The organism is Paraburkholderia acidisoli (genome assembly GCF_009789675.1).
Lineage (GTDB): Bacteria > Pseudomonadota > Gammaproteobacteria > Burkholderiales > Burkholderiaceae > Paraburkholderia > Paraburkholderia acidisoli.
This window is the reverse complement of the sequence record NZ_CP046913.1, coordinates 1,954,644-2,012,314: the sequence shown is the minus strand read 5'-3', so window position 1 is coordinate 2,012,314 and position 57,671 is coordinate 1,954,644. Positions and strand designations below refer to the sequence as shown.

The window sequence follows — 57,671 nt, the reverse complement described above, 5'->3', positions numbered from 1 at the left end:
AGCGACAAGCCGACCTGAGCTAACGACGCGCCGCTCGCGCTGCCGCAGATCGCGGACCATTGGAAACGCGCAAGCAGTCCGCTCGACACACCGGCGAGCAAGGCGGGCGCGAGCCACCAGCCCGGCGCATAGGCCGACGGATTCGACCGTCTCGCGCGCGGTGTGTGCGTATGCACCGATGTGCGTGGCGCGAACGCGCAACCGGCCACGAGAATCATCAGTCCGCCAATCAGGAGCGGGTAGGCCGTTTCACGCGCGAGCGCCGTGGCGGCATGCATCGCGGCCATCGTAAGCAACAGCGTGGTCGCGACCGGCACGGTCGCTCGCTGCATGAAGCTGCGTGAGAGCGGCACCGGTAATGCCGCCATCGCGAGCAAAGCCAACGTGCTGCCCGCGTATGCCGTTGCCGTCGTGCCAAAGCGCATCGCCGCGAGCATCACGCCTGCCGCGAACGCGCTCGCGCCGCCTGCGATCGCCAACCACGCGACGCAGGCGTGCCACGGCACAGCGCGGCGCTCGCAGCGTGCCATCGCGCGCTCACGCCTTCTTGTGGCAGCACGAGGCCGTATCGCCCGCGTTGGCGCCGTCCTGCACGCTATGCGGGTCGCGGCCGCCGGGCAGGTCCATCGCCGGATTGCCGTAGAAGAAGTTATTGGGCTTGAGCATGAAGCCCGCGTACTCCACCGGCATCACCGGAAAATCCTCGGGCTTGCACACGTGCGTATGACCGAAGCTGTGCCACACCACGATGTCCTCGTTCTCGACGCTGCGGTTCGCTTCGATATAGCGCGGCAAGCCGTCGCCGCCCGCGTGCTGGTTCGGACAATCGCCGCTCGCATAGCGCTGCGTCGTGTCGTACGGCGTGACCCACACGTGATGCGTGGCGAAGCCGCCGCGCTGGCGCACCTTCGAGTCCGGATCGGCGAGCATCAGCGGCGAGTCGTTGACGATGAGCTTGTAGCCTGGGTTCGCGCCCACGCGATTCTTTACGTTGGGATTCACCACTTTCCAGAAGCGGCCGGTCTGGCCGTTGGCATTGCGGGCCGCTTCCTGCTCGGTCTTGAGCACGCGTTTGGTGGTGTCGAATACGTTGCCGTATGGATTCTCCGCGCCCATCGGACGCGGCACGAACTCGTGCTCGGTGACCGAATTCCTCTCGCCGTCGACCATCATGTGCAGACGCGCATTGAAGAAATGTTGATGCGTCGGACCGCCGAGATGTTCGGTGACCATGCCGCCCCACGGGTAGGTGTCGCCTGCGGCAACCGCCGAAGTCTGGACGATGCCAGTGAGTTTGCATTCGAGCTGGATCGTGCCGTCCTGATAGAAGTACCAGTAGAAGCCGTAGTCGTAGTTGCCCACGGTTGCGAAAAACGAAATCACGAGGCGGCGCGAGCGGCGCATTTCGAACACGCCGGTGCGGAATTCGTAGTGCTTCCAGAGCGTGCCGTAGTCTTCTTCGTGCAGGCACACGGCATTTTTCATGGCGAAGCTATTGCCGAAGTCGTCGGCGGACGGAATGTCGAAATAGCGAATCGTGCCGAGACAGTCGCAGCCGAGTTCGAGTTGATTCGCGAGTTTGCCGAGCCCGTATTCGCCCGCGTCGAAGGCACTTTTCCAGTAGTGATTCGTCGTGGGATCGGAATAGGGCACACACATTTCCGTGACGCTCGCGCGATAGACAATAGGGCGTGGCGCGTTCTTGCCGTCGTCCCAGGTGATCTGATGCAGCACGAGGCCTTCGCGCGGTGTGAAGCCCACGCGGAATTTCCAGTTCTGCCAACTCACTTGCCAACCGTCGATCGTGAAGCTCGGACCTTCGGGCTGGCTGATCGAGAGCGGTTTCACGGTGTTACGCGGCTCGCCGAGACTCGGCGTGTCGTAGTTGTGCTTCGCCCGCGGAATGGGAATGATGCGGCCGTCGTCGACGAGTTCGATCACTTTGTGGGCGAGTAAGTCCACGACCGCGACCACGCCCTCGATGGGGTGGGCATAGCCATTGTCGGTGATCGATTCGCGGTAATAACTCACGCAGCGCACGAGGCGCCGGCCATTTTCATTGGGCCGGTCGAATGCGCCCGCGGAGAACGGATCCACCTGCACGCGTTCGAGATCGTCTTCGGTCAGGCCGCGCTTCTTCACGGCTTCGCGCCACGCGGGGTTTTCTTTCACGATGCGTTCGGCATTCATGAAGTCCTCGATCATCACGGGCGGCTGGCCGTACGGTGCGCTTTGCAAAGCCAGCGCCTTGCGCGACTGCACCTGTTTCTCGCGCAGGTCCACGACGAATTCGAGCGTTTGATTGCGGGTGCGATCGATGGCGATCACGAACGCGCGCCGCGAGAAATACTCGCCGGGTTGCCACGCAATGACTTCGGCTTTGGGCGGCTCGCACAATTCGGTAACAGGAAAGCGCCCATATTCGTCGAGCTGCCCGGCGGCTTTCACGATGTCGCAAGCGAGTTGCATTTCGGCGAGGCTCAATGGGTCGAGCGGATGCGCATTCGGAGTCGTGTTCATATGCGTTTCGTAAGAGTGACGTGAGGGCGCAACGCCGCGAGGAGGCGGGCAGCAAAGCGGCGCGAATCCTTGCGATGTCGATGATTAATCGTAGAAACGCCATATTTATTTCGCGCTTGCAAAACGCGCCAAAGGGGCGATAGAGTGCGCCAGAGAGGATGAGTGAATACGCGCAGGCGAATGGAGCGAGACATGAAAAGAGTGCCTGTCAATAGCGGTTTTCCAATGATTCGCGGTGCCGTCATGGGGCCCATCGTGCGCGCGCTCGACGCGGCGGGCGCCGACTGCGATGCACTGCTGGCCGAGTTCGGACTCACTCGCCGGCTGCTGTCCAATCCTTATGAAATCGTGGCACTCGGGCGCTATGTGGGTGCGTTCGAACGCGCGGCGCAAGTGCTCGACGAACCGTTTCTGGGTCTGCGTTTGGGCAGTGAGTTGCAACTCACCGAACTCGGTCCGGCGGGGCTCGTGTTCATGTCGTCGCCCACGCTGGGGGCCGCGATCCGAAAATTCACCGACGCACTCGGCTCGTGGCAGAGCGCCACGGCCGTGGACCTTGTGCGCGACAACGAATGGCCGATGTGGAGTTACCGCATCGCGCATACGCAAATCTGGCCGCGCCGCCAGGATGCGGAATACAGCGTCTCGGCCATGTGCCACATGATCCGTCTCGTGCGCGGTGCCGCGTGGCTGCCCGCCGAAGTGCATTTCGAACATGCGGCGCCCGCCGATCTCAAGCCCTACCTGCGCATCTTTCGCGTGCCCGTACGCTTTCAGCAGCCCGCGAGCGGCGTGATTCTTCATCCGCACGATCTCGACGCGCCGCTCAAGAGCGCCGACGTGCAGATGGCGCGCATGATGGAGCGCCACGCCACCGACCTCATCACGCGCGATACGCTGCCGCATTCGCTGGTCGATCAGGTCCGCGATATCGTGACGAGACGCCTCGCGCGCGAAAAGCTCGTGGTGGGCGACATCGCGAGGGATCTCGGTCTCTCCGACCGTTCGCTGCAGCGGCATCTCGCGGAGGCGGGCACCTCGGTGCGCGAGATCATTCGCGAGGAGCGCGAACGTAGCGTGGCCGTGCTGCGCGAGCAGGAGGGCATGACTAACGCGGCTGTGGCGCGCGCGGTGGGTTATGCCGATGCCACCGTGCTCTGGCGCGCCACGCGCAACTGGGGCAGAGCGGGCGCAAAGCGTTCGCGCTAATACGCTCTCGGCGAGCATGTCGAAAGCCAAGAGTAATTTTTAGAGCAAAATGACGATGCTCTCTCGTGCGGAAATTTAATCTGCATTCCGAATTAACCACCTGCTGCGCAATCGCATTAAGTGAAAACCCGCTCCGCCCTTGGCGCAATTTATCGAGAATTTGGCGCGTTGGGCGAAGTCGGCAACTTTTTTAGCTGCCTACCATGCGCTCCAATCGAATCTCGAAATTCGATTCATCGAGCCAGGGGCACGCGATCTTTCATCGTGTCGCATGGCGATCCCAGAACAGACACCAGCAGAGGCAACGATGAACGAACCGTATTCTTCCACTGGCCTCGTCGGCGACGACGCGGCCGTGGCGTCCCCGCGCGGCCTGCTCGGGCTATGGCAAATCGTGTTTCTCGTCATCTCGGCGGCGGCGCCGCTCACGGGCATGCTGGGGGCCGTGCCGCCCGCCATCAGTCTCGGCAATGGCGCGGGCATTCCGGGTGCCTTCGTGATCGCGGGCGTGGTGCTGCTCGTGTTCAGCGTGGGCTTTGCGTCGATGAGCCGCCATATCGTGCGCGCCGGCGCGTTCTATGCGTACATCACGGCAGGCTTCGGCCGGCCGATCGGCATGGCGGGCGCACTCGTGGCGCTGCTTTCGTACACCTGCATCCAGATCGCGCTGTACGGGTTATTCGGTTTCTTCTGCACCGTCGTGCTCGGCCCGCTCCTGCATAGCGCGATGCCGTGGTACCTGTATTCGTTCGTCTGCATCGCGATCGTGCAATTCACCGGGATTCGCGGCATTGATCTGAACAGCCGTCTGCTCGGCGTGCTCATGTGTCTCGAACTCGGCATCCTGCTGCTGCTGAGCGTGGCGATCGTGATGCATCGCGGCGGTCCCGACGGGTTGACGCTCGAACCGTTCGCGCCACGCCATGTATTCAGCGGGCATATGGGCATTGCGGTGATGTTCGCGCTCGCGTCGTTCATCGGTTTCGAAGCCACGGCCATTTATGGCAAAGAATGCCGCGATCCAAAAGTGACCGTGCCGCGTGCCACTTACGTTTCCGTCTCGCTGATCCTCGTGTTCTTCGCCTTCGTCACGTGGGCGATCGTGTGTGCGTATGGCGTGGGCAACGTCGTGGAGGTGGCGACGAAACAACCCGGCGACTTCTGGTTCATCCAGTCGACGAAATACCTGGGCGGCGGTGTGACCACGGCAATGAGTTTGCTGCTGCTTTCGAGCATCTTCGCGAGTCTGCTCTCGTTTCATAACACGATCGTGCGCTACATCCACGCACTGTCCGTGGAGGGCATACTGCCGGCCGCGCTCGACCGCCTGCATGCGAAATATCGTTCGCCGTATCTCGCGAGCTATCTGCAAACGCTTTCCGTCGCAGTGCCCGTGGCAGGGTTCGTTGCCGCCGGCAGCGATCCGTTCAACATCGTCTTCAGCTGGACCTCGGCGCTCGGCACGATCGGCATCGTCATGTTGCAGGCGGTGACGAGTTTTTCGGTGGCGGCGTATTTCCGCGCCACGAGGAAAGACACGCGCGTGTGGCACTCGCTGCTCGCACCCGTGCTCGGCGGCTTCGGCCTGCTCGCCATCGGCATCGTGCTGATCGGCAATCTCGACGCGCTCAGCGGCTCCGATAGCCCGATCGTGCGCGCGTTTCCCTGGGTCGTGCTCGCCGTCGCGCTGGCGGGCGTGGCGCTCGCGTTCGTGCTCAAGCGCACGCGGCCCGACATTTACGCGCGCTTCGGCCAGTAAGTTTTCGCGCGAGTCATTCGCGCCACGCCATCCGACTCATCAAGGGCGGCCGCGCGTCACGCGTGCCGCGCCCCGGTCGCGCTCGCCGTATCGGCCTGCTGTATCGATTCGTCGTGTCGGTTTCGCGATCTCTCTCATTCAAAAAGACAACGATATGGCAGAGCAATTCGTCAAGCGCGCGGCGCTGGCGCTGGCTTCGTGCACCCTTGCGATGGGCGCGCATGCGCAGTCTTCGGTCACGCTCTACGGCACCGTGGACGCCGGTGTGATCTATTCGACGAACCAGCAGAGCACCACGGCGAGCGGCGCCACGAGCGGCCACGCGAACTGGCAACTCGGCGGCGGCAACCTGGTGCCTTCACGGTGGGGCCTGACGGGCTCCGAAGATATCGGCGCGGGTACGACGGTCAATTTCACGCTGGAAAACAGCTTCTTTCAGCAGAACGGCGCGCTGTTGCAAAGCGGTACGCTATTCAATCGCAACGCGTGGGTGGGCGTGGCGAATAGCCGGTACGGCACGCTCACGCTGGGCCGCCAGTACGATCCGTTCTCCGACAATCTGGGCGCGTATGTGTCGAGCAACAATTGGGCAACGCTCTATGGCTCGCATTTCGGCGATGTCGACAATCTCAACGAGGCGTTCAACTTCAACAATTCGATCAAATACATAAGCCCGAATTTCGGCGGCTTTACGATAGGCGGCCTGTTCAGTCTCGGCGGCGTGGCGGGCGACTTCTCGCAGAACCGCGGCTGGTCGCTCGCGGCGAATTACACGAATGGGCCGCTGTCTTTCTCTGCGGGCGTGCTCGAATTGCGCAATCCCTTGCAGGCCGCGCTGGGCGGGGAGAGCGGCTATATCGGCGATCTGGGTTGCGCCAATGCCGACGCCGCCTACTGCGAACTCCAGAACGCGCAACGCATTCGCATTTACGGCGCAGGCGGCTCGTACGCATTCGGCAAATTCACGGTGGGACTCACTTACACTCACACGCGTCTTTCGCAGAGTCTCTATTTCGCGAGCGCGGCACAACCCCAGGGCGCGGATATCTCGTTCGATATCGCCGAGTTGAATACGTCGTGGCAATTCTCACCGGAATGGCAATTCGGCTTCGCGTACCTCTTTAACGACGCGCGTCCGAGCGGGGAGTCGTCCACGCGCGTGCATCAAATCAACCTGGGCACCGTGTACAACCTGTCGAAACGCACGGCGCTCTATGCCGTGGCAATCGGACAAAAGTCGTCGGGTGCGGGCCTGGGTATTGACGCGGCGGGCGGCGGCACGCGCAATCTCGCGCAAATTCCGAACCTCGTGAATTCGGATACCGACAAGCAACTCGCGGTCATGGCGGGTATTCGCCATAACTTTTGATTCACGCACGAAGCGATGGCGTGACTCGGCTTGACTCGACCTGAAGGGACGCGGCGCGGCGTGCTCGCGACCGGGCGCGCGTGGCCATGCACGCCCACGCGACGCCCGCGCGGTTCGGCAGTAGAATGTTCGGGTTCGCTTTTCGTGTGAGCCCGCGCATGAAAGTCGCCTTGTTCGTCCCTTGCTTCATCGACGCGTTCTACCCCGAAGTCGGCATTGCCACGCTCGAGTTGCTCGAGCGGCTCGGCTGCGAAGTCGACTATCCGCTCGAACAAACCTGCTGCGGCCAACCCATGGCCAATAGCGGCGCGCAGTCGGAGGCGGCCGGCGCGGAGCGCGTCTTCGCGCGGGCCTTCGCGGGTTACGACTATATCGTCGGACCTTCCGCGAGTTGCGTGAATCACGTGCGCGATCATTTCGACGCTATCGAGCAAACCGAAGAGGTCCGCAAGACCCGTCGCAGCGTGTATGAACTGGTGGAGTTTCTCCACGACGTACTCGGGGCGCGCGATTTTCCGTGGGCCGAATTCCCCTGGCGAGTGGGTTTGCACAATAGCTGCAGTGCGTTGCGCCACCTGCACGAAGCCTCCGTTTCCGAAATAGCGGGCACGCCGTTTTCCAAGCCGCTCGCGTTGCTCGAAAACGTGAAAGGCATCGAATTCGTCAAGCCCGCGCGTCCCGACGAATGCTGCGGCTTCGGCGGCACGTTCGCGGTGACGGAAGAAGCCGTCTCGGTGCGCATGGGGCAGGACAAGGTCATCGACCACGTGGGCGCCGGCGCGCAGTACATCGTTTCCGGCGACATGTCGTGTCTCATGCACCAGCAGGGCTGCGCGGAGCGCATGAATGCCGAAGTGCGTTTCATCCATATCGCGCAGGTCCTCAACGGGGCGCGCGAATGAAACGGGTCGAACACGCCAAACTCGCCGGTGAGTTTCTTTCGCATCCCGAGCACGTTGCCTTTCACGACAAACGCCTATGGGATTTGCGTTCCAAACGCGACGCGCAGGCGCACGCCATTCCCGAATGGGAAACGCTGCGCGCGCTCGCTTCGCAGATCAAGGCCCATACGCTTTCGCATCTCGCCGACTATCTGGATCAATTCACGCGTGAGGCGCAAGCGAATGGCGTACAGGTGCATTTCGCCGATACCGCCGACGAGCACAACACGATCGTGCATCGCATCCTGAGCGAGCGCGGCATGACGGCGCTCGTGAAGAGCAAGTCGATGCTCACCGACGAATGCGAGTTGCGCGCGTATCTGGAGATGCGCGGCGTGGCGGTCATGGAAACCGACCTCGGCGAACGTATTCAGCAACTCGACAGCGAGCCGCCCAGCCATATCGTCGTGCCCGCCGTTCACAAGTTGCGCGACGACGTGGCCACGGTGTTCGGCCGCACGATCGGCACCGACCCGCACAACAACGACATTCACTACCTCGCCGAGAGCCAGCGCATGAATACGCGGCCCTGGTTCGTGCGTGACCGGACGGCGGGCATGACGGGCTGCAATTTCGCGGTGGCCGAAACGGGCACCGTGGTGGTCTGCACGAACGAGGGCAACGCGGATCTTTCCGCCAACGTGCCGCCTTTGCATATCGTGTCGCTGGGCATCGAAAAACTCATTCCGCGGGTCTCGGATCTCGGCGTGTTCGTGCGCATGCTCTCGCGTAGCGCGCTCGGCTCGCCGATCACGCAATACACCTCGCATTTTCGCGCGCCGCGTCCGGGCGCGGAAATGCACTTCGTGCTCGTCGATAACGGCCGTTCCGAGCGGCTGGCCATGCCGGACTTCTGGTCGTCGCTCAAATGCATCCGCTGCGGCGCGTGCATGAATACCTGCCCCGTGTACCGACGCAGCGGCGGTCTTTCGTACGGCAGCACCTACGCGGGACCGATTGGCGCGATCATCAACCCGACCTTCGATCTCAAGCGCTTCAGCGGCTTGCCGTTCGCGTCCACGCTCAACGGCAGTTGCTCGAACGTGTGCCCCGTGAAGATCAACATCCACGAGCAGATTTATGCGTGGCGCCGGGTGATCGCGGCCCAGCACGAAGTGCCGTTCGTGAAGCAGGAGGTTATCAGGATGGCAGGGCGATTGCTCGGGAGTCCGACGCTTTATCGCGGTGCCGTGGCCTCGGTCGAAGGGGCGTTGCGGCGCTTGCCCAACTTCATGCTCTACAACCCGCTCAATATCTGGGGCCGGCAGCGCGATTTGCCGCAAGCGCCTTCGGCCACCTTCAACGCGTGGTATCGCAAGCATCGCAAAGGAGAGGGCCGTGGCTAATCGCGAGACCTTTCTCGCGCGTATTCGCGCCGCGCAACCCGCACCCGAAGCCTTGCCCGAGGTGCCGCTATTCGAATCGCCCGCGGGCGATCTGCGCGAACGCTTCGTGACCGCACTCAAGCTGATGGGCGGCCGCGAAGCGCAGGTCCAGCACGCCGCCGACGTGCACACGCTCATCCTCGAACGCTTCGGCGGCGAGGCCAGTGTGGCGTCGGCCACGCCCGAAGTCGCGGGCACGCGCGCGATCGACGCGAACACGCTGCCCGCGTCGCTCGAAAACGTCGACGTAGGTGTCGTGCGGGCGCGTTTCGGCGTGGCGGAGACGGGCTCCCTGTGGTTCAGCGAAGACGAGTACGTCGTCAATGCGCTCGGCTATCTCGTGCAGCATCTCGTGGTCTTGCTCGATCCCGCGCAACTCGTGGCCGGTTTGCAGGACGCGTATCGGCGTGACGACTTTCGCCACGCGCGTTATGCGGTGCTCGTGACCGGCCCGTCCGCCACCGCCGATATCGAAGGCGTGCTGATCCAGGGCGCGCAAGGCGTGCGGTCGCTCACCCTGGTGTGGCTGGCGCAACCCTGACGCTCACGGCGACCCACGATGGTCATCCACCTTCTTCTCCTGAGCGGTTTCTTGCTGGCGAGCATCGCGTTCGTGCAGGCCGCGAGCCTGCGCTGGGCGATCTCGGAGTCGGTGCTGCTCGCCGCGTGGGGCTTCGCGCTCGGCGGCATCTATCTCGTGAGCGGCGAGGCGTGGCCCGCGCTCGCGCAGAGTTTCGTCACCCCGGCGCTCGCGCCGCGCCTGCCGCCCGAGGCGTATCTCTGGATCTTTCTGCCGCCGCTCCTGTTCCAGGCGGCGCTCAGCGTGAACGTGCGCGAGATGCTCGGCGACGCCGCGCCCATTCTGTTGCTCGCGGTGGTGGCGGTGTTCGTCGCCACGGCCATGGTGGGCGGCGCCATCCGCTTGACGGGACTCGGTCCACTCGCCGACGGCCTGCTGCTCGGCGCGATGATCGCGACCACCGATCCTTCGGCCGTGCTCGCCGTGTTTCGCGAAGTGGGCGCGCCCGAGCGGCTCGTGCGACTCGTGGAAGGGGAGAGCCTGTTGAACGACGCCGCGGCGATCGCCATCGCGGGCGTGCTGATCGCCTCGTTTTCCGGCGACGCGGCAAGCCACGCGTCCCTCGGCGCGGCGTTGCGTTCGCTCGGCATCGCGCTGGGCGGCGGCCTGTTCGTGGGCGCGCTGGCGGGCCGCGCGTTCGCGTGGCTCGTGCCTGCGCTCGGCGGCGAGGGCAAGGCCGAGGTGTCGCTGAGTTTCGCGCTGCCGTACCCGCTCTTTCTGTTCGCCGATCACACGCTGCACGTCTCGGGCGTCGTGGCCGTGGTCGCGGCGGGGCTCGTCATCAGCGGACTAGGGCGCACGCGTCTTTCGCCAGTGAACTGGCAGCATCTGCAACTCATCTGGGAGCAGGTCGCGGCCATGGCGGGCGCGGCCATCTTTCTGCTCGCCGCCATGCAGATTCCGGGCACGCTGCGCAACGCGCACTGGATCGACCTGGTCGCGCTCGCCGTGGTCGTGGTGGCGGCACTCGTCGCGCGGCTCGTGGTCGTGTTCGGCATGCTGCCGCTGTTGAGCCGCCTGCGTCTCACCGAGCCCGTGAGCGCCGCCTACAAGCTCGTGATCGCGTGGGGCGGTTTGCGCGGCGCGGTCACGCTCGTGCTCGCGCTCGGGCTTGCGCAGGAAACGGCGCTGCCCGAATCCACGCGGCGTTTCGTGGCGATCCTCGCAACCGGCTTCGTGCTCGTGAGCCTCGTCGTCAACGGCACGTCGTTGAAGCTGCTGATCCGGCGTCTGCATCTCGACCTGCTCTCGCCGCAGGAGCAGGCGCTGCAGCAGCAGGCGGTGCAGCTTTCGTCGATCGGTGTCTCCGAGCGCGTGCACATGGCGGCACGCACGTTTCATATTGCCGATGCGATCGCCGACGACGCGTGTCACACCTTCCGGCACAGCATCGACATGGGCAAGACCGCGTTCGATATCGAAGCGGCGCTTTCGGAGCGCGAGCGGCTCGTCATCGGTCTCGTGACGCTCGCGAGCAAGGAGCGCGAACTGATTCCGCAGTACGGCAGCGGCATCATCACGATTCGCAACCTCGACGCGATGATGCAGAACACCGAAGTCATGATGGAGGAAGCGCGCCTGAAAGGGCGCATCGGCTATCAGCGCGCGGCCGCGAAAATTCTCGCGCAAACGCCGGAAATGCGCATCGCGCGTTGGCTATACCGCTGGCTGCGCATTCGGCAGCCTTACGGCGTCGCGCTCGCCGATCGTTTCGAACTCCTGATGTGTCGTCGTGTGGTGCTGCACCAGCTGATCGTCTTTAACGAAACGAGCATTACGCCGCTGCTCGGCGAGCGCATGGCGAAGCTGCTCACGACCGTGCTGAAGGGCCGTATCGACGCCGTCGAACGCGGTCTCGCCGAAGTGCGCGCGTGCTTCGGGCAGGCGGCCGGCGTGCTCGAGCGCCGCATGCTGCTGCTCTACGCGTTGCGCGAAGGGCGCGAACGCGTGGCCGCGATGTACGAGGACCGGTCCATTTCGAAGGAGATTTTCGATGCGATCCGGCGCGAGATGGACGGCGCCTGGAAGCTCGCGGTGCCGCGCGCGCATCTGGATATCGTGCCGTTCGAGGAGAGCGCGGTGCATGAAGTCCCTCACGAAGCACCGCACGAACTGCTGCACGACGCGCTGCACGACGCGCCCGCCGGATTCGACGATTCGCCATCCGCGCAGAGCGACGCCGCCGCCGCAACGCAGGTACCGAGGACACCGTCATGATGGAAGTGGGTTCGGCGGTGCTCGTGTTCGTGCTGCTGCTGGGCGGCACGGGACTCGGTTTGCTGCTGCGCCCGCTATTGCCCGAGGAACATCGCAAGCACGAAACGGTGCAGCTCGTGCAACTGGTGATCGGCATGCTCGTGACGTTCGCGGCGCTCGTGTTGAGCCTGCTGACCGCATCGGCGAAAACCAGCTTCGACACCGCGGCCAACGACATGCGCGCGTACGCCGCCGATCTGATTCAGCTCGATCAGCGCTTGCGCGATTACGGCCCTGAAGGCGCGACCGCGCGCACGCTGCTGCGCGCCTACACGGCGGGCGCGATCGCCTCCACCTGGACTCACGAAGCGCCGCCGCCTGGCAATTACTATCCGCGCGATCCCAACGTCAGCAACGACCATCTGGAAAGCGTCCCGCTGGGCGCGCTGCTGGATTCGGTGGGCGAGCAGATCAATCACCTCGCACCGCGCGACGCGTTTCATCAGTCCACGGCCAGCACGCTCGCGCAGTTGTTCGCGCGCGTCACCGACACGCGCTGGCGCATTATCGAAGAGGCGCCGGGCACGATCTCGGGTCCGTTCTTCACGATGCTCGTGCTCTGGCTGATCCTGATCTTTCTGAGCTTCGGTCTGGTGTCGCCGCACAACGCGCTCGCGACGGTGCTGATCGTGCTCGGCACGGTGTCGATTTCCTCGGCGGTGTATGTGATCGTCGATCTCGACACGCCGTTCAGCGGGCAACTGATCGTGCCGAGCGGCGCGATGCGCGACGCGCTCGCGCACATGAACCGGCCGTAGCGATGCGCTAGACTCGCGGGCCGTGACGACAAAGGAGATTGGCGATGTTGCGCAAGACGCTCAATGCCTCGCGCCTGCAGGCGGAAGTACAGCGCCGTTTGCACAAGCTTCAGGAAGTGGTGGAAGACGGCGTGAAGATCGGCGTGCCACGCCCGCAATGGCAAACGCCCGGGCGGGACGGCTGCAACTGGACGATGCGCCACTTCGGCAATGCGGCGGGTTTCGAGGCGAGTATCGAACGCGTGCTCGCGCAGGTGCGGGCCGAATACAACCTCGCGAGTGCGCCCGATGAAACTCAGGCCGAAGCCAGCGATGCGATAAACGACGAGACGCGTGAAGAAAACCGCCACGAAAACCGCGACCCGTTCGGCGGTACGCAGCGCGCGGCGGCCGCGAATCCGTTCGGCGATGCGAAAGCGGCGGCGGGGAAGGTCGATCCGTTCGGCGCCATAAAAAAGCCCGCTGACGAAGCGGGCGATGGGTCCGGCGACAACGCGGTGAAGAAGCGGCCCGCCAATCCGTTCGGCGATTGACGGGCGGCGTGGCTTAACTCGCGTCGCTCGCGTCCTTGCGCGGGCGGCGCGCCCGCGCTTTCTTGGCGGCGGGCGCTTTCGCCGCGGGTTCAGCCGGAGTTTCGGCAACCGGTGCGGGCGCCACGGCCGGCGTATCGTGTTCGGCCGCGACCGCCTTATCCTTCTTGGGGGCCTTTTTGCGCGCGGGGCTCTTGCGCGCCGTTTTGCGGGCGCGCGACGGCGCCGGGGCTTCCGCTTCGGCGGCTTGCGCCTCGTCCTGCGAATCCGGGTACGAGTCTGAACGCGCTTCTTCGCGCGCTTCTTCGTGCCTTCGTTCGCGCGATCGTTCGCGCGTCTCGCGTTGCGGGCTCACCTCGGTGTCGTCGTCATCCGCCGCGAACGGCAGCCTGGATTCGCGCTCCTCGTACGCGGCTTCCCACACCGGCGTAAAGCCCTCCGCCGCGTCGAACGCCATCTCGTGCTGGGCATCGTGCGCCGTATCCATTTGCGCGTCGTGCGCGCCTTGGGTATCGCCTGCTTCGTGGGCCGCATTGCCACGCCCGTTGCGGCGGCCCTTGCGACGCCCGCGCGGCTCGTCCTGACGCGGCGCGCGCGTTTCTTCAACGACGTCGGCCGCTTCCGCTGCGGAAACCCCGAGCGGCGGCGGGTTCAGACGCGACACCCACGTACCTGACTTGTCGTCGCGGCCCACTTCGAGCAAGCCGCGCGACTGCGCTTCTTCAAGCAGATTGCCGAACGCGCGAAAGCCGTAGCGCGTTTCGTTGAAGTCGGGGCGGCGGCGCTTGATCGCGCTCTTGAGCACGGACGCCCAGATCTTGCCGCTCTCGCCGCGTTCGATCACGAGCGCGTCGAGCGTTTCGATCGCGAACGCCACGGCCTTGCTCTTGCGGTCTTCGCTGTCCTGCTTCGGCTGGCGCTCGTCGCCGCCCGCGCGCTTCGCGCTTTCGGCCTTGCTCTTCGCGCGCGCCTGCTGCTCGCGTGCGAGTTCGCGCACGAGATCGTCGTAGAAGATGAATTCGTCGCAGTTCGCCACGAGCAGGTCGGAGGTGGAGTGCTTCACGCCCACGCCGATCACTTTCTTCGCGTTCTCACGCAACTTGGAGACGAGCGGCGAGAAGTCGGAGTCGCCGCTCACGATCACGAACGTGTCCACGTGCGATTTCGTGTAGCAGAGATCGAGCGCGTCCACGACGAGGCGAATATCGGCGGAATTCTTGCCTGACTGGCGCACGTGCGGAATTTCGATCAACTCGAAGCTCGCTTCGTGCATGCCCGCCTTGAAGCCCTTGTAGCGTTCCCAGTCGCAGTACGCCTTCTTCACGACGATGCTGCCCTTGAGCAGCAGCCGCTCGAGCACGAGCTGAATATCGAAGCGGTCGAACTTCGCGTCGCGCACGCCGAGCGCCACGTTCTCGAAGTCGCAGAACACCGCCATGCTGACGTTTTCCTGAGGGGAGGCCATGTGATTCGTTCATTCCATCTGCTGTACCAACGCACATGATAGCCGGTTGCGCGGGCACGGGCCCCGATTCGGCAAACGTGCACCCGGTGCGCGCCCGCGCTCGTTGCGCGCGCAATCGTGTCACTCGATGGCAATTTGCGAACGATCGGTCAAAAACAGCTTTCATTTTCATGGAAACGTCATCGACGCTTCGTAAGCTTGCGCGTCCCGTTCATTCGGTATCGAACGGGTACCAAAAAAGGTGCACACCACCTCATACCTATAACGACTCGACACTCAGAGGACTTCCCATGGCCGTTCACTCCCGGGGCAAGCGCTTTGCCGCGTTGCCTTTCACGCGCTTTGCCACGCGCGTTATCACGTATTGCGCCGCGCTTTTCGCCGCCTTGTTTGTCGCGTTCTTCGTGAGCGCCTGCGGTTCGTCGGACAAGACGGCGTCGCTCGCCGGCAGCACGCAGCAGATCAAGCACGTCTTCATCATCACGCTCGAAAACGAGAACTACACGACCACCTTCGGCGCGAATACCAAGGCGCCGTATCTCGCGAATACGCTTACCGCGCAGGGCGCGCTCGTGCAGCAGTACTACGGCACGGGCCACGTGAGTCTCGACAATTACATTTCGATGATCAGCGGCCAGTCGCCCACGCTGCAAACCGACAACGACTGCACGACCTATGCGGACTTCAGTCTCACGGGCATGACGGCGGATGGCCAGGCGATCGGCACGGGCTGCGTGTATCCGGCGAGCGTGAAAACGATCGCGGACCAGCTCACGGCGGCGAAATACACGTGGAAGGGCTACGAGGGCGACATGGGCAACGACCCCGCGCGCGAAGCGGCAACCTGCGGCCACCCGGCGCTCGGCACGACCGACCTCACCAATACGCAGGAAGCCCCGAACGCGACCACGCCCGCCGGCGACTCGTACGCCACGCGCCACAATCCGTTCATGTACTTTCATTCGATCATCGACTCGCCCGACTGCGCGGCCAATGTCGTGAATCTGGACAAGCTCACGACCGATCTGCAGCAGGTGTCGACCACGGCGAACTTCAACTTCATCACGCCGAGCACCTGCGACGACGGCCACGACGCGCCGTGCGCGAATGGCGCGACCGGTGGCCTCGTGTCCGCCGACGCCTTCCTGCAGAAGTGGGTGCCCGTCATTACCGCGTCGCCCGCATTCAAACAGGACGGACTCCTGATCATCAACTTCGACGAAAGCAGCTACGCCTCGGTATCGATGCCGAACGCCACCGAAGTGGACTTCGCCTTCTCGGGCGATACCTGCTGCAGCCAGCAACCGGGCCCGAACCTCGGCGCGTTCCCGCAGAGCGCGAAGATGGGCACCGTGCCCGCCGCGTATCTCTCGTCGCTCGGCATCAACGCAACGGGTCTCTCGGGCAACATCGACCTCGTGCTCGCGAAGCAAAGCTACGGCGGCGACCGCACGGGCGCGGTGATGATCTCGAAGTTCATCAAGCCGGGCACGGTCTCGACGGTGCAGTACAACCACTATGCGATGCTCAAGAGTATCGAGGACATGTTCGGTCTCGGTTACCTCGGTTACGCGGGGCAGACGGGGCTTGCGGGCTTCGGCAAGGATATCTTCACGAATCTCTAAGCCGATGAGCGTTTTCTTCGCAAGCCACACGGCACGCCGCGCCGTGGCAGCGCTGCGCGTCGCCGCCGCGGTCGTCATGACCGCGGCGGCGGTATGCGCCGTCACGCCGGCGCGCGCGGCGCCGCCCGCGTCCGTCTCGACCACGCCGCCCGTGCTGAGCGACATTGCCTCGCTCGGCAAGCTGATCTTCAACGATCCCGCGCTTTCGGCCTCGGGCCGCATGTCGTGCGCGAGCTGCCATAGTCCCGCGCACGCGTACGGTCCGCCCAACGGCCTCGCCGCGCAAATGGGCGGCCCCGACCTGCGTTCGCAGGGCACGCGCGCGGTGCCCACGCTCGGCTACGTGCTCAACCGCACGCCGGTGTGGACGCACGTGCAGGCGGCCAGCATCTTCGAGCGACTCACCGACGCCGACAGTCCGCCTTCGGGTGGATTCGCGTGGGACGGGCGCTTCAATACGCTGCACGACCAGGCGCTGTTCCCGCTCTTCAACGCGAACGAGATGGCCAATCGCGACGCGGGCGCCGTGGTCGCGAGACTCGAACGCGCGCCGTACGCCGCGCGTTTCCGGCAAGTGTTCGGCGAGACGATTTTCGTCTCGAAGGACATGGCGCTGCGTCAGGCAATGCGGGCGGTCGAGCGCTACGAACTCGAGGAGCCGGGCTTTCACCCGTATTCGAGCAAGTTCGACGCGTATCTCGACGGCGAGGCGCAACTCACTGCGAGCGAGTTGCGCGGCATGAAGCTGTTCGACGACCCGGCGCGCGGCAATTGCGCGTCATGTCATATCGATCAGCGCGGCGCGAATGGCGCGCATCCGCTGTTCACCGACTTTCAGTTCGAGGCGCTGGGCGTGCCGCGCAATCCCGAACTGCGCGCGAATCGCGATCCGCGCTATTACGACGAAGGCCTGTGCGGTCCAATTCGCACCGACGTCGCGAAGAACCGTCTCTACTGCGGTCTGTTCAAGACGCCCACGCTGCGCAACGTGGCCACGCGCCAGGTGTTCTTCCACAACGGCCGCTTCCACACGCTGCGCGAGGCGCTGCGTTTCTACGTGGAGCGCGACACGAATCCGGCGAAGTGGTATCCGAAAGATGCGCACGGCCGCGTCGTGAAGTTCGACGACCTGCCGCCCGCGTTGCGCGCCAACGTGGATACGGTCGACGAACCGCTCACGCGCAAGCCCGGCGAGCGGCCCGCATGGAACGAGCACGATATCGACGACGTGATGGCCTTCCTCAAAACGTTGAACGACGGCTACCGTCCCGCGCGTCGATCCACCGCGCAATCGGCGGCCGCGACCGCAACTGCGACGTTGGCCGCGACGAAACGCTGAGGATATCGAACGAATCTCAGCGCGGGATGTAACCGAGCAAGCCGCTCGCGGCGGCCGCCTCGGTGCGCAAGGCGCGACCGATGGCGCCGTCGGGCGACGCGTCGAAGCCGCCCGAGGCGCCGAGCGCCGTGAGCACGGCGCAGAGTTTGCCGGTCTGGTCGAAGAGCGGGGCGGAGACGGCACTGATGCCCTTGAGATTCGTGTCGCGCACGCTCGCGCATTGCGTGGCCTGCACGTCGCGCCGCAATGCGCCGATCGGGTCGCGGGCGTCGAGCGCGCCGCGCAGTTCGGCGTTGGCGTGCGCGAGTTCTTCTTCCGCGAGCGCGAGCACGCGCGTGTCGTCGAGCAGGCCGAGGAAGAGGCGTCCCGTGGACGACCACAGCAGCGGCATCACCGAACCCACGCGCACGTTCACGGTCACGGGCAGCCCCGGCTCCTCGAAGCGAATGATGGTGGGCCCCTTGTTGCCCATCACCGCGACGAACGACGTCACTTCGAGCGATTCGCGCAGGCGCACGAGCGCCGGTTCGGCAATGCGCACGGGGTCGGCCTGACGCATGGCGGCCACGCCGATCATCATCGCCTCGGCGCCGAGCAGATATTGCTGCGTGGCCGTGTCCTGCGCCACGAGACCTTCTTCGATCAGGCTCACCAGATAGCGGTGAACCTTCGCGGGACTTTCCCCCACAGCCGCCGCAAGTCCCGACAAACTCGCCCGCCCGCCCAGACGCGCGAGGCCTTTGAGCACGGCCATGCCCGTTTGCGCCGATTGCACGCGCTGACGGCGTTCACGCGGCGCCGCGCCGGCATCGCGCGGGGGCGTGCCGGACTGCGCGGCGGCGTTCGACGCGGGTTTAGGGGCTTTCTCTCGGGCGGGTTTACGGCTTTCCATTGGCGCAGGTACGAAGCGATGAAGGCAATAGGCGGGATTTTAGGGGACGCATACCGGCGCGGTGTATCCGGGGCGTTGCAGGTTAACCCCTATCTCTGAATTACGCATTGCGTACTAGAGTTACGCAAAACGCGATTCCGCATCGACGCAGGAGACAATCATGAGCCAGACTCCCTCTCAATCGGGCCAGAACGCGGCCGGCTTAGGCGCGGCCGGCTCAGGCGCGGCCGGCCCAGGCGCGCTTTCGCGTTGCCCGTTTCCGCATGGCGCGGCAACGGCAGCCGTCACGCCTGCCGCAGCGGGTTGTCCCGTCAGTGCCAACGCGGCCGCCTTCGATCCGTTCAGCGACGGTTATCAGCAGGACCCGCCCGAATACGTGCGCTGGGCGCGCGAGCAGGAACCGGTGTTCTACAGCCCGCAACTCGGCTACTGGGTCGTCACGCGCTACGACGACATCAAGGCGATCTTTCGCGACAACCTCACGTTCTCGCCGTCCATCGCGCTCGAAAAGATCACGCCCACGGGCCCCGAGGCCAACGCGGTGCTGGCGTCGTACGGCTTTGCCTTGAACCGCACGCTCGTGAACGAAGACGAGCCCGCGCACATGCCGCGCCGCCGCGCGCTGATGGAGCCGTTCACGCCCGAGCATCTCAAGCATCACGAACCGATGGTGCGCAAGCTCACGCGCGAATACGTGGACCGTTTCATCGACGACGGCCGCGCCGATCTCGTCGATCAGATGCTGTGGGAAGTGCCGCTGACCGTGGCGCTGCATTTTCTCGGCGTGCCCGAAGAGGATATGGACCTGCTGCGCAAGTATTCGATCGCGCATACGGTCAATACGTGGGGACGTCCGCGCCCGGAAGAGCAGGTCGCGGTGGCGCACGCGGTCGGTAACTTCTGGCAGTTCGCGGGCAAGGTGCTCGACAAGATGCGCCAGAACCCCGACGGTCCCGGCTGGATGCAATACGGCATTCGCAAGCAGAAGGATCATCCTGACGTTGTTACGGATTCCTATCTGCATTCGATGATGATGGCCGGCATCGTGGCCGCGCACGAAACCACGGCCAATGCCACCGCGAATGCGATGAAGTTGCTGCTGCAGCATCCGCACGCATGGCGCGAGATCTGCGAAGACCCGAGCCTGATTCCGAACGCGGTGGAAGAGTGCCTGCGCCACAACGGCTCGGTGGCCGCGTGGCGGCGTCTCGCGACGAAAGATGTGCAGATCGGCGGCATCGACATTCCGGCGGGCTCGAAGCTCCTGATCGTGACGTCGTCGGCGAATCACGACGAGCGTCATTTCGCCGATGCCGATCTGTTCGACATTCGCCGCGACAACGCGAGCGATCACGTCACGTTCGGCTACGGCTCGCATCAGTGCATGGGCAAGAATCTCGCGCGCATGGAGATGCAGATCTTCCTCGAAGAGTTCACGCGCCGCCTGCCGCACATGCGGCTCGCCGAGCAGACCTTCAGCTACGTGCCCAATACGTCGTTTCGCGGTCCCGAGCATGTGCTCGTGGAATGGGACCCCGCGCAGAACCCCGAACGCGTGAACGCGGCGGTGCGCGACGCGCAGGTGCCGGTGCGCATCGGCGAGCCTTCGGCGCATGCGTTGAGCCGGCCCGTGGTGGTCGAGCGTGTCGAAGTCCCCGCGGATGGCATCGTGCATCTGCGCCTCGTCGCGCCGGACGGCGCCACGCTGCCGCGTTGGGCGCCGGGCGCGCATATCGACGTCGAATGCGGCGACACGGGGCTCTCGCGCCAGTATTCGCTGTGTGGCGACCCGGCCGACACGCGCGCGTTCGAGATCGCCGTGCTGCGCGAAGCGCAAAGCCGCGGCGGCTCCGCATGGGTGCACGACACGCTGCGCGTGGGCGCGCGTCTGAAGATTCGTGGACCGCGCAACCATTTCCGTCTCGACGAAGAAGGGCGCCGCGCGATCTTCATCGCGGGCGGCATCGGCATCACGCCCGTGAGCGCAATGGCGCGTCGCGCGCGCGAACTCGGTATCGACTACGAATTGCATTACAGCGGCCGCTCGCGCGCCACGATGGCTTTCGTCGACGAACTCACGCAACTGCATGGCGAGCGCTTTCATCTGCACGTGTCCGACGAAGGGTCGCGCAACGACTTCGCCGCCCTGAACGTGGACGACGCCACGCGCGTGTACGCGTGCGGTCCCGCGTGCATGCTCGAGGCGCTGGAATCCTGCAGCGCGAACTGGCCCGACGACGCGCTGCGCGTGGAGCACTTCGCGGTGACGAGGGGCACGCTCGATCCCGCGCACGAGCGCGCGTTCGAAGTCGAGTTGAAGGATTCGGGGCTGGTGCTCAACGTGGCCGCCGATCAGACCGTGCTCGACGCGCTGCGCCGCGCCAATATCGACGTGCAGAGCGATTGCGAAGAAGGCCTGTGCGGCTCGTGCGAAGTGCGCGTGCTCGCGGGCGAGATCGATCACCGCGACGTCGTGCTCACGCGCGCGGAACGCGACACGCAAACGCGCATGATGACCTGCTGCTCGCGCGCGAAATGCGGCCGGCTGGTGCTGGAACTGTAGTAACAGAAACGCGCAAATCGATCATAACGAGCGCAACGATAAAACACCTTGAAACAAGGGCTTTGGAGGCAAGCATGAAACAAACCGTGGAGGTCACCGGCGTCATCGACGAAAGCCGGTTCGGACCGTGGCAACTGCTCGTGGTCGTGCTATGCGCACTGTGCCTCGTGATGGACGGTTTCGACGTCCAGGCGATGGGCTACGTGGCGCCGGTGGTGATACGCGAGTGGGGCATTGCGAAGGAAACGCTCGCGCCCGTGTTCGGCGCGGGCCTGTTCGGCATGCTCGTGGGTTCGCTCACGTTCAGCGCGCTCGCCGACAAGATCGGCCGCCGCCCCGTGCTGATCGGCGCGACGCTGTTCTTCTCGGCATGCATGCTCGCAACGGGCTTCGCGCACTCGATCGGCGAACTCGTGGCGTGGCGTTTCGTGGCGGGCCTCGGCCTCGGTTGCATCATGCCCAACGCAATGGCGCTCGCGGGCGAATACAGCCCGCGCCGCATGCGCGTGACGCTCATGATGATCGTCTCGTGCGGCTTCACGCTCGGCGGCGTGCTTGGCGGTTTGATCACGGCGGCGTTGATTCCGGCGTTCGGCTGGCGCGCGGTGTTCTTCGTGGGCGGCGCGATTCCGCTCGTGCTCGGTGTGCTGATGTGGCTCGCGCTGCCGGAGTCGATCCAGTTCCTGTTGTTCCGTCAGGCGGGCAAGCGCAGCGGCGGCGCGAATGCGCGCGTGCGCCGCAATCTTTCGCGCATCGCGCCGGCGCTCGCGTTGTCCACGGAGACCGAATTCACCACCACGGAAACGCGCTCGCGCGGCGTGCCCTTCGTCGAGCTGTTCAAGGAAGGCCGCGCGCGCGTCACGCTGCTGCTGTGGATCGTGAACTTCGCGAATCTGCTCGATATGTATTTCCTCTCGAACTGGTTGCCGACCGTGATCCGCGAGGCCGGTTATTCGACGCAGACCGCGGTGCTCGCGGGCACGGCGCTGTGGGGCGGCGGTGTGATCGGCACGCTCCTGCTCGGTCGCGTCATCGACATCGTGGGCTTCACGCGCGTGCTCGCCACGACGTTCCTGATCGCCATCGTGACCACGGCGGCCATCGGCAATCCCGCCGTGATGGTCTCGGTCGTGGCGATGTTCGTGGCGATCTTTCTCACGGGCTTTTCGATCATCGGCGGGCAACCCGCGCTCAATGCGCTCGCGGCCACGTACTACCCCACGTCGCTGCGTTCGACCGGCATCGGCTGGAGTCTCGGCATCGGGCGCATCGGCTCGGTGGTCGGCCCCGTGCTGGGCGGCGCGCTGATGCATCTGCAATGGTCGTCGTCGTCGCTGTTCATCGCGGCGGCGGTGCCCGCCTGCGTGTCGCTCGCGGGTATCGTCGCGATTCATCGCTCGCAAGGCGGGGGCCGCCCGGCGGCGGGAGGCAAGCATGCGGCGACGCAGATGGAGTGACTGGCGCGAACGCCTGCGCCGTGCCGCGCAGGCCGGCGCACGGCGCTCGCACGGGCATCGCCGCGTAACGGACGGCGCCGCTCTCGCGCGCTGTGCCGATCGCGCGGCCGCCACCGCGCGCTGGCGGGTGAGCGCGAACCGCTAACGGCGGCGTTCCTCGAGCGCAGAAAGATCGAGACGAAAAACGTCTCGATCTTTTTTTTCGTCTGCACGTGTGCGCGAGCGAGCCGCGAATCGGGCGTAGCATGAGACCTCCAAACGGAGGATCACGATGCCGGACACGCCTACGCCCTCGCTGCGCGCATGGATCGACAAAACCGAAACGCTCACCGACGAGATCACCGCTTTTCCGTTACGCGCGCTGGCCGCGACGCTCGATCGCGACACGCCCGCGCATGACGTGCCGCCGCTATGGCATTGGCTCTACTTTCTGCCGGTTGCGCCGCTCGCCGCAGTGGGCGCGGACGGCCATCCCCTACGTGGCGGCTTTCTGCCGCCCGTCGACTTGCCGCGCCGCATGTGGGCGGGTGGACGCCTGAGCTTTCATGCGCCGCTGCGTGCGGGACACCCAGCCACGCGCACCTCGACCATTGCCAATATCGAAGACAAGACCGGCCGCAGCGGGCGGCTCGTGTTCGTGACGGTCGAGCATCGTTACGAGCGCGGCGGCGAATTGTGTATCGAGGAAGAGCACGACATCGTCTATCGCGATGCCGCGCAGGCGGGAGCGAGCGCGCCGAGGCCCAAGGCCGCGCCGCAGGGCGAGACATGGTCGCGCACGTTGACGGCCGACGCCGTCATGCTGTTCCGCTATTCGGCGCTCACTTTCAACGGTCATCGCATTCACTACGATTTCCCGTACGTGACGCAAGAAGAGGGCTATCCGGGTCTCATCGTGCATGGGCCGCTCATCGCGACCTTGCTGCTCGATCTCGTGCATCGCGAAGCGCCCGAGGCCAAGGTGGCGACGTTCGCGTTTCGCGCCGTGCGACCCCTGTTCGCGGGCAACGCGTTCACGCTATGCGGCAGGCGTGCCGCCGACGGCCGCTCCGTCGACCTTTGGGCGAAGGATCACGAAGGCTGGCTGGCGATGCAGGCGAGCGCCACGTTCGAGTGACGCCGTTCGTGGTGCGCGATTCCTGGTGACCGGATCGCGCGGCAAACGTCGCGAGTACGCGACGCGATTGCACACAGGTTCCATGCAATCGCGCAAGCATTTCATGCAGTCGCTCAAGCGTCTTACACGAACGCGCAAGCGCTCAGCGCAGCTGCGCGAATGCGATCAGCAACACCATGCCGCCGATGGCGCCGTCGAGTACGCGCCACGCGCCGGCGCGCTTGAAGAGCGGCGCGAGCGCGCGCGCGCCGTAGCCCAGCCCGACGAACCACACGGCGCTCACGGCCATCGCGCCGATCGCGAACGCAAGCCGGCTGCCTTGCGGCTCGCGCGCGCCGGCCGTGCCGATCAGCAAAAACGTGTCGAGGTACACATGCGGATTGAGCCACGTGAACGCGAGCGTCATGAGCATGATGGGCCATGCGCGCTGATCGGCAACGGGTTGGGCGGTGTTGCCGTCGAGCACGGCATGCGTGGGCCGCACCGCGCGACGCAGCGCGCCGATGCCGAACCACACGAGCCACGCGAGCCCCGCGTAGAGCACGAGGTGCACGAAGGTCGGATAGCGCTCGACGAGCGCCGAAGCGCCGCCTACACCTGCGCCGATCAGGATGAAGTCCGAGAGCGTGCACAACACGACGATCTTGCCGATGTGCGAGCGCGAAATGCCTTGGCGCAGCACGAAGGCGTTCTGCGCGCCGATGGTGACGATGAGCGACGCGCAAAGCGCCGCGCCGTGGGTGAAGGCAAGCCAGTTCATGATCGATGCGAGAAAAATGGAGCGATACGGCCGCGTTGCGGATTGGCGCTTGAGGCGGGCCCGGCGCGGCTTCAGCGCGGCTCCGACGCGGCGCCGCTTGCATGTCGATTAGAGGTCGAATGCAAGTCGATTTCACGCCCATGCCGCGCGGGTTCGCGTGCCGCTTGACGAGCCGCGTGGACAGCTGCGGAAAACGAAGCTAGTCTGCCGTCATGAGCGAGTTTAGAAAAGCTCATTTTCTTTAACTGGATTAAGGAACGCTAATGTTCGACTACGCGTTGCTTGACGCGCTCGGCGCGGTCGTGCGTCACGGTTCGTTCGACCGCGCCGCCGGAGCGCTCAACGTCACGCCCTCCGCGGTCTCGCAGCGCGTGAAGTTGCTGGAGGAGCGCGTGGGCGCCGTGCTCGTCAAACGCGGCCAGCCCTGCGTGGCGACGGCCGCCGGCGCGCTGCTGTGCCGTCACACCGAGCGCGTGCAATTGCTCGAAGCGGAACTGGGCGGCGCGATGCCGAGCTTTCCCGACGCTATCGGCGCGGCGCGTCCCACGCTGCGCGTGGCTGTCAACGACGACAGTGTGGGCACGTGGTTCATCGACGCCGTGGCCGACTTCTGCGTCGAGCGCGGCATCCTGCTCGACCTCGTGATCGACGATCAGGACCACACCGCGCAACGCATGCGCGATGGCAGCGTGCAAGGCGCGCTCACGACCCAGGCCGAGCCGGTGCAAGGTTGCCGCTCCACGCGGCTCGGGCGCATGCGCTACCTCGCGGTGTGCTCGCCCGCGTTTTTCGAGCGCTATTTCGCACAAGGCGTCTCCCGCGACTCACTGCGGCTTGCGCCTTGCGTCGAGTTCAATCCCAAGGATCAGCTGCAAAAGCGCTTCATTCGCCGCATCACGCGCGCGCAGGTGGACGCGCCACTGCACTGGATTCCGCACGTCGCGGGTTTCCTGCGCTGCTGCGTGAGCGGGCTCGGCTGGGGCATGTGTCCCGAGCGCATGATCGCGCCGCATCTCGCGCGCGGCGAACTCGTCGAACTCACGCCGGGCCGCGTGCTCGACGTCGATCTCTATTGGCAGAGCTGGCGGCTCTCGATTGGCTGGCTCGACGATTTCGGCACGATGCTCAAGCGTCGCGCGGGCGAATTCCTCGATCAGGGGCGCGGCGCCTGAGCGAGAGCCAGACCGGAACGCGGAACGGGCACCGGCATCATGCGCGAACGAGGTTCGTCCGCGCTTCGTCATGCCTTTGCCTTTAACGGTCTATTCAATAGGGCCTTGCCGCGCGCAAACGTTACCGTCATGGTGTGTCGAGCTGGGTGCGGGTACCGCTCGCAAGGGTGGCTTGCAAGTGTGATTGGCAAGCGGCGCATTGCCGGTTCGGTGCCGCGTTGACGTGGATTCGTATGCGCAAACTTGTCGCGATTGCCAATGCCAGGACAGCCGAGGCCTAAAGCGATGCGTCAGACAATTCGCCGCGCTATTCAGACGAATTCAGTGCGTTTCAGATTCTATTAATCATTTTTCAAATGATGGAATGCAGCGAAACGATAAAGGACGATCTGAATGTGCTGCGGGTGAAGAAATTACCTGTCAATAGACTGACATTTCACATCGGAAAACCTCGGTCATCCCGTCTGCAAAAAAGAGGCTTGCGTTTCATTGATGACCTGTGTCACGCGCGCGTGTGCGAGTTGCGGGCTTCATGCGCGAGATCGCGGAAAACGGCCACAGTGGCCGCTGAACCGCCGGTCGCGACAATCGGTCGCTGCAAAGCGCCGCACAATTCGCTTATCCCATGAATGGAACGAGAAGGGCGGAACAGATGGGAGGGCGGTTATTTTTTCCGCTTGAGTTTGTTAAGTATCATCAAATCGGAAAAAGTTTCGAACGTAAAGAAACGAGCATTGATGGAACGTGATGAAAACGCAAAGTGGTATCACCACCATTTGTTTGCGTTTGGCATTATCGTGTGAAAGTTATGTTTTTCCCTGTGGATTACGAGTTGGACACGCTATAATCCGGACGTGGCAGAGTGCTTATTCGACCGGCATATTTGAATCGTTTCCACGTGCACGAGGTGCATTATGACGAAATTAGATACCGGCAGCGTTTGGCAACAAACCATTGACCTGCTGTCCGCCGCGTCGGAGCCCTTGGGCCTGGACGGCGACTTCGAAGTCAGTGGCAGAACCTGCAAACCGGTACCCATCACGCGCGGCGCATCGGAAGCGGCCAATCGGAGGCGCGCCACCGTACGCTCGTGGGATGCGCAAGGCATTACCTTGATCCGGCGTCATGATCCGGACAGCATCACCGTTTGTTGGAGCGACGCCACCTACGGCCGGTATTCCGACCAGTTATGGCGCGTCTGTACCGCGCGTCGCAGCGCCGTGTGTGCGCTCACCGGCGAAAAGATTCGTCGTGGCGACGCCGTGTTTCGCCCGAGCCCGAATCGCCGTCATCGTCCGGCCAATGCCGACGCGATGATCCTCGCGAGTAAGCTTGACAACCTGCCGAACGCCGTCGTGGCTGCGCGTCTCGACGAGGCGCTGGCTGCCTGAGTGCGCTGTGGCGTGCCGCGGGCACGCATCGCAAGGCTGGTTGGCCTGGCGTGTTGAGCGGGTTTAGATAGCAGACCGAAGTTGTACCGAACGGCGCCCACTGGGCGCCGGTTTCGTCTTGCGTGCGTGTTTTTGCGTGAAAACCGCCTGGCGAGCGGGGCGCAGGCGGGCAGGCAAGTTCTTGCGCGCATGCGCAACCGGGCTCGCCCGCCGGGTCTTGCCGGCCTGACGCGTGGTGTATGCCCGATCCTGGCGCGCCTTGCCACGCGCTCGAGTAGCGCCCATCCTTCTGCTCGGCATACGACGGGTTGCCACGACAGCGCAACCCGCTTGGACCTCGCCGAGCCACCTGCCGGAACCACCGCCGCAACTCTTTTACGCGACCTGCTGCCCTTCATCCGTTGCGCCTGCCCGCACGTAGGTGCAGCGCGGGCGCAACCGGTCAAACCTTCGCGTCGTTGGCGCTTTCTTCTTCGAGCGCGTCGCGCGTCTCGGGCATCGCGAGCCACACGAGCACCACGGCCGCGGCACCCGCGCTCGCGAGGCCGAGGAAGCTCACCGTGTTGCCGAAGTGATCCGCAACGAAGCCGGCCAGCGCTGTCGAGAGTGTCGCGCCGATCCCCGCCGAGAGCCCGAAGAGCCCGATACACAGGTTGTAGCGGCCCTTGCCACCGGCCACGTCGGCGGCGATCAGCGGCAGCATCACGCCGAACACGGCGGCGGAGAGCCCGTCGAGCATCTGCACCGGCACGAGGAAGTACGGGTTGCCGACCGCCGCGAACAGCAGCGCGCGCACCGGCAGCGCCGAAAAGCCGAGGATCAGCACGGGGCGGCGGCCCCACGCCTGCGCGGTGCGGCCGACCCACGGCGACATCAGCGCGACGATGGCCTGCGGCACGATGATGCACGCCGCGATCACGAGTTGCACGTTGTCGCCCATGCCCGCCGTCACTTCGCCCGCGGCGAGGTTGAGCATGGCCGCGTTCGAGAGGTGGAACAGGATCACGCACGCGGCGAAGCACAGCATGCGCTTGTCGCGCAGCAGGTCGAACAGCGTCTCGCGCGAATCGCTGGCCGCGCCATTTGCGCCGCCGGTGCCGGGCTTGGGCGCGTGCGAGGCCTGGGCCGCCTTGCGGTCGTATTCGATCATCGCGAGCGCGACCAGCGCGGGCAGCGCGAGCGCCGCCGTCAGCCAGAACACGGCGCGCGGCGAGACGTATTCGCCGCACAGGCCCATCAGGCCCGCCGCCACGGCACTGCCGATCGAGGCCCAGCGCGCGTTGCGGCCGAGCCGGTCGCCGAGATTCTGGCGGCCGACCAGCGCGAGCGCGAGCGCCGCCATCGCCGGGACGAGCATGCAGCTCGCGAAGCCGTGGAACACTTCGGCCGCCATCACCGGGACGACGGTCGGGCTCACCGCGAGCAGCATGGCCGAGGCGATGATCGCGATGATCGCCCACGCGGCGGCGGCCTTCTTGTTATGCAGCGCGTCGACGGCCGCGCCGCCGGGCACCTGGCTCACCATCGCGCTGATCGTGCCGACCGAAAGCGCCAGGCCGATCTCGCCCTGGGTCCATTTGTGCGACGCCAGATACGAAGCGATGAACGGCCCGAAGCCCGTCTGCACGTTCGCGACGAAGAAGTTGAGCCAGTCGAGCGCGCGAACGCTGCGCAGGCTGGGATTGGGTTGTTGCATCATGCCACCCGTCATTTGGCACCGCGGGCGGGCGCGGCGGCGGAGGTGGCGGGGGCGGCCGACGCTGCGGGCGCGGCGGCCGTGGCCGTGGCGGCGCTCGGCGTGACCGCGCGCACGGGCTGATCGGCGACGTAGGCGGGCGAGGCGTCCACCTGCTGGTCCGACATGTCGAGCTGCGCCGCGAGCGTGTTGTTCTTCGTGACGAAGTGGAGCGCGGCCCAGTCGGCGGCAATCGTATGACGTTTTTCGAGCGTGCCGCTCACGTCGAGCACCACGGCCAGCGGGTCGGCGCTGCCGTCGAGCAACACGTCGACCACACGGCCGATCTTCGCGCCGTTGGAGCGTTCCACGGTCGCGTCGAGCATCGGCAGGCGCGTGGCGCTCGCCTCGGTCGGGGCGGCCTGCGGCGGCGCCTGGAGATTGGGCGGCAAGGCGAGCGTGATGGCCGGGGTTTTCGGCTGCACGTTCACATGCACGCCGCTCCACGGGAAGTTCGCCTTGCGGTCGCCCACGCCCATGAAGCCTTGCAGATTGACGATGACTTCGGCGGGTTTTCCGCCGGGCCCGGCGATCATGTCGACGGCGCGCCCGACGACCTTGCCGTCGGTTTTCTGCACTTCGCCGTCGAGCAGCGTGCGGAAGGTGCCGCGCTCGAGCGTGCGGGTTTGCACGAGCGGCGCGGGCGGACGCGCCGGCGGCGCGCTGGCGGGCACGGGCGGCGGCGGCGCCGGACGCGGGCGACGCACCGGCGCAGGGCGCGGCTTGCGCGGCACGGGCTTCACGCCGCTCGCGGGTTCGGGTTCGCTCGCGGCTTCCGGCGCCGAAGCCGCTTCGGGTTCGCTGGCCACGAAGTCCGGCACGGCCTCGACGATTTCGGCGGGCGGCGGCGGCGAACGGAACAGGCTGCAACCCGAAAGCGCGAGCAGCGAGAGCAGGACCAGCGCATACGGGCGGGGCGAAACCAGACGGGCGGAACGAACGGCACGCGAAGGGCGGGAAAAAGCGCCTCTCATCGACAGAAACTCCATGGAGCGGCCGGCGCGGCGCAGGCGCGGCCGAAAATCAGACGGAAACGGGATGCGTGAGTGTAACCCGCGCACGCCGCCGGTCCGCGCGAGCGCGTCGTTTTTTGGGGCGCATTGCGTCACGGTGGAAAGCGAACTTCGGACCACTGCGCAAGCGCCGTGCAAGCTAACCCGCGCTCCCGATTCGCCGCGAGCGCGCCGCGATCGGCCCAGCGCGCGCCAGAACCGCGCATCAGCCGCGCTTAGGTGCGCGCTTAGGTGTATACGCGCAAGCGCCGCCCGTGCGCCGCCCTGCCAGCGGGCATATAAGGATCGCGGCATGAACTCAATGCGTCTCTCGCGATGGGAGCGCCAGGCGCGTTGGCCTAACCTTCGACGCATCCATAAAGAGATGTCAAAACGATGAGCGCCGCTGCAAAGACGGCTGGCGCCGGCAACGCGTCGACACGACCCATTCCATCGAGACCAACCTGATGGCGGTTCACAAGGGCACTGCGAAGAAGCCCGCCGAGCCGTTTCAGCATGCTGATAAAGGAGGCACTCACCATGATCGAACCCCACGCGCAGCCGTTAGCCGGTTCCGCTCCCGAGGTCGAGCCGATCGACCGGCCGGTTGGAGCGGCCACGGGTTTCATCGACCGTTATTTCGACATTGCCGCGCGCGGCAGCTCGCTGCGCCAGGAGGGCATCGCGGGCGTCACGACCTTCCTCGCGATGGTCTATTCCGTGTTCGTCGTGCCGGGCATGCTCGGCAAGGCGGGCTTCGACACCAGCGCCGTGTTCGTGGCCGTGTGCCTGACCACGGCGTTCGGCTCGCTGCTGATGGGGCTGTGGGCGCGCCTGCCCATCGCCATCGGCTGCGCGATCTCGCTCACGGCGTTCACCGCGTTCGGCCTCGTGCTCGGCAAGGGCCTCAAGCCCGAAGTCGCGCTCGGCGCCGTGTTCCTCATGGGCCTCGTGTTCACGGCGATCTCCGTGACCGGCGTGCGCTCGTGGATCCTGCGCAATCTGCCGCACGGCATCGCGCATGGCACCGGGATCGGCATCGGCCTGTTTCTCTTGCTGATCGCGGCCAACGACGTGGGCCTCGTCGTCAAGAATCCGGGGCCGGGACTGCCGGTTTCGCTCGGCCATATCACCGCGCTGCCCGTGATGCTTTCGGTCGCGGGGCTTGCCGCGATCTTCGGGCTCGTGCGCCGGCGCGTGCCGGGTTCGATCCTGATCGTGATCGTCGCGATCTCGGCGCTCGGGCTCGCGATCGATCCGGGCGTGGCGTTTCACGGCGTGTTCGCGTGGCCATCGCTCTCGGCGCCGGGCCATGCCTCGCTGATCGGCGCGATGGACATCAAGGGCGCGCTCTCGCTCGCCGTGCTGCCGAGCGTGCTCGCCCTCGTGATGACGGCTGTGTTCGACGCCACCGGCACGATTCGGGCCGTGGCGGGGCAGGCGGGCCAGCTCGACGCGAATGGCCGCATCGTGAACGGCGGCCGCGCGCTCACGGCCGACTCGCTCTCGTCGATCTTCTCGGGCTTCTTCGGCGGCGCGCCGGCGGCCGCGTACATCGAATCGACGGTGGGCGTGGCGGCGGGCGCGAAGACAGGCTTGGCGGCGGCCGTGGTGGGCGTGCTGTTTCTCGCGGTGATGTTCTTCGCGCCGCTCGCGGGCCTCGTGCCGTCTTACGCAACGGCGCCCGCGCTCATGTACGTCGGGCTGATGATGCTGTCGAGCGTGAGCCGCCTCGATATGGCCGACACCATCGACGCCATGTCGGGTCTCGTGTGCGCCGTGTTCATCGTGCTCACCGCGAACATCGTCACCGGCATCATGCTCGGCTTCTGCACGCTCGTGATCGGCCGCGTGGTGAGCGGCGAGGTGCGCAAGCTCAATGTGGGCACGGTCGTGATCGCCGTGGTGCTGGCCGCGTTCTATCTGGGCGGCTGGGCGATTTGAGGCGCTGATTCGTATCGATCACACCGGCATCGTGCTCGGCCCGCGTTCGCTTCCCGGCGGCGCGGGCCGCGGTTTTTTGCGGCGATGGTTCGATGTCGATGTCGCGGGAAACGCGCGCGGCGTTACTTCGGCAGCACGCTGTTGCGACGGCCGCCCGTGCCGGGATTGCGCGGCTTCGGCTGCACGCCGATGCGCGGATCGCGCGCGCGGACGAGCGCCGTGAGCGCCTCGGCGGTGTCTTCGAAGGCGGGATCGGCTTGCGGCACGTAGAGCCATTTGCCGAGCACGGGATGCACGCGCAGCGCGGGCAGTTCCTCGATGAGCGCGGCATGCAACTCGCGCGACGTGCACACGAGCAGGCCGTTGAAGGGCGGATCGCGGTCGGCGGCGACGAGGCAGAGCAGGCCGTCGAGATAAGCCGCGTCGCAGCCGAACATGGGGCGGCGCACGAAGCTCGCTTCGCGCTCGAACGCGTCGAAGATCCAGAGCAGCGAATTGCGGATTTTGGACGGCATGGCGCTCGCGCGAAAAGGAAGAGAGAAGGTGGCCGGAAGACGGCGTGAAACGTCATTCTAGCCGCGCGCCTTGACATCGCAGGCTCGTCGCCTATGCTTAACCGCATGGTTAAGCATGACGAAGCCGCATCGGCCGAAAACACGGCCGAACGCGCGGTTAATGGCACGGCCGCCAGCGCGATCGAACGGAGCAACGAAACGGCGGGCGAGATCCTGACCCGCACCTTCGCCGCGCTCGCCGACCCCACGCGGCGCGCGATGCTCGCGCGCCTCGCCCGGCACGACGAACTCTCGGTGAGCACACTCGCCGAACCCTTCGATATCTCGCTCCCGGCGGTAATGAAGCATCTGGACGTGCTGGCCCAGGCGGGCCTCGTCACGCGCGCGAAATCCGGCCGCACGGTCGCGTGCCGGCTCGCCGCGGGGCCGCTGGAGGACGCGATGCAGTGGCTCGCGCACTATCAGCGCTTTTGGGGCGAACAACTCGATCGTCTCGCAGCCTTCGTGGAGGGCGACGCATGTCTGACCAAACCGACCCCGACTCTGAAATCCGGCGCGAAGGCCGCCGCGAACACACCGCGGATCACGTCGCCGATCAAGCGCCCAGTCTCACGATCCGCCGACGCCTGCGGGCGAGCGCCGCGCAAGTCTGGGCCGCGTGGACGCAGCCCGAGCAGCTGATGCGCTGGATGCAGCCGCTCGGCAACACCTGCGTTCACGCCGAAGCCGACGTGCGCGTGGGCGGCCGCTTTCGCGTGGTCATGCACGCGCCCGACGGCGAAGTGCACGACGTGAGCGGCAGGTATCTCGAAGTCGTACCTGAGCAAAAGCTCGCATTCACCTGGGCGTGGCACACCACGCCCCAGCGCGAATCGCGCGTGACAGTGAGGCTGCATGCCGAAGGCGAGGCCACGCTCCTGACGCTCACGCACGAACGCTTCTTCGACGAAGCCGCGCGCAATTCGCATCATCAGGGCTGGACGAGCGCGCTCGATCTGCTGGCGGCGCGCTTCGGCTGACCCGCTCATCAAAGGAGACATCGACGATGGAATCGCAACAGAACGCGCCTCGAATCGCCCACCCCATTGTTTCGGAGGCCGAATGGTTGGCCGCGCGCGAGGCGTTGCTCGCCGAAGAGCGCGCCTTCACGCAGGCACGCGACGCGCTCGTCGCGAAGCGCCGCGCGCTGCCGTGGGTGCACGTCGACAAGACCTATCAATTCGATACGCCGCAAGGCCCGCGCACGCTCGTGCAACTGTTCGGGCCGCGCAGCCAGTTGCTGACCTATCACTTCATGCTCGGGCCGGACTGGGAAGAGGGCTGCGTGGGCTGCTCGTTTCTTTCCGATCATGTGGACGGCATGCTCGCGCATCTCGAGCATCACGACGTGACTTACGTGGCGGTGTCGCGCGCGCCGCTCGCGAAGATCGAGGCGTTCAAGGCGCGCATGGGCTGGCGCTTTCCGTGGGTCTCGTCGCATGGCAGCGACTTCAACTTCGACTATCGCGTGTCGTTCACCGAGGAGGACAAGGCGCGCGGCAAAGCCGTCTACAACTACGCGGAGCAAGATTACGCGAGCGACGAATTGCCCGGCATCAGCGCGTTTTATCTCGATCCGGGCGACGCGTCGGGCACGGTCTATCACACGTATTCGGCGTACGCGCGCGGTGTGGAAACGGCGATCGGCACCTACGCGATGCTCGAATTCACGGCGAAGGGCCGCAACGAGCAGGTGGACATGCGCGAGTGGGTGCGCCATCACGATCGCTACGAAGCAGGCGCGGCGCCCTCGTGCTGCGCGCACGAACGCCACGAGGCATAGCGATAAAGGACGCCGCTACAGCGACATCTCAAACGCGGGCCGCAACAGGACCTCGATCGCCATGACGATCAGGCCCATCGCGGCGGCGGCGAGCGTCAGCGTGCCATATTCGTCGTAGCGCGCGTCATACAGACACGCGACGACGAACAGAATGGCGAGCAGATTGGTCAGCCAGTCGAAATTGAGCGCGAGAAGCATCGGTGTATCCGTGCCGACGTGCGTCGCGTCGGCGGGTAGTGCAATCGGCCGGATTCTAGCGGACTGACCTTACGGATACGCAACAATCGCCCCGGTGTTTGCGCTATTTTTCGCAGGGCTCACGTTGTGCGAAGGACGCGCGATTCACCGCTGCGGCACCGGCATCTCGTTGCGAATCCAGTCGGTGACCGACGTGCGCCGCGGTTGCCAGCCGAGCAGCTTGCGCGCGCGTTCGCCGCGCACACGGCTGTTCGAGCCGAGCCCGTACGACGCCATCTCGTAACCCCATTCCTCGATCGCCTGATCAAGCGGCCAGTCTTGCGGCGCGCCCAGACCCATCACGTTGGCGAGCGCTTCGCTCATGGTGCGGAAATTCGCTTCGCCCGTTTCGACGAAATAGAACGTGCCGGCCGGCGTCTTCTCGAGCGCGAGGCGATACAGCTCGGCCACGTCGTCCACATGCACGTTCGACCAGATGTTCAGGCCAGGCCCCACGTGCCGCATGATGCCGCTCTTCTGCGCCTGGCGAATCAGCCGCGGCAACTGCACGCTCGCCGCGCCCGGCACCGCGCCCACGCCGTAGATCAGCGTGTTGCAGAGTACGGCGCTGCGCACGCCGCGTTCGGCGCCCGCGAGCACGAGATTGTCGATGGCCACGCGCGGCGCTTTATCGGGCGTGGGTTCGGGCAGCGCGTCTTCATAGTAGATGCGATCGGTGGGCAGTCCGCCCGAGGCGTCGCCGACGATGCTCGATCCGCTCGTGTGCAGGAAGGCCTTGCCCGAACCTTCGAGCGCGTCGAGCAGCGCTTGCACGGCGCCCATGTGATCGCTGCTGGCCGCGTTGATGACGGCGTCGGCGGCGCGCGCCTCGCGCATCAGCACGTCGCGGTCGTCGAGGTCGCCTTGCACGGGCGCGATGCCGAGCGCTTCGAGGTCGGCGAACTGTTCCGCGCGCCGCACGAGGCCGCGCACCTCATGGCCCGCGCGCACGAGATGCGCCGCGATCGTCCCGCCGATAAAACCGCCTGCGCCTGTCACGAAAACTTTCATGGAATGCTCCTGAGTGGACCCGATCCGATTCGAGATGAATCGCGTTGAGTCGCAGTATCGGCGGATTCGGGTTTTGCAAAAAGCGTGTTAGTCTCAAATGAATCTTGACTCGCAATCAACAATGAAAACCTCGACCGACGAACTGCTCGTCTTTGCCACCGTGATCGATGCGGGCTCGATCACAGCCGCCGCCGAGAAACTCCAGCAGACCGTCTCGGGCGTGAGCCGCGCGCTCTCGCGCCTCGAAAAGCAGCTGGGCGTCGCGCTCATTCTGCGCACCACGCGCCGCCTGCAACTCACGGAAGAGGGCGAGTTATTTCTCGAACGCGCCCGCGCGATCCTCGCCGCGCTGGAAGACGCCGAAGAGGCCGTCACGCGCCATCGCGAGCGGCCTTCGGGGCGGCTGCGCGTGGACGCGGCCACGCCGTTCATGCTCCATTGCGTCGTGCCGCATGTGGCCGCGTTCGCGAGCGCGTATCCCGAGATCCAGCTCGAACTGACGAACAACGAGCGCATCGTCGATCTGCTGGAGCAGCGCGTGGATATCGCGATTCGCATCGGCGCATTGCAGGATTCCACGCTGCATGCGCGCGCGCTCGGTACGAGCCGGCTGCGCATCGTCGCGAGTCCCGCGTATCTGGCGGCGCACGGCACGCCGCGCACGCTCGCGGCGCTGCGCGAGCATCGTCTGCTCGGCTTCACGGCGCCCGCGCATCTGAACCGCTGGCCGCTGCGCGCCGATGGCGCCCACGGCCCGCAAGCCGCGTCGCCGGGCGCGACCGAGCCGCCGGGCTTCACGATCCAGCCCGCGCTTTCGGCGTCGAGCGGCGAAACGATCCGCCAGCTCGCGCTGGCCGCGAGCGGCATAGCCTGTCTATCCGACTTCCTCACGGTGGGCGACCGCGAGGCGGGGCGGCTCGTCACCGTGCTCGATTCCGCGCTGATCGAAGAGCGCCAGCCGGTGCACGCCGTGTATTACCGCAACGCGGCGCTGGCGGCGCGCGTGCAGTGTTTTCTCGCTTTCATCACGGGGCGTCTCCAGCTCGATCCCTGATTTCGCGAGCCCGGCGCGAACGCTGCGCGACGCGCGGCTTAGGGTGAGTCCTCACGCGCGCGTTGTTGTATATACAAGGCGGCCAGGCTAGACTTCGGCCATCTCCGAAACTTGTATAGACAGGACTCGCTCATGCCTACGACCCTGCGCCTCACGCCTGGCCATCTGACCCTGCCGCAACTGCGCCTGATCGCGCGCTCGACCGGCGCCCACGCCGTCGCGCTCGAACTCGATCCCGCGAGCTACGCGGCCATCGACGCGGGCGCGCGCGCCGTCGCCGAAATCACGGCCAGGGGCGAGCCCGCGTACGGCATCAACACGGGCTTCGGGCGTCTCGCGAGCACGCATATCCCGAACGACCAGCTCGAACTGCTGCAACGCAATCTGGTGCTCTCGCACGCGGTGGGCGTGGGCGAGCCGATGGCGCTGCCCGTCGTGCGCCTGCTCATGGCGCTCAAGCTGTCGAGCCTCGGCCGCGGCCATTCGGGCATTCGCCGCGAAGTCATGGACGCGCTCGTCACGCTGTTCAACGCCGACGTCCTGCCGCTGATCCCCGTGAAGGGTTCCGTGGGCGCCTCGGGCGACCTCGCGCCGCTAGCGCATATGTCGGCCGTGCTGCTCGGCATTGGCGAAGTGTTCGTGCGCGGCGAGCGTGCAAGTGCCGAAGCGGGCCTCGCCGCCGCCGGTCTGAAGCCGCTCACGCTGCAGGCGAAGGAGGGCCTTGCGCTGCTCAACGGCACGCAGGCGTCCACGGCGCTCGCGCTCAACAACCTGTTCGCGATCGAAGACCTGTATCGCACGGCGCTCGTTTCCGGCGCGCTCTGCGTGGACGCGGCGGCGGGCTCGGTGCATCCGTTCGACGCGCGCATTCACGAGCTGCGCGGCCACCGCGGCCAGATCGAGGCGGCGGCCGCGTATCGCACGCTGCTCGAAGGCTCGGCGATCAACCTCTCGCACCGCGACTGCGGCAAGGTGCAGGACCCGTATTCGCTGCGCTGCCAGCCGCAGGTGATGGGCGCGTGTCTCGACCAGATGCGTCACGCGGCGCAGGTGCTGCTGATCGAAGCGAACGCGGTTTCCGACAATCCGCTGATTTTCCCGGAAACGCTCGAAGTGCTCTCGGGCGGCAACTTTCACGCCGAACCCGTGGCGTTCGCCGCCGACAATCTCGCGCTCGCCGCCGCCGAAATCGGCGCGCTGGCCGAACGCCGCATTGCCTTGCTGATCGACGCCACGCTCTCGGGCCTGCCGCCTTTCCTCGTGAAGGACGGCGGCGTGAACTCGGGCTTCATGATCGCGCACGTGACGGCGGCCGCGCTCGCCTCGGAGAACAAGACGCTCGCGCATCCGGCTTCGGTCGACTCGCTGCCCACTTCGGCGAACCAGGAAGACCATGTGTCGATGGCGACGTTCGCCGCGCGCAAGCTCGCCGACATCGCCGACAACACGGCCAATATCCTCTCGATCGAACTGCTCGCGGCGGCGCAAGGCGTCGATCTGCGCGCGCCGCATCACACCAGCCCCGCGCTCGCGGGCGTGATGGCAACGGTGCGCGCGAAAGTGCCGCATTACGATCTCGACCGCTACTTCGCGCCGGACATCGCCGCCGTCACGCGTCTCGTGCAGGAAGGCGCGATCGCGGCGCACAGCCCGTTCGCATTCGAGTCGGAAGCGCACGTCGAAGCGAACGAAGCCGCGCACGTCGCGCGTTGATCGGCCACTCGAGCGCGAGCCCGCGATGAACGCCCCCGCGTATCAAGGCATCAAGGACTTCATTCTCGCCCGCATCCATGCGGGCGAATGGAGCGAAGGCGACCAGGTGCCCTCGGAGAACGAGCTGGCGCGCGAGTTCAAGGTCGCGCGCATGACCGTGAATCGCGCGCTGCGCGAACTCACGGCCGAACAGGTGCTCACGCGCGTGCAGGGCGCGGGCACCTTCGTCGCGCGGCCGAAGTACGAGTCCACGCTGGTGGCGATCCGCAGTATCTCCGACGAAATTCTCGCGCGCGGCCACGTGTATCGCGCGGAGGTGCTGCATATCGGCGATCTGAACGCGGACGAGCCGCTCGCGCTCGAAATGGGTTTGCGCACGAGCGAGCGCGTGTTTCATTCGCGCGTGCTGCACTTCGAAAACGACGAGCCCGTGCAACTCGAGGAACGCTGGGTCAATCCGGCCGTCGCGCCCGACTACGCCGGGCAGGACTTCACGCACATCACGCCGAACCAGTACCTCGTGCGCGTCGCGCCGCTGCAGGGCGTGGAGTACCGTATCGAGGCGCTCGCGCCCGAGGCGGCCACGCGCGCGCATCTGCGCATGAAGGACGCCGAGCCGTGCCTCGTGCTGCACCGGCGCACGCACTCGCGCGCCCAGGTGGCCTCGGTCGCCAACCTCTGGCATCCGGGCAGCCGGTATCGGTTCACCGGGCACTTCTAGGCGTCCGGTTGTGCGTCGTCTTTTTGCCGTATTACGTCGATTTATTGCCGATCTTCGGTGATTTGCCGCCTATCTTCTGGCGTATCGACGTTTTCCTCATACGATTAAACCGCGCGTCGGCACATCGCTTGCTTCGCGCTTCGTTCGTCCGCGAATCGGTCTGTCAGTCCCGGCAGCCCGTATCATGGCGAATGGTGCGAACGAAGGAGGAGCCCGCAATGGACGATTCCAACGCCACGCTCATGCCGGTGTGGCGGACCAATCTGGCGATGCTCACGCGCGAAGTGGGCGCGGCTACGCGGCTCGCGCGCATGATGACGTTTTCGGCGAGCTACATGAAGCTGATCGTCTCGGGCGAGCGCGATTTCAGCGAAGAATTCGTGCGCGGCGTGGAAGCCGTGACCGGTTTGCCCGAAGGCTGGATGAACGCCGCGCACGACGCGAGCGAGGTGCCCGACGAAACGCGCGAAGCGATCGCGAGCGAGACGCCGCGCGCGCGGTTTCGCGGCACGGCGCACCCGGTGCGCAAGACGCCCGTGCTGCGCGTGGAGCCCATCTTTGGCGCGAACGCGAAGCGCGAGGAGGGCGCCGCCACGGCGGCCGCGACGCTCGCGTCCGCGGCGCATCCGGCACATCCGGCGGCGCACTCCGCGGAACACAACCGGCGGCTGGCGGGCACGCGCAAGATTCGCGATCTCGCCGCGCAGGACGTGCGCAAGCTCGAACGCTATCTGAACATGCCGCCCGTGGAGACGGCCGCGCTGCGCTCGCGTATCGAGGACGTGATCGCCTACGCGGAACCCGAGGAAAGCGTGCGCGCCGACCTCGAAGGCCGTCTCGAACAGATCGAGAAGCATCGCGAACTGCTGCTGCGCCATGTCATGCGCCTGCATGCGCTGCTCGCGCGTCTCGGCGACGAATAAACACCGCACAAACACCGCACATTCCGCGCACGTTCACCCTCAACGCTCCTGAACGCGCAGCTCCGTGAGAATCTGGTCGGCGAGAAAGTCGCACGGCGGCCGGTTCGACCGCGCGCTGCGCGCCAGCACCACCTCGAGTTCCGGCAGCGCGGGCAGACCGTGCGCGCGCGTGAGCGTGGTGAAATTCTCCGGCACGGCGCAGCGCGCGAGCGGCGCCACGGCCAGACCTGCCGCCACCATGCTGCACAAACCCATCAAGCTCGGGCTCTCGTACGAGGTGCGATATTCGATTTTCGCGCGCTCCAGCGCCTGAATGGCGTTCGTATGCGCGACGCTGCCGCCGCCGAACAGCGCCACGGGCAGTGGCCGCTCGCGCCAGATCTCGCGCCCGCTCGCGGCGCTCACGGCGGCGGGCGGCGCGGCCCACACCATCGGTTCGAAGCGGATGAATTCGCCCGCCAGACCGCGCGTGCGGGTGACGCAGGCAAGATCGATCTGGTTGTCCTTCAACAGCGGCATGAGCGCGCTGCTCGGCAGGCCGATCACCTGGATTTCCACCTTCGGCCAGTTCGCCGAAAACTTGCGCAGCACGGGCGGCATCAGCGAAGACGCGTAGTCGTCGGGCACGCCGATCGACACGCGCCCGGTCACCTCCGGATGCGCGAGCGAGGCCCACGCCTCGTCGCGCAGCGCCAGCATGCGGCGCGCGTAGGCGATGAGCGTCTGGCCGTCCGGCGTGGGCGTGACGTTGCGCGGCGCGCGGATGAACAGCGGCTTGCCGATCGCCTCTTCGAGCGCGCGAATCTGCATGCTCAGCGCCGCCTGCGAGCGATGCACGAGCGCCGCGCCGCGCACGAAGCTGCCAGCGTCGGCCACGGCGACCACCATCGCGAGCACGTCGAGGTCGAGGGTCTTCATCGGTATCAGAAAAATTGATGCAAACGTTCAATATAACGCGTTTGTCTGAACGCGGGGACACGCGGATACTGGTTTTGCCCGGCCCAAGCCGCGCCGGAATCGCCCAGCCGCATCAACCGTATCCGTCACGCCCAGGAGAAGCCGTCATGCTGATGTCGCCGCCCGTTGCTTTGAACTACGAACGATTTCAGCAGTTGAACCTGCGGCTCGACATGTCGCGCGGCAAGCCTTCCCCCGAGCAGCTCGATCTCTCGCAGGCGCTCATCGACGAGGCCGCGCTCGCCGGGCACCGAGCGCGCGACGGCTTCGACTGCCGCAACTACGGTCTCGCGAGCGGCTTGCCCGAGGCGCGCGAACTGGGCGCGGAACTGCTGGGCGTGAGCGCGGCGCAAGTGGTCGCGGCGGGCAACTCGAGCCTCGAACTGATGCACGACGCGCTCGCGTTCGCGCTGCTGCACGGCGTGCCCGTCGCGACCGGTGAGGAGGCGGCGACCAGCACGCCGTGGCGCGCGCAGGGCGACATCGCGTTCCTGTGTCCCGTGCCCGGCTATGACCGGCACTTCGCCATTTGCGAGGCGCTGGGCGTGCGCATGATCGCCGTGCCGATGCGCGACGACGGCCCCGACATGGATCGCGTGGAAGCGCTCGTGCGCAGCGACGCGTCGATCAAGGGCATGTGGTGCGTGCCGCTCTACAGCAATCCGTCGGGCGCGATCTGGTCCGACGCGACCATCCGCCGCCTGGCCGCCATGCCCGCCGCGCCCGACTTCCGCCTGTTCTGGGACGACGCATATCGCTTCCATCATCTCGGCGACGAAGCGCTCGCCACGCTCGACGTGCACGCGGCCTGCGCGGCGGCCGGCAACGCGGAGCGCGTGCTGATGTTCGCCTCGCTTTCCAAGGTGACGATCGCGGGCGGCGCGTTCGCGTGGCTCGCGGCCGGGCCGCGCAATCTCGCGTGGTGGCAGCGGCACAGCGCGATCCGCACGATCGGCCCGGACAAGCTCAACCAGTTGCGTCACGTGCGGTTTCTGCGCGACCGCGCGGGCGTGCTCGCGCTGATGGCGCGCCATCGCGCGTTGCTCAAGCCCAAATTCGATGCCGTCGAGGCGGTGTTTCGCGCGCGTTTGGGCGGCATCGAAGGCGTGAGCTGGAACACGCCGCGCGGCGGCTATTTCATCAGCCTCTATGCACCCGAAGGTTGCGCGCGCCGCACCGTCGAACTCGCGGCGGCGGCGGGCCTCGTGCTCACGCCCGCGGGCGCGGCGTTCCCGTATGGCGACGATCCGCGCGACAGTCATCTGCGGATCGCGCCTTCGTTTCCGGCGCTCGACGAAGTGCGGCTCGCGGCGGAGGGCATCGCGCTTTCGCTGCTGAAGGCGATCGAGGAACGGCGCGGCTGATCGTTCGCTCGACAAGGCGTTGCCGGTGACGGCCGCGCGGCGGAATCCCGGCGATCACGCGTGCGCTGCGGTGCTCGCTTCGATGTGCTAAAACGGCAGACGTCGCTTTTCACGCGAGGTCTGCCGTGCCGGGTCGTGTCGTTGCTGCCAGTGTCGCCATCGCCGCCCGTGCGGTCAGTGCGCCATGAAGCGCCTCGGCGCGTTCGCATCGGCCGTGCTGGTGATCGCACTCGCGGCGGCCGGCGGCGCCGACGCCTACGCGCAAGCCAGCGCGCGTAGCCCGGACAGCGCGGCGCGCCCGGACAGCGCCGCGCCCGACGTGCCGCCCGCGACGGTCGAGCGCGACGAGCATGTCTTCGTCGTGCAGCAGGACGGCTCCGTGGAAGAGCAGGACGACACGGTGCTGCGCGCGAACACCGCGGCGGGCGTCGACGCCATCGCGCAACGCTACGTCTGGTTCAATAAGATATCGAAACGATCACGGCGCTTTCCGCCGCCACCATCGACCCCGACGGCACCGCGCACCCCGTGCCCGCGAGCGGCATTCGCGACGTGCAGGAGCCGCGCTCGGCGGGCGCGCCCACTTTCGAGGACGGCGTGTTGCGCACGGTGATCTTTCCGGGCGTGCAGGTCGGCTCGCGCGTGCATTTGCGCTTCGCGAAGCGGCGCGCGAAGGCGCTCGAAGCGGGCACGTTCTCGTACTTCGTCGAGCCGACGGGCGACCCCGTCGCGTTCCAGCGCCTCGTGTTCGACCTGCCCGCGAATCTGCCGCTGCACGCCGACGCGCGCGGTTACACGCCCGAGCCGCCCGTGAGCGCGAACGGCCGCACGCGCTACGCGTTCGACTACCGGCATGGCGCGTATGCGCCGCTCGAAGCGGGCGCCGTGGCGTACGTGAACTGGGGCGACCGCCTGATGGTGTCCACCGTGCCCGACTTCGCGACGTTCGCCGCACGTTATCGCGAGGCCGCCGCCGATCCCACCGCCACCGATCCGGCCATCGCCGCGCTCGCGCAGTCGCTCACGGCGGGCACGCGCGATCCGCACGAGCAGGCGCGGCGCATTTACGACTGGATGCGCTTCAATATCCGCTACGTGGCGCTATTTCTCGGCGAGACCGCGGCCGTGCCGCATCGCGCGATCGACATCCTGCATAACCGCTACGGCGACTGCAAGGATCACGTCGCTCTGTTCACGGCGCTGCTCGCGGCGGCGGGCATTCGCGCCGAGGCCGCGCTGCTGGATCTCGGCCCCGTGTACACGCTGCCCGAGGTGCCCGGCTACGGCGTGCACGCCATCAATCACGTGATCGCGTATCTGCCCGATCTGCAAGTGTTCGCCGATACGTCGTCCGGCGGCTACGCGTTCGGCACGCTGCCGCCCGGCGCGATGGATCGGCCGGTCTTGCTCGTCGACGACGGCGTGCTCGCGCGCACGCCCGCGACCGAGCCGCGCGAGCGCACGGCGCGGCTGGCGCTCTCGATCGGCGAGTCGGGCGACGCCACGTATCGCTATCACGTGGAGGATGTGGGCGCGGGCGCCGAGCCCGAGCGCAATGCGTTTCGCCGCGCCACGCACGCGGGCGCCCAGCAGATCGCCGCGCAGCGGCTGCGCCTCACGGGTCTCGCGGGCACCGCGCGGGTGAGCACCGCGCCCACCGATGCGACCTACGGCCCGTTTTCCGTCGATATCGACGGCACGCTCGATCACGTGGTTTGGCGCGACGGCACGACCGCAGTCGACGCGCTGTCGAGTTTCGCGGGCGGCATCGCCACGCAGATCGACAGCTGGCTCGCGCAGCCGCATCGAACCCAGCCGTGGGCGTGCATCGGCGGCAATTTCACGGAGAGCGCGCAACTCGCGCTGCCCGCGTTCGCGCGCGTGACGGACCTGCCCGCCGACACCCAGGTGAGCGATGCGTTCCTGACCTACACGTCGCATTACGTGTTCGACGCGCGCACGCGCACGCTGCAGATCGAGCGGCGCCTATCGGCGCAGTTCGGTCATCAGATGTGCAGCGCCGAGGCATTCGCGCGCATGCGCGACGCGCTCGTGCGTATCGAACGCGACACGCACGCGCAGATCGTCGTGCGCGCCGCGCGTTGAGCGCAGCCTGACGCGGCTCAGCCGCCGCGCGTGGTCACCGGCACCCACGCGCCCTTGCGCACCTGCCACAGCGTGGAGGCGCCGTTCTTGAGCGAACCGTCGGGTTCGAAGGCGATACGGCCGGTCACGCCGTCGAAGCTCAGGGTCTTGAGCGTGCCGCGGTAGACATCCGGTTTCGCCGACTTCGCGCTGACCATGGCGTGGATCGCGGCCCACGCGGCGTCGTAGCCGAAGGGCGCGTAAGCGAGCACGTCGCTGCCGAAGCGGCTCTTGTAGGCCTGCGCGAAACGCGGGCCGTCGGGCAGTTGCGCGAGCGGGCGGCCGTATTCCCACGCCATCGCGCCTTCGGCCGCCGCGCCCGCGGCCTGGGTGAAGTCGGCGGTCGCCACGCCGCCGCCGCCCACGAACTGCGCGGCGATGCTGCGCTGCTTCATCTGCTTGACGAGCGCCGCGCCCTGGCGCGCGAGGCCGCCGAAGTAGAGCAGATCGGCGTCGGCGGCCTTGATGCGGGAAAGCTGCGCGCCGAAGTCGTCCGAATCGCCGTTCGAGAATTCGCGCGCGACCACCTTGCCGCCGTGCTCGCGCACGGTGCGCTCGAACACGTCGGCTTCGCCCTGGCCGAACGCCGTGCGGTCGTCGACGATGGCGATGCGCTTCGCCTTCATGACGTCGACGGCCCACGTGCCCGCCCAGCCCGCGTTTTGCGCGTCGCTCGCAATCACCATGAAGGTGTTGGCGAAGCCTTGCTGCGTGATGACGGGATTGGTGGCGGCGGGGCTGATCATCGGAATGCCGGCGCTTTCGTAGATGCGCGACGCCGGAATGGCCGTGCCCGAGTTGAAGTGGCCGACCACGGCCGCGACGTCCTGGTTCGCGAGGCTCGCGGCGGCCTGCACGCCGAGGCGCGGATCGCTGCGGTCGTCGATGGCGATGAGCGTGAAGCGCGCGGTCTGGTCGCCGATCTTGAGGTTCTGCGCGTTGGCTTCGTCGAGCGCGAGCTGCACGCCGTTCTCGAGGTCGCGGCCGTAGTTCGCGTAGTCGCCCGAGAGCGGCGCGGCGAACCCGATGCGCACGTCGAGCGGACCCGCCGCGAGCGCCGTGCCGCCGCCGAGCGCGCAGGCGGCCGCGAACGCCGCGAGGCTCGCGCGTAGCGGGCGCGATGGGACACGCGCGGCGCAGCGCAAGACGTCGTGCGAACCGGAACGCGCACCGAAGCGTCGGGCGATTCCTGAAAAGATGCCTGAAGCGATGCCTGAAGCGATTCCCGTAGCGTGGCGGGCAAAACTCATCGTGACTCCTCGCGCGGCGGCGGCGCGGCGTTCTTGTATCGGCGCGAGCCTTCCTGGGCGCGGGCGGGCGCCGGAGGCCGCATCTTCCGGGTCATGCTGGGTCGTGCTCGTGCATGCGCGTCCTGGCGGGCGCGCGGTGGTGCGGTGCTGCTGCGTGCGGGTTGCGGCGAACGGGTTGCTGCATGCTCGCGCCCGTGAAGCGGCGCGCGGCGGGGCGTACGGTGATCGCCCGGATTGCCGGTCGCGGCAGCCGCACCGGCCGTATCCGCTGTATCGGCGCCCGCCTCGCGGCGAAGGCGGTTTTTCGCGCAATATAACAGGCCGCCATGACGGTGTCGCGCGGCGCGGCGGGCGCGCCGGGCAACATCGCGCGCGGCTCATCGGTTGGCTTGCAGCTCGAACAGCGCGTCGCGCAGTTGCACGAGCGGCGCCATGGTGTCGGCGCTGGCCCAGGCTTCGAGGTCGTCGAGCGCGCGGTTGCAGCCGTCGAGCACCACGTCCAGATCGACGGGAATGCCGTTGGCGAGCGCGAAGCGAATGGTGCGCTCGAAGCGCGCGCATTCGTCGTCGCCATAGGAAATGTCGAGCGTGTCGGCGATGGTCTGGGCGATGTCGCTGCGTTCCCGGTCGCTCACGTCGACGAAATCGATGATGCCCTGCGCGATGTCGGGCGCGTGGTAGAGCGCGATGTCGAGCCACACGGCCGGGTCGAAATCGGGTTCGTGGCTCTGTTGCTCGAAGTATTCGATGGCTTCCTGCTCGTGCGTTTCGCCGGCGTCGACGGCAAGGCACAACTGCTCGAAATACTCTTCCTGTTCGCTACGGATTGAATCGGACATCGGTCATTCTCTGAAAACGGTGGGCGCCGCGCCGAGGGTGGCGGGCATCGCGTGGCGCGGCAATGCGCTGCGCATTATAGAGGTCCGGCGCGGCAGGTTCGCCGTGAAGGCCCCACGCGCCACGCCGTTTTCAGTCTAGGCCGGCTCCACGGCCCATGCGTCGAACCAGTCGCGCGGGTGCGCGATCTGGTCCTGCGCCGCGACGATCTCGAGCTCGTAGCGGCCCGCGTCGTAGGTGGCGCGCACGACCGCGTTGACGGCCGCGAGCGTGTGCTCGAAGGCGCGCCGCAGCGAGTCGCCGAGCATCAGGCGCGCGACCAGCACGGCGCTCGTGATGTCGCCCACGCCCACCGGCTGGCGTGCGAACGGGTAGAGCGGGCGCTGGGCGAGCCAGGCTTCGTCGGCGGTCACGGCGAGCATGTTGAAGCGGTCGGCGAGGCTGTTGCGGTCCAGCAGATGCTTCACGACGACGAGCTTCGGCCCGCGCCGGATCAACTCGCGGCAGGCGACCACGGCCTCTTCGGCGGTTTCGATCTCGCGGCCCACGAGGCGCTGGAGTTCGCTGTGGTTGGGCATCATCGCGTCGGCGACCTCGGGCATGTGGCGCACGAGGAACGCTTGAATGCCGGGCTCGACGTGGCAGCCGTTTTCGGCGTTGAGCGTGCCCATGACGGGGTCGCAGAAATAGCGCGCCTGCGGGTTGGCGGCCTTCACGGCGCGCACCACGTCGATCACGGCCTGCGCCTGCTCGGGCGTGCCGAGGTAGCCCGAAAGCACGGCGTCGCAGCGCGGCAGCACGCCGATCGCGCCAATGCCTTCGACGAGATCCATGACTTCGCCCGAGTCGATGGCGTGCCCGGTCCAGTGGCCGTACTGCGTGTGATTCGAAAACTGCACGGTGTTGAGCGGCCACACGTTCACGCCGAGACGGCGCATGGGGAACACGGCGGCACTGTTGCCCGCGTGACCGAACACCACATGGGACTGGATGCTCAGGACGTTTTTCATGATCGGTCCGATGTCGGTTTGAGTGCCGGCGCGCTGCGTGTGGCGCGCCCTGGGCGAGGTGCTGAAACGATAACCGAATTCGGTGCGCGCGGCGGCGTACGGCGCGCGCCGTGGTGTCGTCAGATCAACGCGTGGCGTCTGGGTGCCGATTGGCTTGCGCATTCGCGCGGCGCGCAATGGCGAGAGCCAATCGGCGAAAAACCGACCTGGTCGGCTCCGGCGTCAGCCCGCCAGTTCGCGGTACAGCGCCATGTAGCGCTGCGCCGAGGCCGCCCAGCCGAAGTCCTGCCGCATCGCGCGGGCGCGCGTTTCGCGCCAGTCGCGGCTGCGCGCGTGCAGGGCGAAGGCGCGGCGGATCGCGGCCGTGAGCGCGTCGGGTTCGAAGCGCGTGAAGACGAAGCCGGTGGCGAGGTCTTCGGCGAGATTCTCGAGCGTGGCGTCGACCACCGTGTCGGCGAGACCGCCCACGCAGTGCACGAGCGGCAGCGCGCCGTAGGCGAGCGCATAGAGCTGCGTGAGGCCGCACGGCTCGAAGCGCGAGGGCACGGCCATCACGTCGGCGCCCGCCACGATCTCGTGGGCCAGGGTTTCGTCGAAGCCCAATTCCACCGCCACCGACTCCGGATGCTGGCGCGCCGCGCGCGCGTAGCCCTGTTCGAGGCTCGGGTCGCCGGTGCCGAGCACGACCAGCTGACCGCCGCGCGCGACGAGGTCGGGCACCGCCGCGAGCAGCAGGTCGAGGCCCTTTTGCTCGGTGAGGCGGCTCACCACGCCGAACACCAGCGCGTCGTGCTTGACCGCGAGATTCATGCGCGTTTGCAGCGCGGACTTGCAGCGCAGCTTGCCGCTCATGCGCGTGGCCGAGTATTTCGCGGCGATGGCGGCGTCGCCGGCCGGATTCCAGACCTGGTAATCGACGCCGTTGAGGATGCCCACGAGGTCGTGGGTGCGCTCGCGCAGCAGCCCTTCGAGGCCGCCGCCTTGCGCCACGGTCTGGATCTCGCGCGCGTAGGTCGGGCTCACGGTGGTGATCTTGTCGGCGTAAAACAGCCCGGCTTTCAGGAACGAAAGCTGGCCGTAGAACTCCACGCCGTGCATGTGCAGAAAGTCGTGCGGCAGGCCGAGGCCGTCGAACTGCTGGGCGGGAAAAATGCCCTGATACGCGAGATTGTGGATCGTGAAAATCGAGCGCACGTGCGCGAGCGGCGCGCCGTGTTCGCGCTGCGCCGCGCGCAGATAGGCGGGCGCGAGGCCCGCGTGCCAGTCGTGCGCCTGCACGATCGCGGGCGCCCACGCCGGGTCGAGACGGCCCGCGAGCTGGGCGGCGGTCCAGCCGAGCAGCGCGAAACGCTGGGCGTTGTCGCCGTAGGGGACGTGTTCGTCGTCGAGATAGGGGTTGCCCGCGCGCGCGTAGAACGCGTCGGCGCGAATCATGTAGACGGACAGGTCGCTGCCCGGCAGACGGCCCAGTTCGAGCGTGGCCTCGGGCGCACCGAAGCTGCGCTCGATCCGCGCGACCGGCCGCAAATCTTCGAGTCCGGCCGCCACGGGCGGAAAGCCCGGCAGCAACAGGCGCGCGTCGGCGCCCTGTTCGATCAGCGCGGCGGGCAGGGCGGCGGTCACGTCGGCGAGGCCGCCGGTCTTCAGGAGCGGATACAGCTCGCTGGCTACGTGCAGGACGCGAATGGTCATCGGGCGACAATCCTCTCGGGGCAGCATTCATGGGCGCGGCGCGCCGCCGGTGGGCGAGCGCGCCGCGTGCGTTCGTGTTGCTTGGTGCGGGCGGGGCGCCACGCGCCCGGGCCGGTTGCAGGTGCGCCGGTCGCGCTGCGGGAGCACGCGTGTGAAATACGTGCCGATGCGTGCCGATGCATGCCAACAGCGGCGATGCCGCGCGCCGCTCAGCCGCGCATTCCGCCCCGCTTTCAGCCCCGCATTCAGCCCGACAACTTGTTGAGCGCCTCCTGCGTCACCAGCACGACGCCGCTTTCGGTGCGATAGAAGCGTTCGGCGTCGCGCACGGGGTCTTCGCCGATCACGGTGCCGTCGGGGATCATGCAGCCGCGGTCCACGACCACCTTGCGCAGCCGGCAACTCGCGCCCACCACCACCTGCGGTAACAAGACTGCCTCGGCAATGTTGCAAAACGACTGCACGACCACTTTCGACGAGAGCACCGAGCGCGAAATCTGCGAACCCGAGATCACGCTGCCGCCGCACACGATCAGGTTGGTGCCCGAGCCTTGCAGGCCGTTCAGGTCGCGCACGAACTTGGCGGGCGGCAATTGTTCCTGGTACGTCCAGATGGGCCAGTTGCGGTCGTAGAGGTCGAGCGCCGGAATCGTGGAGGCGAGGTCGAGGTTCGCCGACCAGTACGCGTCCACGGTGCCCACGTCGCGCCAGTACGAGTCGGCGGTCGGGTCGGACGACACGCAGGACATGCTGAACGGATGCGCGATCGCGTGGCCGTCGCTGACCACGCGCGGAATGATGTCCTTGCCGAAGTCGTGGTCGGTGGCCGAGCGCGAGATGTTGTCTTCGAGCAGATGAAACAGGTACTCGGTGTCGAACACGTAGATGCCCATGCTCGCGAGCGCGATGTCGGGGCGTCCCGGCATGGCGGGCGGGTCCTCGGGTTTCTCGACGAAGCCGGTCACGCGGCGGTTTTCGTCGACGGCCATCACGCCGAAGGCCTGCGCCTCCATGCGCGGCACCTCGATGCAGCCGACCGTGCAGTCCGCGCCGCTCGCGGCGTGGTCGGCCACCATGCGCGTGTAATCCATCTTGTAGATGTGGTCGCCGGCCAGCACGACCACGTATTTGGGCGCGATGGAGCGAATGATGTCGAGGTTCTGGTAGACCGCGTCCGCCGTGCCGCGATACCAGTGCGCGCCTTCCACGCGCTGCTGCGCGGGCCACAGGTCGAGGAACTCGTTGAACTCGCCGCGCAGGAAACCCCAGCCGCGCTGCAGGTGGCGCAGCAGCGAGTGGGCCTTGTACTGCGTGACCACGGCGATGCGGCGGATGCCCGAATTCAGGCAGTTGGAGAGCGCGAAATCGATGATGCGGTACTTGCCGCCGAAGTACACGGCGGGCTTCACGCGTTTGTTGGTGAGCGGCCCCAGGCGCGTGCCGCGGCCGCCCGCGAGCACGATCGCGAGCGTGGTGCGTTGCAGATCGTTGAGGCTTGCCGGAGTTTCCATGATCGTCTCCTTGTTGTGCCCCCGGTTGGCCGCGTTTTCTGCGCTGCACTGCGAAACGCGTGCAATGGTCGGTTATTTGGGTCGATGCTTTGCTGCACTGCGGCGCACGTGACAAACGAATTAAACGTGCGGCGTATTGACTGTTCTAGCACCGAAACTCCGGCCGCGCGATGCCGATGTGCGCCCGATGCGATTCGGTGCGAGGTTTTGACCGTTTCGCGCGAGCAAGCGGCATGCCGCCGGCAGGTGGGGCGCAGGGGCGTGGTAGGTGATTGGGCGCGAGTGCGCTGCGCGACTGACGGCACGCGTGGCGCAAGGTCTTTAGAATCGCTGGCGGTAGTGTTTTCGCGGTCATCCGTCGACGTTTTACATGCCGATTACACCGGCCGCGCCGATCTTTCCCTGCTCCTCCCGATTTCCGCCCGATGAGAACTTCCCTGAATCGCATGCTTGCCCCGCTGGCCGCCCCGCTGGTCGCCGCGCTCGGCGCCGCCGCGCTGTGCCACGCCGCCATCGCCGCCGAGGTATCGACGGACGCCGCGCCCGCGGCTTCCGCTGCCGCCGTCACGGCCACGCCCGCCGCTGGTCCCGCCGACGGGCCCGCTTATGGCCCGCGGCTCGAAGGCTTCACGTATCCGCATCCGGTGCACGACTTCGCGTTCTCGTCGCAAGGTCAGACGCTGCACATGGCCTACATGGACGTCGCGCCCACGGTCAAGCCTAACGGCCGCACGGCCGTGTTGCTGCACGGCAAGAATTTTTGCGCCGCGACGTGGCAGGACACCATCGGCGAATTGACGAACGCCGGCTATCGCGTGATCGCGCCCGACCAGATCGGCTTCTGCAAGTCGAGCAAGCCCGCCGCGTATCAGTTCACGTTCCAGCAGCTCGCGCGCAACACGCACGCGCTGCTCGCCTCGCTCGGCGTCGAGCGCGCGACGATCATCGGCCATTCGACGGGCGGCATGCTCGGCGTGCGCTACGCGCTGATGTATCCGCATGAAACGGAGCAACTGGTGCTCGTGAACCCGATCGGTTTCGAGGACTGGAAGGCGAAGGGCGTGCCGTCGATTTCCGTCGACCGGTGGTACGCCCGCGAACTGAAGACGACCGCCGACAGCATTCGCCGCTATGAGCAGAGCACCTATTACGCGGGCCAGTGGCGCCCGGCGTACGAGCCGTGGGTGCAGATGCTCGCGGGCATGTATCGCGGTCCGGGCAAGGCGCAGGTCGCGTGGGATTCGGCGCTGCTCTACGACATGATCTACACGCAGCCCGTGGTGTACGAATTCGGCCAGTTGCAGATGCCTACTCTCCTGCTGATCGGCGACAAGGACACGACCGCCATCGGCAAGGATCTCGCGCCGCCCGAAGTGCGCGCGCAACTGGGCCACTATCCGGTGCTCGCGAAGGAGGCGCAGCGCGCGATTCCGCACGCGACGCTGGTGGAGTTCCCGGATGCGGGCCACGCGCCGCAGATGCAGGACCCGCAGGCGTTTCATGCGGCGTTGTTGAAGGGGTTGGCGGCGGTGGGAGGAGGCTAATGGGTTGATGGGCCGCCGCGGGGCCGCCCTGCGGCAGCCTGGCGAGAAACCGGTGGCGGCCAGCATTTATTGTCTGACGAACGTAGCATGGGCTTTTATGAGTCGGCTGAAGGCGGCCAAAGCGAGCGCGCGGGCCAGTGTCGGAGTGCACGACTGAGTCGTCATGTGCCTTTTCGAACTCGGAACCGTTGGTGCAACAGACTTCATCACAACCGTTTTTTATTCAAGTATTGACGACGTCGAAGTGCATTGTGATGGGTTAGCGCTCGCCGCCCACTGATTCTGTGAGTTGAGATTTCCTGTCGACCATCGGCAAATCGCAGCTGAGCGGCGCCGCATCCGTTCCGCTTGCTTCGTCGTAAGCACGAACCCGACTCAGAAAAGCAAACACCGCAAGCGCACAAAGCAGCGTAATCGCCGTAAGTCCATCAAGCAGATGCCCAAATGCCTCGTGGTAGCTTGCTTGAAGTGTCACGGGCGAAATGTGGGGCAGTTTTGCCGTAGCGTGCGCGAGGTCGCCCGCCGAAAGTCGTGCGGCCGCCTCGGCGACATTCGTTGAGTTGGCAAGCGGCACAGCGGCACGCAAGCTGAACTGCGTGAGCACCGCCAAAAGCGCATTGACTGTCGCTAATGCAACGCATTCTCCGGCGACTCGTGTCGTGCTGAAGATGCCGGTTGCCATCCCGGCGCGTGATTTGGGGACCATGCTCACCGACAGACCGTCCATGAGCCCCCAAGGCAGTCCGGCGCCGATTCCGATCGCGAGCATTGGCCCGATCGCAGCTGAACCGGCTCCGGCGCGCAGCGCCCCTGCGAGCGCATGCAGACCCGCCCCAGCGATCACCAGGCCGATACCCGAGATGATGCCAGCCGACAACCACCGCGTGAGTGCGGCAGCGACAAACGGCACGAACAGCATGGGCGAAGATAATGCGAGCATCAAATAGCTTGCGTGTACTTCGTCGTAGCCATCCATGCCGATGAAGCGCAGCGGCAATACGACAAGAAGAACGATGTAGCAATAGCACGTCGCGACGGGCAACACCTGAACCCCGATGAACCGCGGGTAGCGGAACAGCGACAGATCTAGCATCGGTCGCGAACTGCGCGTCTCAACGACAACGAATGCGATCGCAAACGCCATACACGCAACGAGCAAGGTGGCAGTCGTCACGGAGGTCCAGCCATGCGTGGGTGCTTCGATCAGGCCGCATGTGAAGCAAGCGAGCGCAGCCGTGAACGTCACGATACCTGGCCAATCAAGCCGGCGGGCATGTGGGTCGCACGACTCCTGCATTTGCGGAACGGCCAGGCTGAGCGACAGAATCCCGGCGAAGGCGCCGGTCATGAAGATCGCGTGCCAACTCAGGAAAGCAATCAGCCAGCCCGCGATTATTGGGCCGAATGCCAGTCCGACCCCGAAGGTTGCGCCCAGCGTACTAAACGCACGCGTGCGCGCGGAGCCGTCGAATTCTTGAGCAAGCGCGGCGGCTCCGCCCGCCAACGCAGCGGCGGCCGCAACGCCTTGAGCAGCGCGTAGCAAGTTTAAAACGACGATTGACGGCGCAAGCCCCAACGTGGCCGAGGCCAGGGTAAATCCTGCGACGCCCAAGGTGAACACTCGTTTCCGCCCAAACCGGTCTGCCAGCGCACCTGCCGCCATCAGCAGGCTGCCGAACGCCAGCATGAACGCATTCGTTATCCAGTACACCGCGTCGGGGCTGGCGTGGAGGTCGCGGCTGATTGCGGGCGTCGCCAACGCGCCACCGGAAAAGGCCAGAGGCAGGGCGAGCGCCGCTATGCAGACGGCCGCGAGTACGCCTTGGCGCCGCGTCCTGTTGGAATAAATCGTCGGGTCCATTGCCGCTCCTTTTGAAATGCCGGCGCGTCACAGCGCGCCTGACCAGGCGATGAACGATAATTCGGATTCAATCGAAGAGAAACACCCGAAAAATCCGCAAATTGCGGATTTTTATTCTGCAATAACGCGGGAGGAGCGGCATGGACAACTTGAATGGCATCATCGCGTTTGTGCGCGCAGCGGAGACGCTTAGCTTTGTCGCTGCCGGACACAAGCTCGGCGTGTCGGCATCGGCGGTCGGAAAGACCATTGCGAAACTTGAGCACTCGCTTGGCGTGCGGCTTTTTCACCGAACCACGCGCCGTGTGATGCTCACCGATGAAGGTCGGCTCTTCCACGACAGCTGTGAAAGGATCCTTGGCGAGTTGCATGATGCGCAGGCGTTGTTGTCGGCGGCTGCGCAGACGCCGCGCGGCCGGCTTCGCGTGAGCCTGCCCGTGATCGGCTACCGCTTCCTGCTGCCGGTTTTGCCCCGCTTTCGGGCAATGTATCCGCAGGTCGAACTGGATCTCGATTTCAACGACCGGATCGTCGACGTGGTGGAGGGCGGCTTCGACGCGGTCATCCGCAGTGGCACGCTTGCGGATTCCAGCCTGATGGCGCGCCGGCTTGGCCCTTTCCGTTTCATGCTGTGCTCTTCGCCGGAATACGCCGCGCGCGCGGGCTTGCCGCAGACGTTGTCCGAGCTCGCGACGCATGACTGCGTGCGCTATCGCTTCCCGACAACGGGCAAGTTGCAGCCGTGGGGGCTTGCCGCCGACGGAAGTGAGCCGCCCAACCTGCGCGCCGCGCTGACCTGCAACAACATGGAAGCGCTGCGTGGCGCGGTAATCGGTGGGTGGGGTATCGGCTTCATGCCGGACTTCCTTGCCGTCGATGCGCTCGCGAGTGGCGCGCTGATTCCGGTGCTTGCTTCGCACGCCATTGCACCGGGTCAGTTCTCTATCCTGTGGCCATCTAGCCGGCAGCTTTCACCCCGGTTGCGCGTGTTTGTGGATTTCCTGTGCACGCATCTCTTTTCGGCACGAAACGAAAACGATGAGCTCGCATCCGGTCGCATCGAACACTGATGGCCTTCGCTGTCGATGCGCGCTTAGATGGAAAACGATCGACAGTGATGTGATGAAGAGTCAATGGGAGTGCGAATTCGTAGCCATTGCGGATGCCGACGCGGTTATGTATCCACGAGAGCGACGCAACCGCTATGGCAAGAATCTCGCCCGCGGCGCCGGGCAAATTCGCTGCCCGACGCCGCGCGCGTTTTTACGTCGTCGCCACGTTCATCGAGCGACAACGGCGCACGACATTCAAACCGAAGCCGCCATCTCCTCACGCACCTGCGCCGTGATTTCGAACGAACGCAGCCGCGCCGCGTGGTCGTAAACCTGCGCCGTGACAATGAGTTCGTCGGCGCCGGTTTGCTCGATCACCGAAGCGAGGCCCGCGCGCACCGTCTCGCGATCGCCGATCACCGAGCACGCGAGCGAATGCTGCACGCCCGCCATTTCGAACTCGTTCGCCGGCACTTGTTCGACGGGCGGCGGCAACTGGCCCGGCGTGCCGCGCCGCAGGTTGATGAACTGCTGTTCGAGCGACGTGAAGAGAAAGCGCGCTTCCTCGTTGGTGGGCGCGGCGAACACGTTCACGCCGACCATGGCGTGCGGCTTCGCGAGGGTGGCCGAAGGACGGAACTGCGAGCGATACAGGCGCAGCGCCGTGAGCAGATGGTCGGGCGCGAAATGCGAGGCGAACGCGAAGGGCAGGCCCATGGCCGCCGCGAGCTGCGCACCGTACAGGCTCGAACCGAGAATGTAGATCGGCACGTTCAGCCCCGCGCCCGGCACCGCACGCACGCGCTGGCCTTCCACGGGCGCGGCGAAATAGCGCTGTAGTTCGGCCACGTCGTCGGGGAAGCTGTCGGCGCTGCCCTGCAGGTCGCGGCGCAGTGCGCGCGCCGTGGTCTGGTCGGTGCCGGGCGCGCGGCCGAGCCCGAGGTCGATGCGGCCCGGATAGAGCGCTTCGAGCGTGCCGAACTGCTCGGCGATCACGAGCGGCGCGTGGTTCGGCAGCATGATGCCGCCCGAGCCCACGCGGATGCTGCGCGTGCCGCCCGCCACATGGCCGATCACGACCGAGGTGGCCGCGCTCGCGATGCCCGTCATGTTGTGATGCTCGGCGAGCCAGTAACGCCGATAACCCCAGCGCTCGGCGTGCTGCGCGAGATCGAGCGTGTTGGCGAGCGCGGCGCCGGCATGGGAGCCGGCCGGAATGGGCGAGAGGTCGAGAACGGAAAAGGGGATCATGGGTTCGGCGCCAGGTGGGGAGCGCGGCTGCCGGATGCGCGACGCGCGCGAGGGGATCGATTCCGCGCTTTTCGTCTAAACCGATGCCGCAAGGCAGCCGCCAGGTGGGCCCATTGTGCCAAAGCGGTTTCGTTCCTGCTGGCGGCCCGAGGGAATCCCTGCCGCCCGCGTGGTTTCCCGCTGGCCGGTAAGCGTGCGAATGCACGACCGATTCCGCCGATTCCGATGAGCCGAAATCATTATTATTTAAAGATAATGAATCGCGAGTTTAATTCAGGTGGATTAAGAAAAAATTTCGATTGCCTTACCGTGTTTTGTCGAATGGTAGAGGGCGGGGTATGAAGCGGGGTGTGAAGCGCAGTTCGCGATCGGTCATACGAACCCTAAAGCGTTCACGCCTTATCGATGGTTATTGCGGATAACGAAAAGGTGTTTTAAGCCTTGTCTGAAGGCGCCGCGAGAAGCTTGCTGCTACACTTTTTCCCGCTTTCCGGTGTGTACGTTGCCGCGCACAGCGAAGCAAGCGCAATGCGTGTTTTACTCGTTGCTTAATCGATTCTTCATATAATTTGCGTTACATCATAAATGGGCGTAATTCCGCATGGGCTTATCGCGAGATAAATCCCGTGTGACGACTTTGCGCGCGTTTATTTCAGAAGAATTAATCTGCACAAAATATCAGGATAAAACCCATGGCAAGTCGCAAAACGCGCTATCGGTTTCAGTCGAGCGCCGCATGTGAATCCTGCGTCATCACCCGCGGTGCGGCTTCATGACGCCGCCGCTCGCGGCCTTGCCCGCGCCCTGGCTGCCGTCGTGGTCCGTGCCGGGCTCCACGCTGCTGTGGCTCACGGTCGCGCTGTGCGCGCTGGCCGCCTGTTACGCGCTGTGCGCCGCGCTGGTCATGCCGCGGCTCGGCTCGCGGGCCCGCGTGCGCGAAGCCGCCGCGTTCGCGCGCCGCGCGCACGCGCGGCCGGTCAGCGTGCTTAAGCCGCTGTGCGGTGCGGAGCCTCGCTTGTACGAGAATCTGGCCACGTTCTGCGAGCAGCGGTATCCGTGCTTTCAGCTGCTGTTTGGCGTGTCGTCGGCCAGCGACCCGGCCGTGGCCGTGGTGCGGCGCCTCCAGGCGGCGTATCCGCGCCATGACATCGAACTCGTGATCGACACGCGCGTGCACGGCAGCAATCTCAAGGTCAGCAATCTCATCAATCTCGCGGCACGGGCGCGTTACGACGCGCTGGTGGTGGCCGACAGCGACATCGCCGTGGAACCCGACTATCTCGCCATCGTCACGGCGCCGCTCGCGCAGCCGGGCGTGGGCGTGGTCACCTGTCTGTATCGGGCGCGCAGCGTCGGTGGCTTCTGGCCGCGCGTGGGCGCGCTGTTCATCAACGAATGGTTCGCGCCTTCGGTGCGTGTCGCGCACGGCACGGGTTCGCGCG

General features: G+C 66.1%; 45 protein-coding genes and 2 pseudogenes (2 of these 47 cut by a window edge). 29 read left to right on the top strand and 18 right to left on the bottom strand.

The window, feature by feature from the left end:
* Positions 1–530, bottom strand: the 5' portion of a protein-coding gene (locus FAZ98_RS08735) for a hypothetical protein (protein WP_158950688.1). It extends 436 nt beyond the left edge of the window; 530 of the gene's 966 nt are visible here — the first part of the coding sequence; the start codon lies at positions 528–530; its stop codon lies beyond the left edge, outside the window.
* A gap of 7 nt (positions 531–537) precedes the next feature.
* Positions 538–2,520, bottom strand: a complete 1,983-nt coding sequence (locus tag FAZ98_RS08730; RefSeq protein WP_158950685.1) for a primary-amine oxidase — start codon at positions 2,518–2,520, stop codon at positions 538–540.
* A 192-nt stretch (positions 2,521–2,712) separates the two neighbouring features.
* Between FAZ98_RS08730 and FAZ98_RS08725 the strand changes: the two genes are divergently transcribed.
* The 9 genes and pseudogenes from FAZ98_RS08725 to FAZ98_RS08685 all read left to right on the top strand — a co-directional run.
* On the top strand, positions 2,713–3,729 hold the full coding sequence (locus tag FAZ98_RS08725; RefSeq protein ID WP_158950684.1) for an AraC family transcriptional regulator ligand-binding domain-containing protein: 1,017 nt from the start codon (positions 2,713–2,715) through the stop codon (positions 3,727–3,729).
* Positions 3,730–4,036: 307 nt separating this feature from the next.
* Entirely contained in the window at positions 4,037–5,488 is a 1,452-nt protein-coding gene (locus FAZ98_RS08720; protein WP_158950681.1) for an APC family permease, read from the top strand.
* 154 nt (positions 5,489–5,642) lie between these two features.
* A complete protein-coding gene (locus FAZ98_RS08715; RefSeq protein ID WP_158950679.1) occupies positions 5,643–6,857 on the top strand; it encodes a porin in 1,215 nt (404 codons plus the stop codon).
* A gap of 158 nt (positions 6,858–7,015) precedes the next feature.
* Positions 7,016–7,759 carry a (Fe-S)-binding protein gene (locus FAZ98_RS08710; RefSeq protein ID WP_158950677.1) on the top strand — a complete coding sequence of 248 codons (744 nt, stop codon included), beginning with the start codon at positions 7,016–7,018 and terminating at the stop codon, positions 7,757–7,759.
* Positions 7,756–9,144: a lactate utilization protein B gene (locus tag FAZ98_RS08705; RefSeq protein WP_158950675.1), complete on the top strand. Its 1,389-nt coding sequence runs from the start codon at positions 7,756–7,758 to the stop codon at positions 9,142–9,144. Before FAZ98_RS08710 ends, FAZ98_RS08705 begins: the two co-directional genes overlap by 4 nt.
* The gene (locus tag FAZ98_RS08700; protein ID WP_158950673.1) at positions 9,137–9,724 is read left to right on the top strand and encodes a LutC/YkgG family protein; all 588 of its coding nucleotides are present in this window, start codon (positions 9,137–9,139) and stop codon (positions 9,722–9,724) included. The genes FAZ98_RS08705 and FAZ98_RS08700 overlap by 8 nt, the downstream gene beginning before the upstream one ends.
* An 18-nt stretch (positions 9,725–9,742) precedes the next feature.
* On the top strand, positions 9,743–11,980 hold the full coding sequence (locus FAZ98_RS08695) for a cation:proton antiporter (protein WP_158950671.1): 2,238 nt from the start codon (positions 9,743–9,745) through the stop codon (positions 11,978–11,980).
* A complete protein-coding gene (locus FAZ98_RS08690; RefSeq protein ID WP_158950669.1) occupies positions 11,977–12,777 on the top strand; it encodes a bestrophin-like domain in 801 nt (266 codons plus the stop codon). The genes FAZ98_RS08695 and FAZ98_RS08690 overlap by 4 nt, the downstream gene beginning before the upstream one ends.
* Positions 12,778–12,821: 44 nt before the next feature.
* Positions 12,822–13,058, top strand: a pseudogene (locus FAZ98_RS08685) (hypothetical protein); the annotation flags it as partial.
* A gap of 265 nt (positions 13,059–13,323) precedes the next feature.
* Here the strand turns inward: FAZ98_RS08685 and FAZ98_RS08680 are convergent.
* Complete coding sequence (locus tag FAZ98_RS08680) at positions 13,324–14,772, bottom strand: NYN domain-containing protein (protein WP_158950667.1); 1,449 nt, start codon at positions 14,770–14,772, stop codon at positions 13,324–13,326.
* 290 nt (positions 14,773–15,062) lie between these two features.
* Here FAZ98_RS08680 and FAZ98_RS08675 point away from each other — a divergent pair, with 290 nt between their 5' ends.
* On the top strand, positions 15,063–16,397 hold the full coding sequence (locus tag FAZ98_RS08675) for an alkaline phosphatase family protein (RefSeq protein WP_158950665.1): 1,335 nt from the start codon (positions 15,063–15,065) through the stop codon (positions 16,395–16,397).
* Between the two features lie 4 nt (positions 16,398–16,401).
* Positions 16,402–17,736 (top strand): cytochrome-c peroxidase, encoded by a 1,335-nt coding sequence (locus FAZ98_RS08670; protein WP_158950663.1) that lies wholly within the window; start codon positions 16,402–16,404, stop codon positions 17,734–17,736.
* Between the two features lie 16 nt (positions 17,737–17,752).
* Here the strand turns inward: FAZ98_RS08670 and FAZ98_RS08665 are convergent, their stop codons facing one another.
* Positions 17,753–18,628, bottom strand: coding sequence for an IclR family transcriptional regulator (locus tag FAZ98_RS08665; RefSeq protein WP_158950661.1), 876 nt, complete (start codon positions 18,626–18,628; stop codon positions 17,753–17,755).
* A gap of 160 nt (positions 18,629–18,788) precedes the next feature.
* Here FAZ98_RS08665 and FAZ98_RS08660 point away from each other — a divergent pair, with 160 nt between their 5' ends.
* The 3 genes from FAZ98_RS08660 (at position 18,789) to FAZ98_RS08650 (ending at position 23,765) form a co-directional block, all read left to right on the top strand.
* Positions 18,789–21,191, top strand: a complete 2,403-nt coding sequence (locus FAZ98_RS08660) for a cytochrome P450/oxidoreductase (RefSeq protein ID WP_158950659.1) — start codon at positions 18,789–18,791, stop codon at positions 21,189–21,191.
* A 74-nt stretch (positions 21,192–21,265) separates the two neighbouring features.
* Positions 21,266–22,648, top strand: coding sequence for an MFS transporter (locus tag FAZ98_RS08655; RefSeq protein WP_158950657.1), 1,383 nt, complete (start codon positions 21,266–21,268; stop codon positions 22,646–22,648).
* A gap of 271 nt (positions 22,649–22,919) precedes the next feature.
* A complete protein-coding gene (locus FAZ98_RS08650) occupies positions 22,920–23,765 on the top strand; it encodes an FAS1-like dehydratase domain-containing protein (RefSeq protein WP_158950655.1) in 846 nt (281 codons plus the stop codon).
* 142 nt (positions 23,766–23,907) lie between these two features.
* On the opposite strand, the gene FAZ98_RS08645 is transcribed toward FAZ98_RS08650, so the two are convergent.
* Positions 23,908–24,525 carry a LysE/ArgO family amino acid transporter gene (locus FAZ98_RS08645; RefSeq protein ID WP_158950653.1) on the bottom strand — a complete coding sequence of 206 codons (618 nt, stop codon included), beginning with the start codon at positions 24,523–24,525 and terminating at the stop codon, positions 23,908–23,910.
* 263 nt (positions 24,526–24,788) lie between these two features.
* Between FAZ98_RS08645 and FAZ98_RS08640 the strand changes: the two genes are divergently transcribed.
* On the top strand, positions 24,789–25,697 hold the full coding sequence (locus FAZ98_RS08640; RefSeq protein WP_158950651.1) for a LysR family transcriptional regulator ArgP: 909 nt from the start codon (positions 24,789–24,791) through the stop codon (positions 25,695–25,697).
* 914 nt (positions 25,698–26,611) lie between these two features.
* Positions 26,612–27,088, top strand: a complete 477-nt coding sequence (locus FAZ98_RS08635; protein WP_158950649.1) for a DUF3331 domain-containing protein — start codon at positions 26,612–26,614, stop codon at positions 27,086–27,088.
* A gap of 442 nt (positions 27,089–27,530) precedes the next feature.
* Here FAZ98_RS08635 and FAZ98_RS08630 read toward each other — a convergent pair whose 3' ends face one another.
* Both FAZ98_RS08630 and FAZ98_RS08625 read right to left on the bottom strand, forming a co-directional pair.
* Positions 27,531–28,787, bottom strand: a complete 1,257-nt coding sequence (locus FAZ98_RS08630) for an MFS transporter (RefSeq protein ID WP_158950647.1) — start codon at positions 28,785–28,787, stop codon at positions 27,531–27,533.
* 8 nt (positions 28,788–28,795) lie between these two features.
* Positions 28,796–29,797: a PRC-barrel domain-containing protein gene (locus FAZ98_RS08625; protein ID WP_233272588.1), complete on the bottom strand. Its 1,002-nt coding sequence runs from the start codon at positions 29,795–29,797 to the stop codon at positions 28,796–28,798.
* A gap of 558 nt (positions 29,798–30,355) precedes the next feature.
* Between FAZ98_RS08625 and FAZ98_RS08620 the strand changes: the two genes are divergently transcribed.
* Entirely contained in the window at positions 30,356–31,759 is a 1,404-nt protein-coding gene (locus tag FAZ98_RS08620; protein ID WP_158950643.1) for an NCS2 family permease, read from the top strand.
* 122 nt (positions 31,760–31,881) lie between these two features.
* On the opposite strand, the gene FAZ98_RS08615 is transcribed toward FAZ98_RS08620, so the two are convergent.
* Positions 31,882–32,274 carry a hypothetical protein gene (locus FAZ98_RS08615; protein ID WP_158950641.1) on the bottom strand — a complete coding sequence of 131 codons (393 nt, stop codon included), beginning with the start codon at positions 32,272–32,274 and terminating at the stop codon, positions 31,882–31,884.
* 93 nt (positions 32,275–32,367) lie between these two features.
* Between FAZ98_RS08615 and FAZ98_RS08610 the strand changes: the two genes are divergently transcribed.
* Genes FAZ98_RS08610 through FAZ98_RS08600 form a run of 3 tightly spaced genes read left to right on the top strand, consistent with a single transcriptional unit; the run spans position 32,368 to position 34,096 of the window.
* Positions 32,368–32,955, top strand: coding sequence for an ArsR/SmtB family transcription factor (locus tag FAZ98_RS08610; RefSeq protein WP_233272587.1), 588 nt, complete (start codon positions 32,368–32,370; stop codon positions 32,953–32,955).
* Positions 32,889–33,293 carry an SRPBCC family protein gene (locus FAZ98_RS08605; RefSeq protein ID WP_233272702.1) on the top strand — a complete coding sequence of 135 codons (405 nt, stop codon included), beginning with the start codon at positions 32,889–32,891 and terminating at the stop codon, positions 33,291–33,293. Before FAZ98_RS08610 ends, FAZ98_RS08605 begins: the two co-directional genes overlap by 67 nt.
* 26 nt (positions 33,294–33,319) lie before the next feature.
* Positions 33,320–34,096, top strand: coding sequence for a DUF899 domain-containing protein (locus tag FAZ98_RS08600; protein WP_158950637.1), 777 nt, complete (start codon positions 33,320–33,322; stop codon positions 34,094–34,096).
* Positions 34,097–34,111: 15 nt separating this feature from the next.
* Here FAZ98_RS08600 and FAZ98_RS08595 read toward each other — a convergent pair whose 3' ends face one another.
* On the bottom strand, positions 34,112–34,294 hold the full coding sequence (locus tag FAZ98_RS08595; protein WP_027821027.1) for a hypothetical protein: 183 nt from the start codon (positions 34,292–34,294) through the stop codon (positions 34,112–34,114).
* 144 nt (positions 34,295–34,438) lie between these two features.
* Entirely contained in the window at positions 34,439–35,344 is a 906-nt protein-coding gene (locus FAZ98_RS08590) for an NAD-dependent epimerase/dehydratase family protein (RefSeq protein WP_158950635.1), read from the bottom strand.
* 121 nt (positions 35,345–35,465) lie between these two features.
* On the opposite strand from FAZ98_RS08590, the gene FAZ98_RS08585 reads away from it, so the two are divergent.
* From FAZ98_RS08585 to FAZ98_RS08570, 4 genes are all read left to right on the top strand, one after another.
* Positions 35,466–36,398 (top strand): LysR substrate-binding domain-containing protein, encoded by a 933-nt coding sequence (locus FAZ98_RS08585; RefSeq protein WP_158950633.1) that lies wholly within the window; start codon positions 35,466–35,468, stop codon positions 36,396–36,398.
* Positions 36,399–36,530: 132 nt separating this feature from the next.
* Positions 36,531–38,111 carry a histidine ammonia-lyase gene (gene hutH / locus FAZ98_RS08580; RefSeq protein ID WP_158950631.1) on the top strand — a complete coding sequence of 527 codons (1,581 nt, stop codon included), beginning with the start codon at positions 36,531–36,533 and terminating at the stop codon, positions 38,109–38,111.
* A gap of 25 nt (positions 38,112–38,136) precedes the next feature.
* Complete coding sequence (hutC, locus tag FAZ98_RS08575) at positions 38,137–38,832, top strand: histidine utilization repressor (RefSeq protein WP_158950629.1); 696 nt, start codon at positions 38,137–38,139, stop codon at positions 38,830–38,832.
* Positions 38,833–39,050: 218 nt separating this feature from the next.
* Entirely contained in the window at positions 39,051–39,755 is a 705-nt protein-coding gene (locus tag FAZ98_RS08570) for a hypothetical protein (RefSeq protein ID WP_158950627.1), read from the top strand.
* Positions 39,756–39,794: 39 nt separating this feature from the next.
* Here the strand turns inward: FAZ98_RS08570 and FAZ98_RS08565 are convergent, their stop codons facing one another.
* Positions 39,795–40,673 carry a LysR substrate-binding domain-containing protein gene (locus tag FAZ98_RS08565; protein ID WP_158950625.1) on the bottom strand — a complete coding sequence of 293 codons (879 nt, stop codon included), beginning with the start codon at positions 40,671–40,673 and terminating at the stop codon, positions 39,795–39,797.
* A 146-nt stretch (positions 40,674–40,819) separates the two neighbouring features.
* Here FAZ98_RS08565 and FAZ98_RS08560 point away from each other — a divergent pair, with 146 nt between their 5' ends.
* Together FAZ98_RS08560 and FAZ98_RS08555 are read left to right on the top strand one after the other, a co-directional pair.
* Positions 40,820–42,076 carry an aminotransferase class I/II-fold pyridoxal phosphate-dependent enzyme gene (locus tag FAZ98_RS08560; protein ID WP_233272586.1) on the top strand — a complete coding sequence of 419 codons (1,257 nt, stop codon included), beginning with the start codon at positions 40,820–40,822 and terminating at the stop codon, positions 42,074–42,076.
* Between the two features lie 184 nt (positions 42,077–42,260).
* A pseudogene (locus tag FAZ98_RS08555) lies at positions 42,261–44,182 on the top strand (DUF3857 domain-containing transglutaminase family protein).
* A 17-nt stretch (positions 44,183–44,199) separates the two neighbouring features.
* Here the strand turns inward: FAZ98_RS08555 and FAZ98_RS08550 are convergent.
* The 5 genes from FAZ98_RS08550 to glgC all read right to left on the bottom strand — a co-directional run bounded on the left by FAZ98_RS08550 (position 44,200) and on the right by glgC (position 50,521).
* Positions 44,200–45,471, bottom strand: coding sequence for a branched-chain amino acid ABC transporter substrate-binding protein (locus tag FAZ98_RS08550; RefSeq protein ID WP_158950623.1), 1,272 nt, complete (start codon positions 45,469–45,471; stop codon positions 44,200–44,202).
* A gap of 377 nt (positions 45,472–45,848) precedes the next feature.
* Complete coding sequence (locus FAZ98_RS08545; protein WP_158950621.1) at positions 45,849–46,310, bottom strand: hypothetical protein; 462 nt, start codon at positions 46,308–46,310, stop codon at positions 45,849–45,851.
* Between the two features lie 135 nt (positions 46,311–46,445).
* Positions 46,446–47,318: a pyridoxal kinase PdxY gene (gene pdxY, locus FAZ98_RS08540; protein ID WP_158950619.1), complete on the bottom strand. Its 873-nt coding sequence runs from the start codon at positions 47,316–47,318 to the stop codon at positions 46,446–46,448.
* Positions 47,319–47,540: 222 nt separating this feature from the next.
* Positions 47,541–49,010: a glycogen synthase GlgA gene (glgA, locus tag FAZ98_RS08535; protein ID WP_158950617.1), complete on the bottom strand. Its 1,470-nt coding sequence runs from the start codon at positions 49,008–49,010 to the stop codon at positions 47,541–47,543.
* Between the two features lie 245 nt (positions 49,011–49,255).
* Complete coding sequence (gene glgC / locus FAZ98_RS08530) at positions 49,256–50,521, bottom strand: glucose-1-phosphate adenylyltransferase (protein ID WP_158950615.1); 1,266 nt, start codon at positions 50,519–50,521, stop codon at positions 49,256–49,258.
* A 425-nt stretch (positions 50,522–50,946) separates the two neighbouring features.
* Here glgC and FAZ98_RS08525 point away from each other — a divergent pair, with 425 nt between their 5' ends.
* Positions 50,947–52,065, top strand: a complete 1,119-nt coding sequence (locus FAZ98_RS08525) for an alpha/beta fold hydrolase (RefSeq protein ID WP_158950613.1) — start codon at positions 50,947–50,949, stop codon at positions 52,063–52,065.
* 259 nt (positions 52,066–52,324) lie between these two features.
* Here the strand turns inward: FAZ98_RS08525 and FAZ98_RS08520 are convergent, their stop codons facing one another.
* Positions 52,325–53,926, bottom strand: coding sequence for an MFS transporter (locus FAZ98_RS08520; protein ID WP_158950611.1), 1,602 nt, complete (start codon positions 53,924–53,926; stop codon positions 52,325–52,327).
* Positions 53,927–54,066: 140 nt separating this feature from the next.
* Between FAZ98_RS08520 and FAZ98_RS08515 the strand changes: the two genes are divergently transcribed.
* Positions 54,067–54,996 carry a LysR family transcriptional regulator gene (locus FAZ98_RS08515; RefSeq protein ID WP_158950609.1) on the top strand — a complete coding sequence of 310 codons (930 nt, stop codon included), beginning with the start codon at positions 54,067–54,069 and terminating at the stop codon, positions 54,994–54,996.
* Positions 54,997–55,233: 237 nt separating this feature from the next.
* On the opposite strand, the gene FAZ98_RS08510 is transcribed toward FAZ98_RS08515, so the two are convergent.
* Positions 55,234–56,229: an LLM class flavin-dependent oxidoreductase gene (locus FAZ98_RS08510; protein ID WP_158950607.1), complete on the bottom strand. Its 996-nt coding sequence runs from the start codon at positions 56,227–56,229 to the stop codon at positions 55,234–55,236.
* 772 nt (positions 56,230–57,001) lie between these two features.
* Here FAZ98_RS08510 and hpnI point away from each other — a divergent pair.
* A protein-coding gene (hpnI, locus tag FAZ98_RS08505; protein ID WP_158950605.1) for a bacteriohopanetetrol glucosamine biosynthesis glycosyltransferase HpnI crosses the window boundary here: on the top strand, positions 57,002–57,671 show its 5' portion. The gene runs 623 nt beyond the window's last position; the window shows 670 of its 1,293 coding nt (coding positions 1–670); the start codon lies at positions 57,002–57,004; its stop codon lies off the right edge, out of view.

Bases quoted from the DNA above. Each gene is read 5' to 3' on its own strand.
- glgC (WP_158950615.1), bottom strand. From the start codon at position 50,521: ATGGAAACTCCGGCAAGCCTCAACGATCTGCAACGCACCACGCTCGCG.
- FAZ98_RS08730 (WP_158950685.1), bottom strand. From the start codon at position 2,520: ATGAACACGACTCCGAATGCGCATCCGCTCGACCCATTGAGCCTCGCC.
- FAZ98_RS08625 (WP_233272588.1), bottom strand. From the start codon at position 29,797: ATGAGAGGCGCTTTTTCCCGCCCTTCGCGTGCCGTTCGTTCCGCCCGT.
- hutC (WP_158950629.1), top strand. From the start codon at position 38,137: ATGAACGCCCCCGCGTATCAAGGCATCAAGGACTTCATTCTCGCCCGC.
- FAZ98_RS08520 (WP_158950611.1), bottom strand. From the start codon at position 53,926: ATGGACCCGACGATTTATTCCAACAGGACGCGGCGCCAAGGCGTACTC.
- FAZ98_RS08645 (WP_158950653.1), bottom strand. From the start codon at position 24,525: ATGAACTGGCTTGCCTTCACCCACGGCGCGGCGCTTTGCGCGTCGCTC.
- FAZ98_RS08600 (WP_158950637.1), top strand. From the start codon at position 33,320: ATGGAATCGCAACAGAACGCGCCTCGAATCGCCCACCCCATTGTTTCG.
- glgA (WP_158950617.1), bottom strand. From the start codon at position 49,010: ATGACCATTCGCGTCCTGCACGTAGCCAGCGAGCTGTATCCGCTCCTG.
- pdxY (WP_158950619.1), bottom strand. From the start codon at position 47,318: ATGAAAAACGTCCTGAGCATCCAGTCCCATGTGGTGTTCGGTCACGCG.
- FAZ98_RS08550 (WP_158950623.1), bottom strand. From the start codon at position 45,471: ATGAGTTTTGCCCGCCACGCTACGGGAATCGCTTCAGGCATCGCTTCA.
- FAZ98_RS08670 (WP_158950663.1), top strand. From the start codon at position 16,402: ATGAGCGTTTTCTTCGCAAGCCACACGGCACGCCGCGCCGTGGCAGCG.
- FAZ98_RS08690 (WP_158950669.1), top strand. From the start codon at position 11,977: ATGATGGAAGTGGGTTCGGCGGTGCTCGTGTTCGTGCTGCTGCTGGGC.
- FAZ98_RS08525 (WP_158950613.1), top strand. From the start codon at position 50,947: ATGAGAACTTCCCTGAATCGCATGCTTGCCCCGCTGGCCGCCCCGCTG.
- hutH (WP_158950631.1), top strand. From the start codon at position 36,531: ATGCCTACGACCCTGCGCCTCACGCCTGGCCATCTGACCCTGCCGCAA.
- FAZ98_RS08570 (WP_158950627.1), top strand. From the start codon at position 39,051: ATGGACGATTCCAACGCCACGCTCATGCCGGTGTGGCGGACCAATCTG.
- FAZ98_RS08590 (WP_158950635.1), bottom strand. From the start codon at position 35,344: ATGAAAGTTTTCGTGACAGGCGCAGGCGGTTTTATCGGCGGGACGATC.
- FAZ98_RS08710 (WP_158950677.1), top strand. From the start codon at position 7,016: ATGAAAGTCGCCTTGTTCGTCCCTTGCTTCATCGACGCGTTCTACCCC.
- FAZ98_RS08635 (WP_158950649.1), top strand. From the start codon at position 26,612: ATGACGAAATTAGATACCGGCAGCGTTTGGCAACAAACCATTGACCTG.
- FAZ98_RS08630 (WP_158950647.1), bottom strand. From the start codon at position 28,787: ATGATGCAACAACCCAATCCCAGCCTGCGCAGCGTTCGCGCGCTCGAC.
- FAZ98_RS08515 (WP_158950609.1), top strand. From the start codon at position 54,067: ATGGACAACTTGAATGGCATCATCGCGTTTGTGCGCGCAGCGGAGACG.
- FAZ98_RS08610 (WP_233272587.1), top strand. From the start codon at position 32,368: ATGCTTAACCGCATGGTTAAGCATGACGAAGCCGCATCGGCCGAAAAC.
- FAZ98_RS08595 (WP_027821027.1), bottom strand. From the start codon at position 34,294: ATGCTTCTCGCGCTCAATTTCGACTGGCTGACCAATCTGCTCGCCATT.
- FAZ98_RS08705 (WP_158950675.1), top strand. From the start codon at position 7,756: ATGAAACGGGTCGAACACGCCAAACTCGCCGGTGAGTTTCTTTCGCAT.
- FAZ98_RS08715 (WP_158950679.1), top strand. From the start codon at position 5,643: ATGGCAGAGCAATTCGTCAAGCGCGCGGCGCTGGCGCTGGCTTCGTGC.
- FAZ98_RS08560 (WP_233272586.1), top strand. From the start codon at position 40,820: ATGCTGATGTCGCCGCCCGTTGCTTTGAACTACGAACGATTTCAGCAG.
- FAZ98_RS08680 (WP_158950667.1), bottom strand. From the start codon at position 14,772: ATGGCCTCCCCTCAGGAAAACGTCAGCATGGCGGTGTTCTGCGACTTC.
- FAZ98_RS08660 (WP_158950659.1), top strand. From the start codon at position 18,789: ATGAGCCAGACTCCCTCTCAATCGGGCCAGAACGCGGCCGGCTTAGGC.
- FAZ98_RS08585 (WP_158950633.1), top strand. From the start codon at position 35,466: ATGAAAACCTCGACCGACGAACTGCTCGTCTTTGCCACCGTGATCGAT.
- FAZ98_RS08650 (WP_158950655.1), top strand. From the start codon at position 22,920: ATGCCGGACACGCCTACGCCCTCGCTGCGCGCATGGATCGACAAAACC.
- FAZ98_RS08655 (WP_158950657.1), top strand. From the start codon at position 21,266: ATGAAACAAACCGTGGAGGTCACCGGCGTCATCGACGAAAGCCGGTTC.
- FAZ98_RS08620 (WP_158950643.1), top strand. From the start codon at position 30,356: ATGATCGAACCCCACGCGCAGCCGTTAGCCGGTTCCGCTCCCGAGGTC.
- FAZ98_RS08720 (WP_158950681.1), top strand. From the start codon at position 4,037: ATGAACGAACCGTATTCTTCCACTGGCCTCGTCGGCGACGACGCGGCC.
- FAZ98_RS08640 (WP_158950651.1), top strand. From the start codon at position 24,789: ATGTTCGACTACGCGTTGCTTGACGCGCTCGGCGCGGTCGTGCGTCAC.
- FAZ98_RS08725 (WP_158950684.1), top strand. From the start codon at position 2,713: ATGAAAAGAGTGCCTGTCAATAGCGGTTTTCCAATGATTCGCGGTGCC.
- FAZ98_RS08545 (WP_158950621.1), bottom strand. From the start codon at position 46,310: ATGTCCGATTCAATCCGTAGCGAACAGGAAGAGTATTTCGAGCAGTTG.
- FAZ98_RS08695 (WP_158950671.1), top strand. From the start codon at position 9,743: ATGGTCATCCACCTTCTTCTCCTGAGCGGTTTCTTGCTGGCGAGCATC.
- FAZ98_RS08615 (WP_158950641.1), bottom strand. From the start codon at position 32,274: ATGCCGTCCAAAATCCGCAATTCGCTGCTCTGGATCTTCGACGCGTTC.
- FAZ98_RS08665 (WP_158950661.1), bottom strand. From the start codon at position 18,628: ATGGAAAGCCGTAAACCCGCCCGAGAGAAAGCCCCTAAACCCGCGTCG.
- FAZ98_RS08510 (WP_158950607.1), bottom strand. From the start codon at position 56,229: ATGATCCCCTTTTCCGTTCTCGACCTCTCGCCCATTCCGGCCGGCTCC.
- FAZ98_RS08565 (WP_158950625.1), bottom strand. From the start codon at position 40,673: ATGAAGACCCTCGACCTCGACGTGCTCGCGATGGTGGTCGCCGTGGCC.
- FAZ98_RS08675 (WP_158950665.1), top strand. From the start codon at position 15,063: ATGGCCGTTCACTCCCGGGGCAAGCGCTTTGCCGCGTTGCCTTTCACG.